The 54,671-nt window shown below is 65.6% G+C and carries 56 protein-coding genes and 2 tRNA genes (1 of these 58 running past the window's edge); 29 read left to right on the forward strand and 29 right to left on the reverse strand.

The window, feature by feature from the left end:
• Positions 1-20 precede the first annotated feature (20 nt).
• The 11 genes from PO605_RS08630 to PO605_RS08680 form a co-directional block, all read right to left on the reverse strand.
• Positions 21-965: a S49 family peptidase gene (locus PO605_RS08630; protein WP_034368389.1), complete on the reverse strand. Its 945-nt coding sequence runs from the start codon at positions 963-965 to the stop codon at positions 21-23.
• Positions 962-2,263 carry a phage portal protein gene (locus tag PO605_RS08635; RefSeq protein WP_272206287.1) on the reverse strand — a complete coding sequence of 434 codons (1,302 nt, stop codon included), beginning with the start codon at positions 2,261-2,263 and terminating at the stop codon, positions 962-964. Before PO605_RS08635 ends, PO605_RS08630 begins: the two co-directional genes overlap by 4 nt.
• 9 nt (positions 2,264-2,272) lie before the next feature.
• Entirely contained in the window at positions 2,273-2,485 is a 213-nt protein-coding gene (locus PO605_RS08640; protein WP_034368385.1) for a hypothetical protein, read from the reverse strand.
• On the reverse strand, positions 2,482-4,242 hold the full coding sequence (locus PO605_RS08645) for a terminase large subunit (protein ID WP_272206288.1): 1,761 nt from the start codon (positions 4,240-4,242) through the stop codon (positions 2,482-2,484). Before PO605_RS08645 ends, PO605_RS08640 begins: the two co-directional genes overlap by 4 nt.
• 7 nt (positions 4,243-4,249) lie before the next feature.
• Positions 4,250-4,780, reverse strand: coding sequence for a P27 family phage terminase small subunit (locus tag PO605_RS08650; protein ID WP_034368384.1), 531 nt, complete (start codon positions 4,778-4,780; stop codon positions 4,250-4,252).
• A gap of 98 nt (positions 4,781-4,878) precedes the next feature.
• A complete protein-coding gene (locus PO605_RS08655) occupies positions 4,879-5,304 on the reverse strand; it encodes an HNH endonuclease (protein WP_034368381.1) in 426 nt (141 codons plus the stop codon).
• A gap of 119 nt (positions 5,305-5,423) precedes the next feature.
• Complete coding sequence (locus PO605_RS08660) at positions 5,424-5,861, reverse strand: hypothetical protein (RefSeq protein WP_034368378.1); 438 nt, start codon at positions 5,859-5,861, stop codon at positions 5,424-5,426.
• Positions 5,862-5,863: 2 nt separating this feature from the next.
• A complete protein-coding gene (locus PO605_RS08665) occupies positions 5,864-6,100 on the reverse strand; it encodes a hypothetical protein (RefSeq protein WP_046988315.1) in 237 nt (78 codons plus the stop codon).
• 498 nt (positions 6,101-6,598) lie between these two features.
• Entirely contained in the window at positions 6,599-9,328 is a 2,730-nt protein-coding gene (locus tag PO605_RS08670; RefSeq protein WP_046988303.1) for a VapE domain-containing protein, read from the reverse strand.
• 366 nt (positions 9,329-9,694) lie between these two features.
• A complete protein-coding gene (locus tag PO605_RS08675; RefSeq protein WP_046988304.1) occupies positions 9,695-10,219 on the reverse strand; it encodes a hypothetical protein in 525 nt (174 codons plus the stop codon).
• Between the two features lie 198 nt (positions 10,220-10,417).
• Positions 10,418-10,654, reverse strand: a complete 237-nt coding sequence (locus tag PO605_RS08680) for a hypothetical protein (RefSeq protein ID WP_046988305.1) — start codon at positions 10,652-10,654, stop codon at positions 10,418-10,420.
• Between the two features lie 30 nt (positions 10,655-10,684).
• On the opposite strand from PO605_RS08680, the gene PO605_RS08685 reads away from it, so the two are divergent.
• The 10 genes from PO605_RS08685 to PO605_RS08730 all read left to right on the forward strand — a co-directional run bounded on the left by PO605_RS08685 (position 10,685) and on the right by PO605_RS08730 (position 17,220).
• Complete coding sequence (locus PO605_RS08685; protein ID WP_272206289.1) at positions 10,685-11,200, forward strand: helix-turn-helix domain-containing protein; 516 nt, start codon at positions 10,685-10,687, stop codon at positions 11,198-11,200.
• Positions 11,201-12,111: 911 nt separating this feature from the next.
• Positions 12,112-12,243 carry a hypothetical protein gene (locus PO605_RS08690; protein WP_272206290.1) on the forward strand — a complete coding sequence of 44 codons (132 nt, stop codon included), beginning with the start codon at positions 12,112-12,114 and terminating at the stop codon, positions 12,241-12,243.
• A complete protein-coding gene (locus tag PO605_RS08695) occupies positions 12,240-12,374 on the forward strand; it encodes a hypothetical protein (protein WP_272206291.1) in 135 nt (44 codons plus the stop codon). Before PO605_RS08690 ends, PO605_RS08695 begins: the two co-directional genes overlap by 4 nt.
• Entirely contained in the window at positions 12,365-12,703 is a 339-nt protein-coding gene (locus PO605_RS08700) for a hypothetical protein (protein ID WP_272206292.1), read from the forward strand. Before PO605_RS08695 ends, PO605_RS08700 begins: the two co-directional genes overlap by 10 nt.
• Positions 12,696-13,025, forward strand: coding sequence for a hypothetical protein (locus tag PO605_RS08705; RefSeq protein ID WP_046988306.1), 330 nt, complete (start codon positions 12,696-12,698; stop codon positions 13,023-13,025). The genes PO605_RS08700 and PO605_RS08705 overlap by 8 nt, the downstream gene beginning before the upstream one ends.
• On the forward strand, positions 13,022-15,541 hold the full coding sequence (locus PO605_RS08710; RefSeq protein ID WP_272206293.1) for a ParB/RepB/Spo0J family partition protein: 2,520 nt from the start codon (positions 13,022-13,024) through the stop codon (positions 15,539-15,541). Before PO605_RS08705 ends, PO605_RS08710 begins: the two co-directional genes overlap by 4 nt.
• Entirely contained in the window at positions 15,538-16,146 is a 609-nt protein-coding gene (locus PO605_RS08715) for a hypothetical protein (protein ID WP_272206294.1), read from the forward strand. The genes PO605_RS08710 and PO605_RS08715 overlap by 4 nt, the downstream gene beginning before the upstream one ends.
• Positions 16,137-16,433, forward strand: coding sequence for an ogr/Delta-like zinc finger family protein (locus PO605_RS08720; protein ID WP_046988308.1), 297 nt, complete (start codon positions 16,137-16,139; stop codon positions 16,431-16,433). The genes PO605_RS08715 and PO605_RS08720 overlap by 10 nt, the downstream gene beginning before the upstream one ends.
• A complete protein-coding gene (locus PO605_RS08725; RefSeq protein WP_046988309.1) occupies positions 16,430-16,957 on the forward strand; it encodes a hypothetical protein in 528 nt (175 codons plus the stop codon). Before PO605_RS08720 ends, PO605_RS08725 begins: the two co-directional genes overlap by 4 nt.
• Entirely contained in the window at positions 16,954-17,220 is a 267-nt protein-coding gene (locus PO605_RS08730; protein WP_046988310.1) for a hypothetical protein, read from the forward strand. Before PO605_RS08725 ends, PO605_RS08730 begins: the two co-directional genes overlap by 4 nt.
• An 88-nt stretch (positions 17,221-17,308) precedes the next feature.
• Here the strand turns inward: PO605_RS08730 and PO605_RS08735 are convergent, their stop codons facing one another.
• From PO605_RS08735 to PO605_RS08770, 8 genes are all read right to left on the reverse strand, one after another.
• Positions 17,309-17,608 (reverse strand): DUF6388 family protein, encoded by a 300-nt coding sequence (locus PO605_RS08735; RefSeq protein ID WP_272206295.1) that lies wholly within the window; start codon positions 17,606-17,608, stop codon positions 17,309-17,311.
• 284 nt (positions 17,609-17,892) lie between these two features.
• A complete protein-coding gene (gene phaR / locus PO605_RS08740; RefSeq protein ID WP_016445296.1) occupies positions 17,893-18,432 on the reverse strand; it encodes a polyhydroxyalkanoate synthesis repressor PhaR in 540 nt (179 codons plus the stop codon).
• A 245-nt stretch (positions 18,433-18,677) separates the two neighbouring features.
• Positions 18,678-18,754, reverse strand: a tRNA-Val gene (locus PO605_RS08745).
• 70 nt (positions 18,755-18,824) lie between these two features.
• The gene (locus PO605_RS08750) at positions 18,825-20,093 is read right to left on the reverse strand and encodes a Zn-dependent hydrolase (RefSeq protein WP_047468812.1); all 1,269 of its coding nucleotides are present in this window, start codon (positions 20,091-20,093) and stop codon (positions 18,825-18,827) included.
• A gap of 24 nt (positions 20,094-20,117) precedes the next feature.
• A complete protein-coding gene (hydA, locus tag PO605_RS08755) occupies positions 20,118-21,578 on the reverse strand; it encodes a dihydropyrimidinase (RefSeq protein ID WP_272206296.1) in 1,461 nt (486 codons plus the stop codon).
• A 30-nt stretch (positions 21,579-21,608) separates the two neighbouring features.
• Complete coding sequence (locus PO605_RS08760) at positions 21,609-23,102, reverse strand: NCS1 family nucleobase:cation symporter-1 (protein ID WP_016445279.1); 1,494 nt, start codon at positions 23,100-23,102, stop codon at positions 21,609-21,611.
• Positions 23,103-23,234: 132 nt separating this feature from the next.
• A complete protein-coding gene (gene preA / locus PO605_RS08765; RefSeq protein WP_013803150.1) occupies positions 23,235-24,554 on the reverse strand; it encodes an NAD-dependent dihydropyrimidine dehydrogenase subunit PreA in 1,320 nt (439 codons plus the stop codon).
• A 34-nt stretch (positions 24,555-24,588) separates the two neighbouring features.
• Positions 24,589-25,956, reverse strand: coding sequence for an NAD(P)-dependent oxidoreductase (locus PO605_RS08770; protein ID WP_272206297.1), 1,368 nt, complete (start codon positions 25,954-25,956; stop codon positions 24,589-24,591).
• Positions 25,957-26,280: 324 nt separating this feature from the next.
• On the opposite strand from PO605_RS08770, the gene PO605_RS08775 reads away from it, so the two are divergent.
• Both PO605_RS08775 and speG read left to right on the forward strand, forming a co-directional pair.
• A complete protein-coding gene (locus tag PO605_RS08775) occupies positions 26,281-26,961 on the forward strand; it encodes a TetR/AcrR family transcriptional regulator (protein ID WP_043789684.1) in 681 nt (226 codons plus the stop codon).
• Between the two features lie 4 nt (positions 26,962-26,965).
• A complete protein-coding gene (gene speG / locus PO605_RS08780; RefSeq protein ID WP_016445275.1) occupies positions 26,966-27,496 on the forward strand; it encodes a spermidine N1-acetyltransferase in 531 nt (176 codons plus the stop codon).
• Positions 27,497-27,611: 115 nt separating this feature from the next.
• Here the strand turns inward: speG and PO605_RS08785 are convergent.
• The 3 genes from PO605_RS08785 to PO605_RS08795 all read right to left on the reverse strand — a co-directional run bounded on the left by PO605_RS08785 (position 27,612) and on the right by PO605_RS08795 (position 31,009).
• Positions 27,612-27,688, reverse strand: a tRNA-Val gene (locus PO605_RS08785).
• A 67-nt stretch (positions 27,689-27,755) separates the two neighbouring features.
• The gene (locus PO605_RS08790; protein WP_272206298.1) at positions 27,756-30,005 is read right to left on the reverse strand and encodes a RelA/SpoT family protein; all 2,250 of its coding nucleotides are present in this window, start codon (positions 30,003-30,005) and stop codon (positions 27,756-27,758) included.
• Positions 30,002-31,009 (reverse strand): alpha/beta fold hydrolase, encoded by a 1,008-nt coding sequence (locus PO605_RS08795; RefSeq protein WP_272206357.1) that lies wholly within the window; start codon positions 31,007-31,009, stop codon positions 30,002-30,004. Before PO605_RS08795 ends, PO605_RS08790 begins: the two co-directional genes overlap by 4 nt.
• Positions 31,010-31,078: 69 nt before the next feature.
• Here PO605_RS08795 and PO605_RS08800 point away from each other — a divergent pair, with 69 nt between their 5' ends.
• A complete protein-coding gene (locus PO605_RS08800) occupies positions 31,079-31,873 on the forward strand; it encodes a 3-hydroxybutyrate dehydrogenase (protein ID WP_016445272.1) in 795 nt (264 codons plus the stop codon).
• A 73-nt stretch (positions 31,874-31,946) separates the two neighbouring features.
• Here the strand turns inward: PO605_RS08800 and PO605_RS08805 are convergent, their stop codons facing one another.
• Positions 31,947-32,693, reverse strand: coding sequence for an SIMPL domain-containing protein (locus PO605_RS08805; RefSeq protein ID WP_034363125.1), 747 nt, complete (start codon positions 32,691-32,693; stop codon positions 31,947-31,949).
• A gap of 305 nt (positions 32,694-32,998) precedes the next feature.
• Here PO605_RS08805 and ompR point away from each other — a divergent pair, with 305 nt between their 5' ends.
• A complete protein-coding gene (gene ompR, locus PO605_RS08810; RefSeq protein ID WP_017404718.1) occupies positions 32,999-33,736 on the forward strand; it encodes an osmolarity response regulator transcription factor OmpR in 738 nt (245 codons plus the stop codon).
• 104 nt (positions 33,737-33,840) lie between these two features.
• On the forward strand, positions 33,841-35,343 hold the full coding sequence (locus tag PO605_RS08815) for an ATP-binding protein (RefSeq protein WP_012204699.1): 1,503 nt from the start codon (positions 33,841-33,843) through the stop codon (positions 35,341-35,343).
• 102 nt (positions 35,344-35,445) lie between these two features.
• On the opposite strand, the gene ispF is transcribed toward PO605_RS08815, so the two are convergent.
• Complete coding sequence (gene ispF / locus PO605_RS08820; protein WP_013803157.1) at positions 35,446-35,925, reverse strand: 2-C-methyl-D-erythritol 2,4-cyclodiphosphate synthase; 480 nt, start codon at positions 35,923-35,925, stop codon at positions 35,446-35,448.
• Between the two features lie 16 nt (positions 35,926-35,941).
• Positions 35,942-36,772, reverse strand: a complete 831-nt coding sequence (gene ispD, locus PO605_RS08825; protein ID WP_046238331.1) for a 2-C-methyl-D-erythritol 4-phosphate cytidylyltransferase — start codon at positions 36,770-36,772, stop codon at positions 35,942-35,944.
• Positions 36,773-36,933: 161 nt separating this feature from the next.
• Here ispD and mfd point away from each other — a divergent pair, with 161 nt between their 5' ends.
• From mfd to PO605_RS08845, 4 genes are all read left to right on the forward strand, one after another.
• Positions 36,934-40,428 carry a transcription-repair coupling factor gene (mfd, locus tag PO605_RS08830; protein WP_047474971.1) on the forward strand — a complete coding sequence of 1,165 codons (3,495 nt, stop codon included), beginning with the start codon at positions 36,934-36,936 and terminating at the stop codon, positions 40,426-40,428.
• Between the two features lie 16 nt (positions 40,429-40,444).
• Positions 40,445-41,110: a hypothetical protein gene (locus tag PO605_RS08835; RefSeq protein WP_272206299.1), complete on the forward strand. Its 666-nt coding sequence runs from the start codon at positions 40,445-40,447 to the stop codon at positions 41,108-41,110.
• 135 nt (positions 41,111-41,245) lie between these two features.
• Positions 41,246-41,959 carry a phosphoserine phosphatase SerB gene (gene serB / locus PO605_RS08840; protein WP_016445267.1) on the forward strand — a complete coding sequence of 238 codons (714 nt, stop codon included), beginning with the start codon at positions 41,246-41,248 and terminating at the stop codon, positions 41,957-41,959.
• Positions 41,960-42,265: 306 nt separating this feature from the next.
• Positions 42,266-42,796, forward strand: a complete 531-nt coding sequence (locus PO605_RS08845; protein WP_016453029.1) for a hypothetical protein — start codon at positions 42,266-42,268, stop codon at positions 42,794-42,796.
• 63 nt (positions 42,797-42,859) lie between these two features.
• Here PO605_RS08845 and PO605_RS08850 read toward each other — a convergent pair whose 3' ends face one another.
• On the reverse strand, positions 42,860-43,345 hold the full coding sequence (locus PO605_RS08850) for a PaaI family thioesterase (protein ID WP_047473686.1): 486 nt from the start codon (positions 43,343-43,345) through the stop codon (positions 42,860-42,862).
• A 102-nt stretch (positions 43,346-43,447) separates the two neighbouring features.
• On the opposite strand from PO605_RS08850, the gene PO605_RS08855 reads away from it, so the two are divergent.
• Complete coding sequence (locus tag PO605_RS08855) at positions 43,448-44,788, forward strand: aminotransferase-like domain-containing protein (protein WP_016453031.1); 1,341 nt, start codon at positions 43,448-43,450, stop codon at positions 44,786-44,788.
• A gap of 40 nt (positions 44,789-44,828) precedes the next feature.
• On the opposite strand, the gene PO605_RS08860 is transcribed toward PO605_RS08855, so the two are convergent.
• Entirely contained in the window at positions 44,829-45,047 is a 219-nt protein-coding gene (locus PO605_RS08860) for a DUF3820 family protein (RefSeq protein ID WP_017404429.1), read from the reverse strand.
• A 198-nt stretch (positions 45,048-45,245) separates the two neighbouring features.
• On the opposite strand from PO605_RS08860, the gene PO605_RS08865 reads away from it, so the two are divergent.
• Positions 45,246-46,031: a MetQ/NlpA family ABC transporter substrate-binding protein gene (locus PO605_RS08865; RefSeq protein ID WP_017404430.1), complete on the forward strand. Its 786-nt coding sequence runs from the start codon at positions 45,246-45,248 to the stop codon at positions 46,029-46,031.
• Between the two features lie 92 nt (positions 46,032-46,123).
• Here the strand turns inward: PO605_RS08865 and PO605_RS08870 are convergent, their stop codons facing one another.
• Entirely contained in the window at positions 46,124-47,026 is a 903-nt protein-coding gene (locus PO605_RS08870) for an EamA family transporter (protein ID WP_047473685.1), read from the reverse strand.
• Positions 47,027-47,134: 108 nt separating this feature from the next.
• Here PO605_RS08870 and PO605_RS08875 point away from each other — a divergent pair, with 108 nt between their 5' ends.
• On the forward strand, positions 47,135-47,632 hold the full coding sequence (locus PO605_RS08875; RefSeq protein WP_047473684.1) for an Lrp/AsnC family transcriptional regulator: 498 nt from the start codon (positions 47,135-47,137) through the stop codon (positions 47,630-47,632).
• Positions 47,633-47,662: 30 nt separating this feature from the next.
• Entirely contained in the window at positions 47,663-47,974 is a 312-nt protein-coding gene (locus PO605_RS08880) for a hypothetical protein (protein ID WP_047473683.1), read from the forward strand.
• A 9-nt stretch (positions 47,975-47,983) separates the two neighbouring features.
• On the opposite strand, the gene PO605_RS08885 is transcribed toward PO605_RS08880, so the two are convergent.
• Positions 47,984-48,634 (reverse strand): LysE/ArgO family amino acid transporter, encoded by a 651-nt coding sequence (locus PO605_RS08885; protein WP_047473682.1) that lies wholly within the window; start codon positions 48,632-48,634, stop codon positions 47,984-47,986.
• 71 nt (positions 48,635-48,705) lie between these two features.
• Here PO605_RS08885 and PO605_RS08890 point away from each other — a divergent pair, with 71 nt between their 5' ends.
• The 6 genes from PO605_RS08890 to PO605_RS08915 all read left to right on the forward strand — a co-directional run.
• The gene (locus tag PO605_RS08890) at positions 48,706-49,611 is read left to right on the forward strand and encodes an HTH-type transcriptional regulator ArgP (RefSeq protein ID WP_017404434.1); all 906 of its coding nucleotides are present in this window, start codon (positions 48,706-48,708) and stop codon (positions 49,609-49,611) included.
• A gap of 452 nt (positions 49,612-50,063) precedes the next feature.
• Positions 50,064-50,906 carry a GspH/FimT family pseudopilin gene (locus PO605_RS08895; protein ID WP_197065173.1) on the forward strand — a complete coding sequence of 281 codons (843 nt, stop codon included), beginning with the start codon at positions 50,064-50,066 and terminating at the stop codon, positions 50,904-50,906.
• Positions 50,907-50,925: 19 nt separating this feature from the next.
• Positions 50,926-51,414 (forward strand): type IV pilus modification protein PilV, encoded by a 489-nt coding sequence (pilV, locus tag PO605_RS08900; protein WP_052195851.1) that lies wholly within the window; start codon positions 50,926-50,928, stop codon positions 51,412-51,414.
• Positions 51,411-52,511 (forward strand): PilW family protein, encoded by a 1,101-nt coding sequence (locus tag PO605_RS08905; protein WP_272206300.1) that lies wholly within the window; start codon positions 51,411-51,413, stop codon positions 52,509-52,511. Before pilV ends, PO605_RS08905 begins: the two co-directional genes overlap by 4 nt.
• Positions 52,512-52,513: 2 nt before the next feature.
• Positions 52,514-53,071: a pilus assembly PilX family protein gene (locus tag PO605_RS08910; protein ID WP_269431535.1), complete on the forward strand. Its 558-nt coding sequence runs from the start codon at positions 52,514-52,516 to the stop codon at positions 53,069-53,071.
• 10 nt (positions 53,072-53,081) lie between these two features.
• Positions 53,082-54,671: the 5' end (the start) of a PilC/PilY family type IV pilus protein gene (locus tag PO605_RS08915; RefSeq protein WP_156136112.1), read on the forward strand. Its footprint extends 1,746 nt past the window's final position; only the first 1,590 of its 3,336 coding nucleotides appear in the window; it begins with the start codon at positions 53,082-53,084; its stop codon lies beyond the right edge, outside the window.

Raw genomic sequence — 54,671 nt, forward strand, 5'->3', positions numbered from 1 at the left:
CGGGACTGCCGCGAACGCGGTCAGAGGGTGGCCTGCACAGCGGCCGCCTTGGCGCGCAGTGCGAGGGATGAGGAGTTCCGGCGCGTGGCGGCAACATCGCGCACCAGGCCGTCCAGGGCCTGCTGGGCCGTGCCCATGCGGTCTGCCAGGCCGGCATCGATGGCGCGCTGGCCGCGATACAGCCTCGCCTGCGTGTCGATCACGGCCTGCACGGACATGCCCCGATAGGTGGCCACGTCCTGGGTGAACAGCTGATAGGACTCGTTGACCAGATCCTGCAGCGTCTGCAGCGACTGCTCGGACAGCGGCTCATGCGATGTGAGATCGTTTTTGTGCGCACCGGCAAACACCGTGGTGACTTTGATGCCCATCTGCTCTTCGCGCTTGGATGTGTCGTAGTGCGAGGCGATCACCCCGATGCTGCCCGTGCCGCTGGTGCGGCTCAGTACCACCTCTGTGCATGCACTGGCGATCAGGTAGGCGGCGCTGTATGCGTTGTGGTTGACGATGGCCGTGATGGGCTTGGCTTGGGACATCTCGCGGATGTCGGCCGCGACCTCGAAGGCGCCGACGGCATGGCCGCCGTTGCTGTCCACGTCCAGCACGATGCGCTTGACGGCAGGATCATCGACGGCCGCGCTGATGTCGCGGCGCAGCTGCTCATAGCTGGTCATGCGCTCGCACATGTCCATGTGGGCGTTGCGGCTCACAAGGATGCCATGCACGGGCACCACGGCAACGCCGGTGCGCTCGCGGCTGTCGCCGCTGCGCATCGGCGGGCCGCCCTCATCATCGTCGCCATAGTCGGCGCGCGGCGTTGCCACTGCCGGCGCCGCTGCACCGATGTTGATGATGTTGAGCTGCAGGGACTGATTGGCCCAGCGCACACCCAGGTCCAGCAGTTCGGGGGTCGCCAGCAGCGGCTGATTGAACAGCATGTTGGTCAGCAGGAGATGGCGTTTCATTGCTCCAGTGCCTTTTCTACGTTGCGCATCTCGCTTTCCAGCGCGATGCGGGTTGCTTTTTCCTGTTCGCTGCCTGGTGCACCCAACGCACCGGGCTGGCCCTTGCCCATGGCCGTCATGTTCAGCGGCTGCAGGTAGATGTCACCACCGGCGACGGGCGGCATGTTCTCCAGCCGACGGATGTCGTTGACCGACAGCCAGCCCCACTGCCGGCCGATGGCATAGGCCTCATACCGGCTTTTCTGGTCGCCGCGCAGCAGGCCGGACAGGTTGAATTCGACGTAGTAGCGGCGCCGGTCCTGCGGCAGGATCAGATCCCGCGTCATGGCCTGCTCGTGCCGCTTGGCCCAGGCCAGCAGGCAGAAGGCCACGAACTGGATGAGCAGCTGCTCGATCGTGTTGTAGTTGGCCTTTTCCAGGTCATTGACCATGGGCAAGGGAACCTTGTAGATGCGCGCCACATCCACGCCCGACAGTTTGAGAATGGCCGCCACGTCCGCATCCACGTTGTTCATGGAAACGGGCTTGAAGGTCATGCCCTCCTGCAGCAGCGCGACCTTTTTGGCGTTGTCGATACCGCCGAACTTGTTGCCCCACTGGTCCACGATGCGATCAATGCTTTTCTGGTCCTTGATCGCCGCCGCTTCCTTGGGCCGCTCGATGACACCGGAGACCGTGGCACCGTTGGCAAAGGACTTGCCCGTGTACTGCCGGATCGCCTGCGCCAGGCCCACGGACTCCGCATGCAATTGCACTGGGGACAGGCCCGTATAACCATTGAGCGAGGCCCAGCGCACATGGTGCACAAGGCGCATGGGCAGCGGGTCAGGGATACCGGCTACCCGGTAATAGGGCAGCATGTCCGGCCCCTTGAGCACGGTCACCTTGGCCGTATCCAGCGGCCACAGGGCCATGACGTTGCCATCATCGCGCCGCTCGATAAAGCTGTAGCTGTTGCCCCGCAGGCCTGCGTTCATCTGCGACAGCTCGATGCGGTCATAGGGCGTCTGCATTTCGTTCGGGGCGAAGCGCAGCACGTCATAGGCTGGATGGCTGGTGGCCGACTTGCGGCCGCCGTCCTCCGTGCGCTCGTACAACTCGGCAGGGCAGGACGCCAGGCTCTCGGCCAGCAGCGTGACGCAGTTTTGCAGGATGGGCAGGGCGAGTGCAGATTCGGGCGTGACCCGTACCCCTGCGCTGCTGCTGCCGGCTGCGCCCAGCAGCCCCTGCCAGAAGCTGCCCGAGCTGTTGACCAGGGTGCCATCCGCGCTGCTGGCCAGGACATCAGAAAAAAACATGGTGATCCTTTATGGTGCGGATGGTGGAGGCTGCATGCGCCGCGAAGCGTTCTCTTCCCGGCGCTTCACAACCGCCGCCACTTTGTCCAGCAGCCAGCCGTAGCCAAGCAGGCAAAGCCCAGCGAAGCACAGGGCCGAGGGGATATGCATCAGGGCGATGCCCGCGACCACCAGCCCGAAGCCGACCAGGCCGCACACCGCCGACAAAATCCTGTAGCTCATATACCTATCCCTTCTTCCTCGTAGATCGATGGGCCGCTGATTTGCGAGCCCTTGCCGCTGACTCCCACGGCCATCACAGCGCCCACCACACCGTCAATCCGGCCGACAGACTTGGACTTATCGACCTTGCGGTTATTGGATGGGTCATGTGTCACGACTGCATTGGCCGCGTTCCAGGTCAGGACCGGATTACCGTCGTGACGCAGCCGCTCGATGACTTCCAGGGCCTCGGCCATCTCGTCGACCTCATCCCCTTCTGCCGGCACCATGCCCAGCAGCCGGCGCTCGAATTCATCGACCGCCGGCCCCATGGATTGATAGCCCTGGCCGAAGCCCACCAGCTCGGGCAGCGTGATGCCGTTGTCGGCCATCAGCTGCATCAGATCCTCGATGCGCCAACGGTCATAGGCGATCTTCTGGATCTCGAAGGCTTCGCAGATCTGCACCAGGCGGCGCAGCACGAAGAGCCGGCTCACGGCGCGGCCCGGCGTGGTTTCAAGCCACCCCTCATCGATCCATTGCTGGTAGGGCACCTTGTCGCGTTTCTCCCGCTCGTCCAGCGCGTGATCCGGTATCCAGAAATAGGCCATCAGCCGCCAGAACGGGTCCTCTGCGGTTGGGTAAAACAGAATCACAAAGGCCGTCAGGTCGGTGGTGCTGGACAAGTCCAGACCCGCCACGGCGCGTCGGCCGCGCAGCAAGCGCATGGGCACGGTCTCGCGCGCCTCTTCCCAGATATCCCAGTCGAGCCACGGCGACTCGGCCTGCGTCCATTTGCAGAAATTCAGCCGCAGCACCTTCGCCAGCTTGGCCGGCATGCCGCGCGCGCTCTGCACCTGTGCCCGCAGGTACTGATAGCCCGGGATGCCCTCGCGCTGGCCCGGCAGGCGAAACCGCAGCGACGGGTTGACCTTGGGCCAGCAGCGTTCGTCCCTGGTCGGATCGTCCCCCTTGTCCAGCGAGCAGATGAACCCGAAGAAACGGTCGTCCTCTGCCTTGCCGGTGCACACGTCTGCACCGTAGTCGTGGTACTGGCCGCAGGGCGTGTTCTTGTCGCTGCCGCTGTTGGTGATCATGATCACCATCGCGCGCAGCCGGTTCTTGGTGCCGGCGATCATCATGTCCACCACGGTGGCCGTCTTGTGCTCATGCACCTCATCGATCAGCCCGACATGCGGACGCGGACCCGACTGCCCCTCATCGGCAGCGATGGTCTTGAAAAAGCTGTTGGTCTCGGCGTAGAACAGGTTCCACACCTTTTCGTCGCGGCCCGACTGCACCAGGCGCGAGGCCAGGGCCGGCGACTGGTTGACCATGGCCACCGCATCGCGGAACAGGATCTGCGCCTGGTCCTTTTTCGTCGCGGCAGCGTAGATTTCAGCGCGCTGCTCCTTGTCCGCCGTCAGGCCATAGAGTCCGATGCCTGCGACCAGCGGGCTTTTGCCCGAGCCCTTGCCTGTCTCAATGTAGACCACGCGAAAGCGCCGGTATCCATCGGCCATGTACCAGCCGTAAAGGCTGCCCACGATGAAAGCCTGCCAGGGCGCCAGCACGAAGGGCTTGCCCTCGAACTGGCCGCCGTTGAGTTTGAGGACATCCTCAAAAAAACCAATGGCACGGTCTGCCGCGCCCTGGTCCCAGATCAGCCCGCGCTTGTGGCCGGCCTTGAGGTCCTGCAGATGGCGCTTGCACGCCGCACGCACCAGCGGCCCCGCGATGATTCGCCCCTGCAGCACGCGCCGGGCGTACTTGCGCACGCGGCAGTCACCTGCTGAAGTAGCGTTCGACTGCGTCCTTTTCGTCATTGCCGAACAGCTCCCCTTGCGGTGTACCTTGTGCTTTCATGCTTCGCCGGGCCAGGGGCGACATTCCAAACGCCGCGCCAGCGGCGTTCGCGCGTTTTTCTGCATCGTTCGCCAACTGGCGCCAGACGCTTATCTGCTTGGCGCCCGTCGCGTAGGTCTGCACGTCGCCGGCCTCGGCCTGCGCTGTGTTCTTTTCCACGATGAGGCGGCGAAAGCGCTTCCAGTCGGCCACGGCCTCGCAGTAGGAAGCCAAGGCCATGCCGTCGATGCGGTGCACCCATCCCAGGGTCAGCAGATCGGGCAACACGCGCGCCCACTCTTCACGCGCTTCGGGCGTGAGCACATCGGGCATCTCAGGGGCGCACGCGGCAACCGTGTTTTCTTCCTGCTCGCGCAGCAGCTCAGCGGCTTTTTTTCCGCTCGCGGTCCCACCGGCCAGCGCCAGGAAAGAGGGGCGAGCACTTCGCCCGGAGTTGGCATTTCCCGCCATAGATCCTCCTGTTATCGATACCCCCCCTCCCTTTTTCCCCGCCCATTTTGCGAACGGAGAGAACAGGTCGGTCTAGGGCCAAAAGGGGTAGAACAATTTCACCCCCCCTCCCCCTCGGAGCCGGTGCGTGGACGGTTCCACGGGTGGCGCGGGTCCAGCGGGCGGCCATCAGGCGCGCAGCCTGCGATGCGCCCGGACTTCTCCAGCCGCTGCTTGTCGGAGTCGTGGCAGAGCTTGCACAGCGGCTGCCAATTCGACCGACTCCAAAACAAGCGCTGCGCGGCAGCGATGCGCTCGGGATCGCCCGACTGCTTGGCCTCGCCGAGGCGCGGCGCAATGATGTGGTCCACAACCTGCGCCGGGATCGACTCGCCACGCTTGAGATGGTCCGCACACAGCGGGTTGTCGCGCAGGAACTGGTCACGGCATGCACGCCAAGTGCTGCCATACCCGCGAGACGCTGCAGAACCACGCCGCTCGTCGTGGTCCCTGCGGCTGATCGCCCTGCGCTTGTCCGCTGTCATAGATGCTCCGAGGGGGCAAAAGAAAACCCCACCAAGCTTGCACTTGGCGGGGTTCGGGTTGCCTGCAGTCAGTGGGTTGGGACACCTTCCACAAGTTGCCTGAAATGTACCAGGACTCTCTATGACGTAAAACTATCCGGGCGCGGTTTGACTGCCCAGAGCTGGGCCAGCTTGCGCTCCCGCTCCTGCACCATTGCCACCAGCCATTCATCAATGGCCCGGTCTGCTGCCTCCAGTTGAGCATGCACAGTAGAGGGCGCCCGGCCGATCCGCCTCGCTGTGCCCTGCACTCCCAGGTCTCGCAGGTAGATCAGCTCAAGGGTCTGATGCAGATGCGGCTTGCTGGGCTTGAGGGACTGGACAGCCTTGTCCGTTTCCTCGGCCTCAAGGTGCAGCACGGGTATGACCGACTCCCGCAGCTTGGGCCGCTGCTCGGCACTCGCCATCCAGGCCGCGAGCATGTTCTGCGATGGGAAGCCGAGGCCGTGCCCATCACGTCGCGCACGCCACAAGGCCCAGTTGTCCAGCCGCTGTTTGATTCGCTCGATGCGCGCCATGGTCAGGCCTCCTGCGGCAGTGGGCCGAGCAGGCAGACGAATGCAGGCCGGGCCATCTGCTGCAACAGCTTTGCCGGAGCGTCCAGGCTCGCCCATGCGACGAAGGGCGTGCCTGCCAACTGCTGTCCCTCCATGGCCCAGAAGCAATTGGGGCGGCCTGCCAGCCCCATTCGCACCAAACCCCAGACCCTTTTGTCAGCCGCTGCGGCCTTGCAGATATGCCCGTAGACCCCGGGCATGTTGCTCTTGATGATCTGCTGGCCCCGCTCGATGCGGCGCCTGTCCTCTGCCGTCCACTGCTGCCCATCCGACTTGCTTGCCGGCCCTGCTGATCCTGCTTGTGTCCGAGTGTCCATACTGTCCATCCCAACCTATAGAGATAACGGGTAACCGCCCGAATCCGCGCGAGCGCGCCCGCGCCCCTGCTCGCCAGCCTGTGCCCGCCCGCCGCTGCACAAGCCCGGCCACCCGCCCAACCGCACAGACAATGCAGCGGCTGCAACCCCAGGAAATGGGGAAGTGGTGGCCGATGGTGTCCATAGCAAAACCTTGGACACCCTGGACACTTGGACACTCAGGTCATTGGCGAAGGGCAAGCCATCCCCGCCACCGCTCCGCATCGGGGCCGCATAGCGACCACCGGCCCAGCACTGGGCACGCTGCAGCGAATCACGCCTCCAGCAGCGCATGCGGTGCGGCGCGTTTCAAGCGCTGCCCACATCGAAAAGGGTTGAAGATCAGAACGGCTCATCGACATCCCAGGGCGCCGGCTCAGAAGCAGGCGCAGGGGGCACAGGAGCAGCCCGGTAGACAGCGGGCACAACGGGCGCCGCAGGAGCTGACTCATCAGCTGGCGCGGGCGTGTCCAGACCGCTGGGGCGATCCTCTGGCGGCCAGTTGCGCGGCCGCGCAAAGCCCCAGGCACGCACGCCATGGACCTGCTTTTTCACGCGCTCCCAGCCCTCATGCTTGAGCCAGCCCGTGATCTGTGTTTGCAGGCCGGGCGGCGCCTTGGCGGCATCCACTGCAAGGGCCTGCACCAGTTGGGACATGGTCACGAAATCCGTCGCATGGTTGACCAATGCGCCGATACCTGCCGACTGTGACGGCCGAGTCAGCACATGCAGCAGTTCGCTTTCAACCGCCGTCTCTACCAAGCGGCTGTCCTGCATCGGCTTGAACAACCGCTCCTCCTGCTCGGGCGAAGGAATGTAGGCTTCGCCCTGCAGGTACAGCGCGAAGGCCTCGGCCAGCAGTTGCTCGCGCTTTTCGGCAACCCAATCCGTATTGATGCGATGACGCACGGGCACAGGCCAGAAGCGGCGATTGCCGGTGCGGTCTCGCAGATAGGTGTCCTCGTTGGTGGTGCCCACCAGAACGCACTGCCGGGGAAAGCTTTCCACCGTGGTTCCATAGGCCACCCGGTAGCGGTCCACCTTCGCGGAGATGAAGGCCTTGATCGCGCCCACCTCGGCTTTGCTGAAGTGCGACAGTTCGGCGATCTCATAGACCCAGATGCCCTGCACCTGCTCTTGCGCCTCCTTGCCGCGCCCCACCTCGAAAGCGGTATCGCTGTAGAACTCGCTGCTGGCCAGCACCTCGACGAGGGTCGATTTCCGCAGTCCGCCGGCACCTTCCAGCACGGGGCAATAGTCGTACTTGCATCCCGGCTCCATCACCCGATAGACCATGCCCAGCACCCAATACTTGCTTACAAGTCCCAGGTACTCGAACATTGCCGGCCGCAGCGTATCGGGCGTCTCGCCCAAGGCGTGAATCAGCCACTTGCTCAGCCGAGGCTTGCCATCCCAAGTCAGCCCCGCCAGATACTCGCGGATAGGGTGAAACCGGCGCGTGCTCGCAACGGTCAGCAAACCCTCATCAAGTGCCGCCTTGCTGATGCTGGGCAGTCCGTAGGTGTCGGTCAGCCATTTGCCCAGCAGCAAGGCATCAGCATTGCGCACCTCGCCTGCCCGGGCGTAGGGCCACGGCCACGCCTTGCGGCATTGCACCGTATTGCGCAGCTCGTCATAGCCCAGCACATCGCGCAGTTCTGGCAGCCGCTCAAGGCAGGCAATCACCAGTTTGCGCGAAACGTTCCATCGGGATTTCTCGGCGTCGTAGTAGTACGACATCCATTCGGGGACCATCTTGCTGCCGATGCGGACCATCGGGCCATCATCATCCAGCGGCTCATCGAAGCCGGTGCCGCCGCCTGGTGGCGCATCACCACCGCCGCCCGTGCCAACGGGGGCTTTAGCGCTGCGGACTGGGGCAGCAGGTTCGCCGGGCTCGCTAGTCGCGGCCTCTATGAAAGGCTGCGCCTGGCCGAAGAATTGCAGGACGGTCTCCCCATCCCAGCCATCGGCCTCAATGGCATCTCGCGCATCCCATCCATCTTTGACATCACCGGGCTTGGGGATGGGCAACATGCTCACCGTGCAGCCGTGCGTATCGCGCAGCAGCTTGCCAATGCCCAGCATCGCGGCCATGCCTGGCTGCTTGGGTTCGGGGAGCAGCGACTTGCTGGATTCCAGGGCCTCCCGGGCCTCGTCGTCGCCCTTGACAGACTTTCGCTCGGCTGGGGTCAGCGGCACATGCTTGGCATCGCAGTCAGGCCACAGCAGCACCGTACTGCCAGCGAGCCAGCTCCAATCCGCCCGCTTCCAGGCCTTGGAGCCACCGGGCCATGAGGCAACGCAGTAGATACCTGGCGAGATGGAATCCAGCAACCGCTGCAACACCTCGCCCTTGATTTCCCCTTCGACCAGGATCACAGTCCGGCCCTCGGGCAGGCGATGCGATGGCAGGTACAGCGGGCGCGGCTCATCCCACTGGCGCCAATGCCATTTGCTGGCCCCGTCCTTGGCAGACAGGCAGAACGTGTAAGGCAGCGTGTCCTTGCCGCCGTCGCTTGTCAGGAAGCGCGCCACGTAGCCATGCAAGTCGCCGCCCAGGCGGTACTCTGCCGTGTGGACAAGATCGCTGGCCGTGCGGTGATAGTGCGTGAACGTAGGTGCAGGCGCATAGTCCGGCACGGGCTGCAGCGTGCTCCACTCCGACTCTCGCTCGCGCTTGGGCGACTGCTCAGGCTGCGGGCGCGGATTGGGAACAGACGCAGACTTTCCTGCGCGTGATCCATATTTCACAAGTCCGGCGACATCCTCAAGCCCCTCTTCTTGCGCTACCTGGATTGCGGCCTTGGCAAGGCCCAGCCCGTGGATCTGCGCGTACAGATCCAGCAAATCGCGGCCGCTTTCGCCAGACTGGAAATCGCCCCACATCCCCGTGTTGAGGTTGATGCTGCAACTGCCGCCCTTGCCCCCGGCCAGGCTGGCGCACTTGTACTCATGGCCAACAATCTCGCCCCCTGGCAGCCAGGCCGGCACAAGACGATCAGCCCCCTTGAGCAACGCATCGGCCAGATCCGCAAATTTGATGGGGGGAAGATCCTCACGATCCTGCATAGACACCCCCTTGCGCGCGCAAAACCACACAAGCCGGCGTCCCAACCACCGGCAGCTTGTTCATCGCCATTGACTACCCCCAGGCCCGCAGCGCTTGCGCCAGGTCCACACAACCATCAGAGTCATTCGCTGCTGGCCTATGGGCCACGGGCGCATACAGGGCCACTGGCCGATTGCGGTAGCTCACCCGTCGCTCGCCCACCTTGACCAGTACGCCGGCGCGCCGCATGTTGTCTACGGCACGCCTGCAGGCATCCACGCCCACGCGCGCCGCATCAGCCAGTTCCCGCAAGGTGCAACCACTGCCAGGCGTCGCCAACTGCTCGCATGCCAGGGCCAGCGCCTGGCGAATCTCTCCCGCCGGCCTCATGTGAAGTCCTCCGACCGACCAGCAGCGCGCCGGGCATTGCGGCGCAGGCGCCACAGCAGCTCGATGGTCTGCATGCACTGCGCCTCCAGCTCGTCGCACTCGCGGCCATCAATCAAACCGTCTGCCGTCGCGTTCATCCCAATCGTCGCCAGCGTCCCGTTTTTGGCAGTGATCTGCAGGAGCTTTTCGCGGATCGCTGCAGCCTCGCAGGGCCAGCCACCATCGGGCGGCGGAGGAAGGTGGGCAGCAGCCATCCCGAAGCGGCCATTGAAGGCTTGAAGCCAGCGCAGGGCATCAGGGTCACGCTGATCGACAAGCCACTCCGAGAGCAGCTCAAGCATCTCAGTGCTCAGCGACTCGCCGTCCGTGCCTCGCAGGCGGCGCCGGAGATCCTCGGGATGAATGGACTTTTCGCGGCGGTCCGTCAGGAAAGTGGCCGCTGCCGTCACGCCACCACTGGCGCGGCGGATCGTGTTGTAGAGGATGTCGCGCCAGTCGGCAGCGGAGTAGCGGCGAGTCATGGCCGGTCCCCTTGAATCGTGGAAATTTCAGGATGGCGCCCGCAAACCGTGCCGAAGACACTGCGGGCATGACGAAAAGAAAGACCCACTCCAGCCAGCAACGCAAGCCGCATGCACCTGCCCGCGCATGCAGCACCTTGTCGGGGAAGGAGACGAATCCGGGGCGACGTCGCCGGATTGCTGGAGTAGGGGGAAAAGCTAGGCATTGGCAGCCCCCTCGCCCTCCGCCGCGCCAGTGATGTGGCACTGAAGCGCAGGCGCTCTGTAGATGCTGCGCACGGTCTCAATGCCCGGATTGCGCGTGGTTCCCTGCCGAATCTTCACCAGCGTCGGCACAGGGACGCCGGTCTGCTCAAACACGTCACGAAGATCCCGCTGCCTGAGCTTCAGCAGCAGAGTGCGCACGTCATCAGAACTTGGGATGGAGATAGCCATCCGCCAATCATACCTAATACGGAATGCATCGTGTCAACAAAACATACCGCAAAAGATACGAAATCAAAGATAGGCTCGTTGGAGTCCACACTGGAGTCCGAACGCCACATGCCCGCACACAACAGCAAGCCAGTCCTATGGGGGAACCTGACGACGCTGATGCATCAACAGTTCGGAGGCGAGAACCTCAACAGACTCGCGCGAGAGGCGAAGCTAAGCCCGGCAACAGCAAGCCGAATCAAAGCGATGGAAACGTCTGTGGGGATAGATGTACTCGACCAACTGGCGACTGTGTTCGGCGTCGAACCCTGGCAGTTACTCCACCCTGATTTAGGCAAGAGTGCCAACTTCTCAGGAGCTGCGAGTCCGCTGGCCATGGATTTGGCACGCCAGCTGGATGGGTTACCAGCGGGAGATCAGCAAGAACGGGCATTCATGCTGGCTTCCCAGTTAATGCTACTCGCGAACGGCGGTGCAGACTCAATGCCAGAGCGCGCTCCCGCACCCATTGCGTCGCAAGATCCGACGAAACAAACACCCCTCTGAGCAGGCCTGCATGAACCTGCGTGATCGCGTGGGCCCTCAGCGCGGCCACGCCGTCTGCAGAGCAAACGAGCCCCGCAACGGGGATACGTTTCCCCAGAAAATCCTCGCCCACAGGCGAGGAACTCAGACGCAGTCGCGAAAAATTTAACACCACGCCAGAGCACTGCGAATCACGCATCTCAAGCGGGGCTGTAGCCGCCCAAAGGTCCACCAATCCTCGGACCTCCAGCGCATCGCAAGCACCAATAACGGACAGACAGGACACTCCGTCGCAGCGGACGTGGTACAGCACAGCACCACCTAAACGGCACTCCCCTGCCTTGACTTCAGCCCCCAGATCCATAGTGTCCCCTTGGTGAACTACTGTATATATTAACAGCATCCTGGTAAAACGACGCAACCTGTAGCGCACTTTCATTCCGAATTCGGTTGATTTCTCATTCCGTATTAGATACGATCCCGTCCGACCGCTCCAAATTCGGAGCAAGGAACCCTCAGTCCTCCGGAGGGATTCCATGAACGGAATGGCCCAAGTGGAGGTGGGTCGGATCTAGGAATGGCATGCGAAACACTCCTTCAGCCCCCACGCGGCTCAACCCGAACAGTGCATACGTCTGCACGCAGGCTTCGTGCGTTGCCCTCGGTCACGACAGCTCAAGAAGCAAGGATTTCTGGCGAGACGTGGTAGCACTCTCCCTGCGCGCTGACAGTCCGGAGCGCCGCCCTTCACTCAACCTGGATGCCATGTGCAAGGCTGCAAACGCCCGAGTGCAGCAGGGCATCCTCAGAGCAGCAGGCGCCGCATACATGGCTCTGGATATCCCGCCACCGGACAGCCACCTCATCGACGTGCTGATGTGCATTCCAGGCCTGGCAGGTATCGAGCTGACCGCCGATGCAAGGGGTGAGTGATGACCCTCTACACCGTCACCTGCGGCCGCACGCGCCACACCATCCGCGCGACCGGCGCCGCTGATGCCATCGCCCGCGCAATGGCCCTCTTCGGCCACAGCCACCCCATCAGCGCGAGGGCCGCACGATGAGCCGCCCGCCCATCCAGATGGAAGGCCCATACCTGCCGCGCCGCGTCCGCCGCACTGTGATGCGCTGGCTGGTGCTGGCCCTGTTTGGCGCCCTCATCGTGATCAAGTTCGGGGGCACGCCATGGCTCTGATCCAGATCACCGGCACCCTGGTGCAAGACGTCGAGGTGCGCACGCTGCCCCAGGGCGTGGACAGCACCCCGATGCCCGTGCTTGTCGCCATCTTTGATAGCGACGGCCCCGGCCAACTGCCCGTCAAAGCCGAGCTGGTGTATCCGCCCAACCTGCGGCCGCAAGCCCAGCAATACGCAAAGACGCTCAAGCGCGGCATGCGTGTGTCCGTCACTGCGCCCATCCATCAGATCCGCACAACGCTCGGCCACTGCCAGGCCATCCAGCCGCTGCGCGAAGCCGCTCCTGATCAATCCCAACTGCAACTCCTGGAGGCCGTTCATGGCTAATCCCATCGTGATCGCTGTTTCCCTCGTCGGCCCTGGCGAAGTCCAGATTGAAACCAACCTGCAGGCGCCCCGCCCCGGCGCACCCCTGACTCCCCAGGAGGCCGCAGCGCTGGAACTGGTCCAGCAAGGCGCCAAGCAACCGTCTTGCCGTCGCGTGCTCTTCGACACCGCAAAAGTCGATCCCGACACAGCCGCCTGCGTTGACCTGGTGCGCGAACTATTCAACCCCGAGGGCTTCGCGCACTGCGTCAGCGCCGAGGTGCGCAACGCGGCCCGCCGCGCCTGCGGCATCAAAGGACAGCAGGAGGGCCTTGCAGCATGACCAACGCGAACGAAAACCCGACAGCCGCCCTGCCCACACCCGGCGCGGGCGCCCTGATGCTGCATGTGCCCCTGCAGAGCATTGCACGCAGCCTGCGCAACCCGCGCAAGCACTTCGACCAGGCCAAGCTGCAGGAACTGGCGGACAGCATCAAGGCCACGGGCGTGCATCAGCCCATCCTGCTGCGTCCGCTGCCCGATTCGCGCATTGCCGATGAGCAGGCGTGGGCCAAGGCCGAAAAGCGCGAGCGCGCACAGTATGAGCTGATCGCCGGTGAGCGCCGGTGGCGCGCCAGCCAACTGGCCGGCCTGGCAGAGATTCCCGCGATGATTCGCCCGATGTCCGACGCCGACGCACTGCGCGCGGCCGTGATCGAGAACCTGCAGCGGGCCGACATCACGAAGCTGGAGGAGGCCGAGGGCTACCGCGAACTATTGGACCTCGGCGAGACCACGGCCGAAAAGATTGCCGAGGACGTGGGCAAGAGCAGGACCTATGTGTTCAACGTGCTCAAGATCTTGGATCTGTGCGAGATGGGCCGCGAAATGGTTCGCACCGGCACGATGGACTGGTCAATCGCGCAGACGGTCGCGCGTATCCCCGTCGAATCGTTGCAAACGAAGGCCCTGGAAGAAATCAAGCGCCACGCCGAATATGGTCAGCCATACACAGCACGCGCAGCCCAGGCGATGGTGCAACGTGAATTCATGCTGCGCCTTGATCGCGCCCCGTTTGACCGCAACGACGCACAACTGTGTGCGCGTGCCGGAGCCTGCACCACTTGCAGCTACCGAACCGGCGCCAACCCCGAAGCGTATGCGGATGTGGACAGTGCAGACGTCTGCACAAATCCGCCTTGCTATCACGAAAAAGAAGAGGCTCACACGGCCCAGGTGCGCCAAAAGGCCGTGGATCAGGGCCTGGAGGTCATCGACGGCCGCGCCGCAAAGGAGTTGATTCCGCACGCATACGGCGGCACCGTCAAAGGCTATCTGCGTCTGGACAACGCCTATGACAGCCCCGTCAACGGCAAGACCCTGCGCAAGCTGGTGCACAAAGCACTCGACACCTCGGGCATCAAGCCCACGATGATCATCAACCCGCACGACAAGAAGGAGTTGATTGCCGTTGTCACGAAAGAGCAGGCAGCGGAATTGCTCAAGATCGCAGGCAAGGCCGAGGCCCATCAGAAGCAGCAGGAGGCAAACGAGAGCCAGGCCAAAGCCGATGCACAGGCGGAAAAGAAGGCTGCTGTGGAGGAATACGAACGCGCATGGCGGCGGGAGATAGTCCGCCGGATCGCAGTCCAGAGCAAGAATCCCACCGCTGCGCTGTTGATCGCAAGCCAGCAGATTGCCGCAAGGAGCATAGTCAACACGCTCAACGGCGACGACGCGAAAGAGCTGTGCAAGATGCTGGAACTGGGCAAGGTTGCGCCCAAGGATGCCATGCGCGACCTGGTCGCCGGATCAGCGTCACCAATTGCCGTTGCCGGCCTGGTGCTGGCCCTGCGCGACTCGGCCTATTCGCCGTGGTACTGGGAGCACAACCCCGAGGCCCCGCAAAACCCAAATCTCATGACCATGGCCGAAGCCTGCGGGGTGGACATCGAGGCCGTGAAGGCGGAAACCAAGGCGAACCTGCGTGCAGCCAATGCCCAGGCAAAAGCAGCCGCGAAGCCCTCCGAACCTGCAGACCCGAAGGGCGATCTACCCCTGAACCCCGCTGCGCGCGCTGGCGAGAGTCGCGCGAAGGGCAAAGCCAAAAAATCCCCCGCTGCGCGTGCAAGCGCCGAGCCGAAGACGACTGCCGCCGAAGCCTCGGCCGCTATCGCGGCCGCGCTCCAAGAATCAGGCGCGGCTGCAGCCGCGCAAGGCAACGAGGGGGCGCCTGTCGCTGACGCGCAGGCACCCATTCAAGGTGCGGCTGCCGCCGCACTGTGCGACGACGCAGGCCCAGTCGCAACTGACGCTGCGCAGGGCCTGCCGCCCTCCTCCGCAGCCGCCGAAGTTGACCATGCCGTGCCCCCTGACGTGCAGCAGTCTGCGCCCGCGCAGACTGCCCACGCTGACGATGGCCAGGACAGTGCGGGCGCCGGCACCGGGGCAGCAGATAAAGCAGCCACCAGCCAGGCGCCCGAGTTTCACAGCGGCGACCTGGTGCGCGTCAAGGCTGGCCTCAAGGGACCAACCGGACGCCCCCGCAAAGAGTGCGGCCGCGTGGGCGTAGTGCGCCCTGGCCATCTGTCGTTGATCGTGGAATTCGGCGCCGGCGTAGGCCAGCGCGCAGGCTTCGAGCCCGAGGAACTGGAGCCGTACACGGCAGACCCCATCGTGGGCAAGCGCGTGCGTGTGCTTCGCGCAGGCATGACAGCCCAGCAAGCGGAATTCCTGTGGCGCGAGGGCAAGGTGCTTGGCGCCCGTCCAGACGGCTGGGAAATCGAATTTGCCGGCAAGCCCGGGACCATCGCAAAGACCGCAATTTTTGGCACCGAAGAACTGGAGAGCCTGGCATGAGCACCATCAACATTCCCCGCGAGCCCAATGATGCTCTGCTGCGGCCGTTCATTGGCTGCCCATCGGCCGAACTGCCAGAGGCCTGGGCCGCGATGGTGCGCGTGGCCGAGGGCCAGAACGCTCGCGCCGGGACAGCTCCTGCCGCCCTGCTGACGAAGCCTGCCCGCGTTGGAGGTGGCAGCTTTGGCGTGGGCGTGCCTGAGCACTACGTTATTGAGGCAGCCCAGCGGCTCCATGCCCAAGAGGGCGAACGCTCGGCCATGACGGCCGAAGAATTTGCCGACGAGGAGCGCAAGCGCCGCACGCTGTGGGAGCTGATCCATGGGCCACTGGCAGCAGCATCCCAGGCACCTGCCGTCCCCGCTGTAGATGCACTCAAGGAACTCGATTCCGCCCTGAGCAGTGAGGTCTACCGCGCTTGCGAGGATCTGCCCGAAGGTTGGTCGATCCGCATCGACCTGGAGAACGGCTATGGCGGCGTGGTACTGATAGACCCTGATGGCGAAGAGAACGAACTGCCCGTGGACGGCCTGCTGTCGGACGCTATGCGGGAATCTATCGCCGCAGCCCAGGCAGCAACCAAGGGGAGCCAACCATGCGCATGATGTGCCCCCACTGCAACGAGTTCGCATACACCCGCACCAGCCAGCAGCTGACCAGGACCAGCCGCGAAACCATCTTCCAGTGCCGCAACACGGACTGCGGCCATGTGTTCTCGGCCGTGACGGAGATCAACCGGACGATCAGCCCCAGCGCAATCCCTGACCCTAATGTGATCCTGCCCATGAGCACGCACATCAACCGCCGACTGCTGCAAACGCAGCTGGCCCAGATGCCCAGCGCGCCGCATCGCACGGGCATGCATCCAGTCTTTGGAGCCGACTTGTCATGAGCAGCAGTCGCAAACCCTTCCGCAGCCGCTGGCCCAAGGGCAACCCGCTGCAGGCCATCAACCGGCACGGCACGCACCTGACGACCGCCGAGGTGGCAACGATCATCGACCCCGTGCGCAAGTGCTTCGCACAGATCCGCGCCGGCACGGCTACCGAGCTGCAAGCCACCGTCATGCACACCACTATGCTGATCGCCCAGGAGATCGAGCATGGCGGAATCGTGCGCGGCCTGGCCGAGCACATCGACTCAGCCCGGGCGGCATGCGAAGCCTATTTCGCCAGGAGTGGCGGCGCCGGCACCTGGCGCCCGAGCGCCGTCCACTTCTACGAGCTGGACGCCCTGGCCGTCGCCATCGATCTGCACGTCTACCAGCTGCAGCAGCTGACATCGGCCGAGCTGGATGAGATCAAGCGCAGGGTCATCACCCGCGCCCAGAGCAGCGGCCGAGAAGTGCTGCAGGCAGATACCGATCTGGGCATTACGAGGCCCTACCGCAACAGCAGAAAGGATGCAATCGCATGATCGGCACCCAACCCACAGGAGCCATAAATGGCGTGCAAATCAGTGCCGTGAGCCATGAGGGCCTGAGCGTCAGCATCAACGGCAAGCCCGGGCGCCTCGCCATCATCACCGAGGATGGCCAAGTCATCGCCGCCGGCAAGGATGTGGCGCGCGAGGCCCAAGCCGTCGCGGTGAACTGCTACCGCAATTTCCTGCAGGGCAAAGGTTTCCTGCGCATCCTGAGCAAGCCCATCCAGCCAGGTGCAGCCGATGCTCCCGAGTAGACGCTACACCACCCCAACAAAAAGCCCGCCCGGTTACCCTGGCGGGCTTTTTAAGTTCTGAGCATCCACTGATCTGATCATTTAGCCGTCAAAGGCCCAGAGCATCCGAAATAGAGTCTCTCTGAGCCTGCAGGATCTTGCCGCGTTCAACAGCATCCGGCACAGCAAATCCCAGCAGGTACTCAAATTCATCCACACCCAACGCGGATGCCCTGTCACTGATGGCCCGATGGATTTCGATACGACGAACTTCATCCAGAGTCGTTCCCAAGTGATCCGCAACTTCCTGCGTCATGCTCTCAACTCGGGTACGTGCCTGATGATCATGCTCAAGGAATCGTTGATACCCGACATCAAGCTGCTCATTGGACAAAAGTGGTTTGGTCAATCAACTCTCCTTCATTGGCCACCTAGGGCAACAATTCAATCTCTGCGGCGATGGCAAACACTAATAGCGTATGAGCCCCAAGGCTGGCGACGCTCACCAGCACAGAATTTAGCGGATAAATAGAGTAACCTTGGGGCACCCGAGGGAGACGAAGCCCACGCGCGGAGCGGCCGCGCCGGCAGGGGTTGTCATGGTTGTTGCGTCGCTCGTGGGGGTCATAGGGGCGATATTGTCCCAGTTCTGCGCGAACTTGGTAAACCGCCCCCGAACTTATCCCTGCAAGCTCAGCTATTGCGCTTGATCCCGAGCGCGCCCAGCATCTGCTCGGTCTGCTTTTGCATCTGCTCCTGCATCTGGGCGAACATGTTCTGCGACTGCTCCATGTAGCTGCTCATCATGTTCTGCATGGCGGGCGGCTGCATGCGCATGAACTGGCTCCAGGCCTCGGGCGAGGTGCCCTGGGCCTGCTCGGCCAGCTTGTTCTGGAAGTCGGTGAACATCTGCACGTTCTTTTCCAGGTAGGAGCCCATGTAGCCCTGCATGGCGTGGCCGTAGAAACGGATGATGTTGGCCAGCACGGTCTCGGAGAACATGGGGGCGCCGCCCGCCTCTTCTTCCAGAATGATCTGCAGCAGGATGCTGCGCGTGAGGTCTTCGCCCGTCTTGGCGTCCTTGACCACCACGGGCTCGTTGCCCATCACGAGCTGCTTGACTTCCGTCAGCGTGATGTAGGAGGACGTGTTGGTGTCGTAGAGACGGCGGTTGGGGTATTTCTTGATCACGCGCTGGGCGCTGGGGGCGGCGGCTGTTGTCGTCTCTTGCATTGCAATGCTTCTCCTCTTGTACCTGCTGTACCTGTTTGCGCCTGCTTGCACCGGCTCGTGCGGGCAATCGGCTATTGCACTGCAACAGATTCTAGGCAGCACCTGCAGCACCCGGCGCAGCAGTAACCCTGATGGGGATCAACGCATGCGACACGGCAAATGGCCGCCATGCAACCGTTGGGGCAAAAAAAATCCCGCTTGAAGCGGGATTTCTTTTTTGCAGCCCCTGGTGAGACTGCTGTGTTTGGTAGGCGCGATTGGACTCGAACCAACGACCCCCACCATGTCAAGGTGGTGCTCTAACCAGCTGAGCTACGCGCCTGTCGTTTGTTGAAGCTGCAAGTATAGCAGTGCAAAACAGGGCTTCCGGGCAAGTTGCGCAGTTTTTTGGATCAACCCGCCACCCTGGCGCGTTCCAGCATGGCGTGCATCAGCACATTGCAGCCTGCGGTGATGTCGGCCGGCGTGGCGTCCTCGATCTCGTTGTGGCTGATACCGTCCTTGCAGGGAATGAACACCATGCCGGCCGGTGCCAGCCGCGCCATGTAGACCGCATCATGCCCGGCGCCCGAGACGACGGGCATGTGCGAGTAGCCCAGGGCCTTGGCGGCGCGCGCCACCGCATCCACGCAGTCGGCATGGAAGGGTTGGGCGGGGTAGCTGGACACCAGGTTGATCGCTATGGGCAGGCCCGTCTCCCGGCTGATGCGGTCGGCCACGGCGCGGATGTCGGCGTCCATGGCTTCGCAGTCGGCATCGGTGGCGTTGCGCAGGTCGATGCTGAATTTGACCTGCCCCGGAATCACGTTGCGGCTGTTGGGATGGACCTGCACCATGCCCACCGTGCCGCGCCCGTGGGGCGGATGGCGGTGGGCGCAGGCCACCACTTCCTGCATGAGCTGCGCGGCGGCCTGCAGCGCATCCTTGCGCAATGCCATGGGCGTGGGGCCGGCATGGGCCTCCATGCCCGTGACCACGCAGTCGTACCAGCGGATGCCCAGCACGCCGGTGACCACGCCAATGGTCCTGGCGTTGTCCTCCAGCACCGGGCCCTGCTCGATATGGGATTCGAAGTAGGCGCCGATCGGGTGGTCTCCCGGTTCCTGGCTGCCCACATAGCCGATGCGCTCGAGCTCGCCCTTGACGGTCTTGCCTTCGGAGTCGGTGGCCGCATAGGCATGCTCCAGCGTGAAGGCCTTGGCGAACACGCCCGAGCCCATCATCACCGGCACGAAGCGCGAGCCTTCCTCGTTCGTCCAGAAGGCCACCTCGATGGGCGCTTCGGTCTCGATGCCGTGGTCGTTGAGCGTGCGCACCACCTCCAGCCCCGCCAGCACGCCGTAGTTGCCGTCGAACTTGCCGCCCGTGGGCTGGGTGTCGATGTGGCTGCCCGTCATGATGGGCGGCAGGCTGTTGTCGCGCCCGGGCCGGCGCATGAAGCCGTTGCCGATCTTGTCGATGGTCACCGTCATGCCCGCCTCGCGCGCCCAGCGGGTCACCAGATCACGGCCCTGGCGGTCCAGGTCGGTCAGCGTCAGGCGGCAGACGCCGCCCTTGGGCGTGGCGCCGATCTGCGCCAGCTCCATGAGTGAATCCCACAGCCGGCTTCCGTTGACGCGCAGCTGCGCGATGTCCTGCTTCACTTGGGTATCTGTATCCATTGCGGTCTCCTTGTCATGCGGGCTTCAGCGCGCCACGGCCGTGGGCTGCAGCGTGGCGGCGCGGCGCTGCACCGCGTCGAAGTTGGGGCCGAAGGCAGGGCGCTTGATATAGCGCCCCTTGCCTTTCTCGGCACGCAGATCGCCCTGCGCATAGGCCACCACGCCCTGGCTGATGGTGTGGCTGGGCATGCCTTGCACGGTGCGCCCCTCGAAGATGTTGTAGTCGCCCTTGGAATGCTGGGTCCTGACCGACAGGGTGTGCGTGGCGGCAGGGTCCCAGACGACCAGATCGGCATCGGCGCCCACGCCGACCAGGCCCTTGCGCGGATAGATGTTGAAAAGCTTGGCCGTGTTGGCCGAGGTGATGGCCACGAATTCGCTGGGCGTCAGCCGGCCGGTGTTCACGCCCGCATCCCAGATCACGGCCAGGCGCTCCTCCACGCCGCCGGTGCCGTTGGGGATCTTGGCGAAGTTGTCCCGGCCCATGGCTTTCTGCGCGGCACAGAAGGTGCAATGGTCGGTGGCCGTGGTGTGCAGCTGGCCCGACTGCAGGCCCTGCCACAAGGCCTCCTGGTGGCCCTTGGCGCGGAAGGGCGGGCTCATCACGTGGGCGGCCGCCTTGGCGAAGTCGGGGTCGCGGTACACGCTTTCGTCGATCACCAGATGGCCGGCCAGCACTTCGCCATACACACGCTGGCCACGCGCACGGGCCGCGGCAATGGCCTGCGCCGCCTCGGTGCAGCTGACGTGCACCACGTAGATGGGGACACCCAGCACGCCGGCGATGGCGATGGCGCGGTTGGCCGCCTCGGCCTCCACCATGGGCGGGCGGGCCAGCGGGTGGCCCTCGGGCCCGGTGATGCCCATCTTGGCCACTTCCTGCTGCAGCAGGTAGACCAGCTCGCCGTTTTCGGCATGCACCGTGGGCATGGCGCCCAGCTCCAGCGCGCGCTTGAAGCTGTTCACCAGGGTTTCGTCGTCGCACATGATGGCGTTCTTGTAGGCCATGAAGTGCTTGAAGCTGTTGATGCCCTCCTCGCGCACCAGCGTGCCCATGTCGGCATGGACGCTGTCGCTCCACCAGGTGACGGCCACATGGAAGGAGTAGTCCGCCGCAGCCTTCTCGGCCCAGCCGCGCCATTTGCGGTAGGCGTCCAGCAGCGGCTCCTGCGGATCGGGAATGACGAAATCGATGATGCTGGTGGTGCCGCCGGCCAGCGCCGCCGCCGTGCCGGTGTAGAAGTCATCGGCCGTGACCGTGCCCATGAAGGGCAGTTGCATGTGGGTGTGCGGATCGATGCCGCCGGGCATGACGAACTGCCCAGAGGCATCGATCACCTGCGCCCCGGCCGGCACCAGGGCCGCCACATCCGGCCCCACGGCCGCAATCGCCCCATCCACGCACAGCACGTCGGCCTTCTCCTGCCGGTCTGCATTCACCACCGTGCCGCCACGCACCCATACCGAACCCTGTGATTGACCCATAGCGTCATGCCTCCTGTTGGTTGGTCCGGCCTATGCCTTGCTCAGCGCGGGTGCGCCCTTGGTCACCTGGCCCGCCATGCCGATGCGGTAGACCACGCCGGCAATGAACAGGCCGATGAACCATGCGTAGTCATAGGCATGCTTGAAGAAATCACCCACGTTCGGAAATGCAGCGGGGAACGCTGCGTGCAGGAAGCCGGGCAGGTTGGGCGCCACGCCCAGGGCGAAGGCGGCCACGGCCACCCAGTTCCAGCCGTTGGAGTAGCGGTAGACGCCCTCTTCCCTGTACAGGTCTTCCACCACCAGCTGCTTTTTGCGCACCAGGAAGTAGTCCACCATCAGAATGCCCGCGATCGGCCCCAGCAGGGCCGAGTAGCCGATCAGCCAGGTGAAGATGTAGCCCTCGGTCGATTCCAGGATCTTCCAGGGCATCATCACGATGGCAATGGCCACCGTCATGTAGCCGCCCACGCGGTAGCTGATCTTCCTGGGCGCCAGGGCGGAGAAGTCATAGGCCGGCCCGACCAGGTTGGCCGCCAGGTTCACGCTCACGGTGTCGATCAGCAGCACGATCAGCGCGATCAGCACGGCCGCGCCCGTCATGCGGCTGGCGACATCCACGGGGTCCCACAGGGCCTTGCCGTAGATCACCACGGTGCCCGATGTCACCACCACCGCCAGCATGGCCAGCAGCCCCATGGGCACGGGCAGGCCGATGGCCTGGCCCACCACCTGGTCCTTCTGCGACTTGGCAAAGCGCGTGAAGTCCGGAATGTTCAAGGCCAGCGTGGCCCAGAAGCCCACCATGGCTGTCAGCGACGGCCAGAACACCGACATGAACTGGCCCGCCTTGGGGCCGCCCGGCGCGTACTGCGAAGGCTGCTCCATGATGGGGCCGAAGCCGCCGGCCTTCTGGTAGACCCATCCCAGCAGCACGAAGCAGATCAGGATCTTGAGTGGCGCTGTCCAGGTCTCCAGCTTGCGGATGGACTCGATGCCATGCACCACGAAGTAGAACTGGATCGCCCAGAACACCAGAAAGCACACCAGCTGCCCCACATTGATGCCCAGGCCAGCGATCTTCTCGCCTTCCAGCGGATGGCCCAGCAGCACGCCCAGCAGGGTGTAGATCATCATGCCGCCGAACCAGGTCTGGATGCCGTACCAGCCACAGGCCACCAGGGCCCGCAGCATGGCCGGCAGCTTGGCGCCGTGGGTGCCGAACGAGGCACGGGCCAGCACAGCGAAAGGAATGCCGTACCTGGCCCCGGCATGGCCGATGAGCAGCATGGGAATCAGCACGATGAGATTGCCCAGGAACACCGTCATCACCGCCTGCGACCACGACATCCCGTTCGTAATCATGCTGGCGGCCAGCGTGTAGGCCGGGATGCACATCACCATGCCTATCCACAGGGCGGCGAAGTGGTACCAGGTCCAGGTGCGCTGGCTCGGCAGCGTGGGTGCGAGGTCGTGGTTCCACAGGCTGCCTGCGGACTCACCGGAATGCGGGGCATGCGACATTGCGAAGCTCCTTCTCGAAGAGAGAAATCACCAATCCATTGCTGATCCAGGGTCTGACCGTTTCCATCAAGCGCATTTCGTGCCAGGTCGGCCCGGATGCGGGCCGTGCGCCGACCTGCCGCAATGCCCCCTCTAGCCCTGCGCCGTCACGGCCTGGCGCATGGGGTTGTTCGGGTGCGTGGTCCAGTTCGCATACTCCCCGGTGACCGTCTGGCCGGTGCGGGGGTCCACCTCGCCCGGCTGCAGGCTGCGCATGGTGATGCACTCGGGCACGGGGCAGATGGACACGCACAGGTTGCAGCCCACGCATTCGGTGTCATCCACCTCGAAGCGGCGCACACCGCCCTCCTTGCTGAAAGTGATGGCCTGGTGGGAGGTGTCCTCGCAGGCCACATGGCAGCGCCCGCACTGGATGCAGCTGTCCTGGTTGATGACGGCCTTGTCGATGTGGTTGAGGTTGAGGTCCTTCCAATCCCTGACCGTGGGCACGGCCCGGCCCTGGAAGTCCTCGATGCGCGCAAAGCCGTGCGCGTCCATGTAGTTGGACAGCCCGTCGCACATGTCCTGCACGATGCGAAAGCCGTAGACCATGGCCGCCGTGCACACCTGGACATTGCCGCATCCCAGCGCGATGTATTCGGCCGCGTCCTTCCAGGTGGTGATGCCGCCGATCCCCGAGATGGGCAGGCCCGCCGTCTGCGGATCGCGCGCGATCTCGGCCACCATGTTCTGGGCGATGGGCTTCACGGCCGGGCCGCAGTAGCCGCCGTGCGAGCCCTGGCCGTCGGTGCTGGGGTGCATGACCAGGGTGTCCAGGTTCACGCCCATCAGCGAGTTGATGGTGTTGATCAGGGACACCGCATCCGCCCCGCCGGCCTTGGCCGCCCGCGCGGGAAAGCGCACGTCGGTGATGTTGGGCGTGAGCTTCACGATCACCGGCAGCCGGCTGTACTGCTTGCACCACTGCGTGACCATCTGGATGTACTCGGGCACCTGGCCCACGGCCGCACCCATGCCGCGCTCGCTCATGCCGTGCGGGCAGCCGAAGTTCAGCTCCAGCCCGTCGGCGCCGGTGTCCTCCACCATGGGCAGGATGCGCTTCCAGCTTTCCTCCACGCAGGGCACCATCAGCGAGGCGATCAGCGCGCGGTCAGGCCAGGCCTTCTTCACGCGGGTCATCTCCTCCAGGTTGGTGCGCAGCGGCCGGTCGGTGATCAGCTCGATGTTGTTCAGGCCCATCACGCGCCGGTCCTGCGCCATGAGGGTGGAGTAGCGCGGCCCGTTCACGTTGACCACATGCGGGTCCTCGCCCAGCGTCTTCCACACCACGCCGCCCCAGCCGGCCTCGAATGCGCGGGTGACGTTGATCTCCTTGTCCGTGGGCGGTGCCGAGGCCAGCCAGAACGGATTGGGGCTGGAAATGCCCAGAAAGCGGCTGCTGATGTCTGCCATGTCAATGCTCCTTGAAAAGCGCGGGCACAGCCGCTCAAACCCCGGCCGCCACGGCGCTGGTCAGCGCCTGGTGCATGGACCGCGCGGCGACCTTGCCGTGCTCCACCGCCTGCACGGTCAGGTCCTGGCCACCGGCGCGGCAGTCGCCGCCGGCCCACACGCGCGGCACGCTGGTGCGGCCTTCGTCGTCGGTGTCGATGCGGCCGTCACGCAAGGCAATGGCCGCGCCCGCCGGCGTGGCGACATAGGTCTGGCCAATGGCCTTGAGCACCATGTCGGCCGGCACGTCGAACACCTCCTGCGTCACCTGCAGCCTGTCGCCCTCCATGCGGGTGCAGGCCATGCGCACGCCGCAGACCTTGCCGTCCTGCACCAGGATCTCCTGGGGCGCGGCCCACAGCCGCAGGTTGACGCCATGGGTCTGCGCCCATTCCTGCTCCACCCAGGAGGCAGACAGCGCATCCTTGCCCCGGCGGTAGAACATGGTGACCTCGTCGGCCCCCAGCAGCCGGGCCTGCACGGACGCATCCACCGCCGTCATGCCGCCGCCGATCACCACCACGCGCCGGCCCACCGGCACCGTGGATTTGTCGGCCGCCTGGCGGATGTCGGCAATGAAGTCCACCGCATTGCGCAAGCCTTCGGCCTGCGGCTCGGCCGCGCCCAGCGCATTGACGCCCGCCAGGCCCAGGCCGAGGAATACGGCGTCATGCTCTGCCAGCAGCGAATCCAGCGTGAAATCTCGCCCCAGCCGCTGGTTGTTGCGCGGCGTGATCCCGCCCACGGACAGCAGCCAGTCGATTTCCTTTTGCGCAAAATCACCGGGGGTCTTGTAGCTGGCCAGGCCGTATTCATTGAGCCCGCCCAGCTTGGGCCGGGCATCGAACAGCACCACCTCATGGCCCTGCAGCGCCAATTGGTGCGCGCAGGTCAGGCCGGCAGGGCCAGCTCCGACCACGGCCGCCTTCCTGCCCGTGGCGGCGGCACGCTGGAACAGCGGTGCACCACCGGAGGCCATGAAGGCATCGGTCGCATAGCGTTGCAGTGCACCAATTTCGACCGGCTTGTCTTCCTGGGTGTTGCGCACGCAGGCCTGCTCGCACAACTGCTCCGTGGGACAGACGCGGGAGCACATGCCGCCCAGCGGGTTGGCCGTGAGGATCTCGCGCGCCGCGCCACGGACGTTGTCCTGGGCGATGCGGGCGATGAAGGCCGGCACATCGATGCTTGTGGGGCAGGCCGTGGTGCAAGGCGCGTCATAGCAGTAGTAGCAGCGCTCGGCCTCGATCAGGGCCTGGGCGCGGTTCAGCGGGGGGTGGGCGTCGGAGAAATTGGCCGCGTATTCGGCCAGGTTCAGGCGGCCGGCGGCAATGCCGCAGGCGCGTTGCGCGGGGCTATCCATGGTGCATCCTCCAGAGTCAGGATTGAGGGCGTGAAGGGGGACACGGCATGCAGGGCCATGCCGGGCCATCTCGGACAACGCAAGGCGGCCCGCAGGAGGAACTCCTGCAAGGCCCCGGATCCAGCAACACAGTCTTCGGAGGTTTCATCGTGGTCCTCGCATGTGCAAGTGACGCCTCTTGTCGGGCGCACTGGGGGTGGAACGGAATTTACGCGGGTGAAAAAATTTACCAATCAGTAAAATCACCCAGAAAGTCGTCAGCAAGAAAGATGCCAGACAATCGCACCAAAATGGCGCCACTTATCTCCACTTACCATCTGCGCAATGGCAACCCTTTCTGACAATGCGCCCTCCCCCCAGGCCCGATCGGCCACGCGCAAGCCCACCGCTGCACGGCTGCGCAAGGAGCTGAACATCCTGCAGACGGCCGAACTGCACTTTGCGCAATACGGCTTCGAAGGCGCATCGCTGGAACTGATCGCGCACGACGCCGGCCTCAGCCGCCACAACCTGCTGTACTACTTCGCCAGCAAGGAGGAGCTGTACCTGCGCGTGCTGGGCGACGTGCTGACGCAGTGGCTCGCCGGCATGTCCGACCTGCTGCGCGGCGACGACCCGGCGGAGGCCCTGCGCATCTACATCCGGGCCAAGCTGCAGTCCTCGCGCGAGCGGCCCCATGGCTCCCGTGTGTTCACGCGCGAGGTGATGGCCGGTGCGCCCCGATTCGGACAAGCCATAGCGAGCCAGGTAGGCCCGGCGCTGGCAGCCGACGTGCAGGCCTTCGAGCGCTGGGTGGCGCAGGGCAAGATTGCCCGCGTGGATTTCACCCACCTGATGTTCATCCTCTGGTCCGTGACCCAGGCCTACGCCGACCAGCAGGCCCAGTTCGCGCTGCTGCTGGGCCGGCCGGAACTGACCGCCGACGACTACGACACGGCGGCCGACCTGATCTACCGGCTGGTAATCCGTGGCCTGCAGCCGGATACCGCGGCTCTCGCACAATGAGCGCATGAATCACAGCATCCGCCTGAGACCCCTGGAGCGCGAAGATCTGCGCTCCGTGCATCTGCTCAACAACAATGCCGCCATCATGCGCTACTGGTTCGAGGAGCCTTACGAGACCTTCGACGAGCTTTCCGCGCTCTACGACGCGCACGTGCACGACCAGACCGAGCGCCGCTTCATCGTCGAGCACCAGGGCGATCGCGCCGGTCTCGTCGAGCTGGTGGAGATCGACCTGATCCACCGGCGCGCCGAGTTCCAGATCATCATCGCCCCCGAGCAGCAAGGCCAGGGCATCGCAGCCCAGGCCACGCGGCTGGCGCTGGACTATGGCTTCAAGACGCTCAACCTGCACAAGATCTTTCTCCATGTGGACCAGGAGAACGAAAAGGCCATCCACATCTACGCGCGCATAGGCTTCGTGCAGGAAGGCGTGCTGATCGACGAGTTCTTCGCCAACGGCCAGTACCGCAACGCCATCCGCATGTACCTGCTGCAAAACGACTACCTGCAGGCACAGGCCGGAGTCGGCACCTGACCTCCTTGACCGGCAAGTCTCCCCATCGTGGGCGGGCGCACAAACAGAAAAACCAAACAAAAAAGCCTTCTGAGTGATCAGAAGGCTTTTTGCATTCCATCTGGCAATGGAAAATTGGTAGGCGCGATTGGACTCGAACCAACGACCCCCACCATGTCAAGGTGGTGCTCTAACCAGCTGAGCTACGCGCCTGTGTTTGTTCGAGAAAGCGATTCTAGCACGGGTTTTCCAGGGCTCCGGCAAAAATACCCGAACAGGCTCAGCGCCGCCGTGCCGAACGCACGCCCGCCACGGCGGCCACAATGCCCAGCACCTTGTTGAGGCGACCGGAATCGGCCACTTCCACGGTGAAGGTCATCCAGGCCGTTCCCTTGACGGATTGGGTCTGCACGCCGATGACATTGGTCTTCTCCCGCGCAAAGACTTCGGAGATATCGCGCAGCAGGCCCTGCCGGTCGGCCGCTTCCACGGACACATCGACCGGGTAGACGGCCGAGGCCACGGCCGCCGCCTTGGGCTGGCCCCAGGCCACGTCGATCACGCGCTCGGAATTGCGCGCTGCCATTTCACGGAAGTTGGAGCAGTCGCAGCGGTGCACGCTCACGCCCTTGCCGCGCGTGACAAAGCCCTGGATGTCGTCCGGCGGCGCAGGCTTGCAGCACTTGGCCAGCTGCGTCATCAGCGAGTCCACGCCAACGACCAGCACGCCGCCCTTGGGCGAGTCCGTGCCGCGTGCCTTGCGCACCGGGGAGAATTCCTCGACTTCCTCCTCCGCCTCGGCCGGTCGCAGCACGGTCTCGATGTTGCGCAGCGAGTATTCATCCTTGCCGACGACTTCGAACAAGGCATCGGCCGATTTGAAGCCGAGCTGAACGGCCAGCTCCTCCAGCTTGACGGCCGTCTTGCCCTCGCGCTGCAGCAGTTTCTCGACCGCCTCGCGGCCGCGCGCCACGGTCTCGTGCGTGGCCTGGGCATTGAACCAGGCACGCACCTTGGCCTTGGCCCGGTTGCTGGTCAGGTAGCCGAGGTCAGCGTTGAGCCAGTCGCGCGAGGGGCGCCCCTCCTTGACCGTGGTGATCTCCACGGTCTGGCCGTTTTGCAGCGGCGTGTTCAGCGGCACCATGGCGCCGTCCACGCGCGCGCCGCGGCAGCGGTGGCCCAGGCTGGTGTGCACCGAGTAGGCAAAGTCCACGGGCGTCGCGCCCTGCGGCAGCTCGATGACGGCCGCGTCGGGGGTGAGCACGTAGATGCGGTCCTCGAACAGGCCGCGATGGTGGGCGCCCGCCAGGTCGCTGCCCCAGGCCAGCAGCTGGCGCAGCACGGCAATCTTGGCGTCGTACTCGCTGCTGGCCGTGACGCCCGCGTATCCCTTGGTGCCCGCCTCCTTGTAGGCCCAGTGGGCGGCCACGCCGTGCTCGGCATGGTCGTGCATGGCCTGGGTTCGGATCTGGATCTCGATGGCGCGGCCCGTCTCGTCGCGCACCACGGTGTGCAGCGACTGGTAGCCGTTGGGCTTGGGCTTGGCGATGTAGTCGTCGAATTCCGCCTCGATGGGCGTGAACTGCTCATGCACCCAGGACAGGGTGGCGTAGCAGTCCTTGATCGTGGGCACGACGACACGCATGGCGCGGATGTCGAAGACCTGGTCGAAGTTCAGCGACTTGCCTCGCATCTTCTTGACGATGCTGTAGATGTGCTTGGGCCTGCCTTGCACGGTGGCGCTGATGCTGTGCGCGCGCAGGTCGGCCTCCAGCCGTGCGCGCATCTGCTCCATATAGGCTTCACGCTCCACGCGCTTTTCATCGAGCAGGCGGGCCACTTCGCGGTAGGTCTCGGGCTCCAGGAAGCGCAGGGACAGATCCTCCAGCTCCCACTTGATCTGCCAGATGCCCAGCCGGTTGGCCAGCGGCGCAAACACCGTCAGCGCCTCGCGCGCAATGCCGGGCGAGACCGGGCGCTTGCTGGCTGCGTAGTAGCGCAGCGTCTGCAGGCGCGACGCCAGCCGCAGCAGCACCACGCGCAGGTCGCGCGAGAAACCCAGCAGCATCTTGCGCACGTTCTCGGTCTGCGTGGCCTCATCGTCCAGGTACTGGCCGCCCAGCTCGGCGCCGCGCGCCTGCTCCTGCACGCGCATGAGCTTGTTGGTTTCCACGGCCAGGGTGGCGAAATTCTCGCCAAAGGCCTTGGCGATCACTTCCTGCGGGCGATTGAGGTGCACGCTGGCATGCACCAGATAGATCGCCGCCTGCATGGTTTCGGAGCCGCCGATGGTCTTGAGGATGGCAGCCACCGCATCGGCATGGGCCATGGTGTTCTCACCGGACTCCATGGTCTCGGTGGCGATCAGCGGCTCGGCAAAGCTGCGCGCGCGCGCCAGCGCGTTGACCTGTTCGGGCAGGGTCTGCGACGTGGCCGTGATCAGGTGCGGCAGCACCGACGGCACCTGGCCCGGCGCGGCTGCGCCGGGCGAAGGCGCCTGCACGGCGGCCTCGCTGCTGGCAGTCTTCATTCGTCACTCTCCCTGGCCTGCTCGGCAAGATTCATGGTGCTTGGCAAGCGCTCTTCTCCCCATAAGAACCGGCACAGCAAGGCCACCTGCCCTGCCGCGACGAAGGTGGGCGCATGTCCCACCCCTTCAAATTCCACGCAATGCGCCTTCGGCCCTCGCTGCGCCATGGCCTGTGCCGTGGCCGCCGTCAGCAGGTCGGACTGCGCACCACGAACTAGCAAGACGCGTGCCTTGATCTGGTCATACAGCTGCCACAGCAGCGCTTCGCCGGCCTGGGCCATCTCGCGCGTCATGTGCTGCAGGGGCACCGCAATCTGAGGGTCATAGTGCAGGACAAGGCCGCCATCGGCGGCCGGCCGCATCATAGGTCGCGTCAATCGCAACCATTGCCCTTCGCTATGTGGGCCGAAGCCTTCGGAAATCAAGAGCAGCGCATGGGCTGCCTGCTCAAGATTTTCAAAATGCACGCCCTTGCCCAGGTACTGCCCTATGCGCTCCAGGGCAGACCACTCGATGACAGGCCCCACATCGTTGAGCACCAGCCTGCGAATGGGCGCCGGCAGCGGCAGCCCCGGCTGGCCCGCAAGCGCCATGCCGATCAGCCCGCCCATGCTGGTGCCCACCCAATCCAATTGTTCGACAGGCGCCTGCGCATGCACCTGGGCCAGCAAGGCCAGCATGTCGGCTGCGTAAAGAGGCACCTGGTAGGCGGTCGGATCCTGCAGCCAGTCGCTTTCGCCACGCCCGACCACATCGGGGCAGATCACGCGGGCACGTTCGCTGAGCCGCTCGGCCAACGCGTCGAAGTCACGCCCCTGGCGCGAAAGGCCGTGCACGCAGACCACGACATGGGGATGGTGCGGATCGCCGGTGCGATTCCATTCCCAATAAGCCATGCGGTGCGAAGCATTCTCTTGAGCAGCCGGGCTGGCAGTACGGCTCCAGGGTGAGGCACGCCCGGCAACCCCCGGGCAGGATACGTAGTTCAGCGTAGGATGATTCATGGAAACGCATTCGCGGAGCCGGCGCCGATAATGGCTGTGTTGCATCGTACATTCATTCGGAGACTCTCTATGTTGAAAGGCAAGACCGCCCTCGTGACCGGCTCGACCAGCGGCATCGGCCTCGGGATCGCGAAGGCGCTGGCCCGCCAGGGCGCCAATATCGTGCTCAATGGTTTCGGCGATGTGGACGGCCCCCGTGCCGAAGTGCTGGCCGCAGGCCAGGCCGCCGGCGCCCAGGTCGCCTATCACGGCGCCGACATGAGCCGCGTGGCGGACATCGAGGACATGGTCCAGTACAGCGTGCGCAATTTCGGCCAGATCGACATCCTCGTGAACAATGCCGGCATCCAGCACGTGGCGCGCGTGGAAGACTTCCCGCCCGAGCGCTGGGACGCCATCATCGCCATCAACCTGTCCAGCGCCTTCCACACCTCGCGCCTGGTCCTGCCCATGATGCAGGCGGCCGATGGCGGCAAGGGCTGGGGCCGGATCATCAACGTGGCCTCGGTGCACGGCCTGGTGGGTTCGGCGCAGAAGTCTGCCTACGTGGCGGCCAAGCACGGCATTGTCGGGCTGACCAAGGTCACGGCGCTGGAGAACGCCACCTCCGGCATCACCTGCAACGCCATCTGCCCCGGCTGGGTGCTGACGCCACTGGTGCAAAAGCAGGTGGACGCCAAGGCCGAGCAGCACGGCATCAGCAACGAAGAAGCCAAGAAGCTGCTGCTGGGCGAGAAAGAGCCCTCCATGCAGTTCACCACGCCCGAGGAACTGGGCGAACTGGCGGTGTTCTTCTGCTCGCCCGCCGCAGCCAATGTGCGCGGCGTGGCCTGGAACATGGATGGCGGCTGGGCGGCGCAGTAAGCGCGCCAGCACCGGTTCACGTCAAAAAAGGAGCGCCACGGCGCTCCTTTTTTCATGGGCGGCCCACGCCTGCTCAATACATCTGCACCGAGCCCGACACGTGGACCATCACCTGCGCCTTGCCCGCTTCCACGGACACGGCATCCATTTCCGCGCCGGCGGCCTTGGCGGACATGGCCATCATGCGCGGACGCGGCATGGGCACGGAGGTGTCGCTGCTGCTGACATTGACCTCGCGCAGGCTGTAGTTGGCAAAGCCGAAGCTCTTGGACAGCGTGGTGGCACGCTGTTTGAACTGCTCGATGGCCTTGGCCTGGGCCTCGCCTTCGACCTTTTCACGGGCCTCGCGCGACAGGCCGAAGCCCACTTGCGACAGCGTCATGTCCTGCACCTGGGCCGCCGTCTGCGTGATGCGCGCGAAGTCGCGGCCCTGCAGAAGAATCTCGGCGCGGCCCTGCCAGCCTTCCACCTTGTTGTCCTTGCCATAGCGCGGATAGATGCCGAAGCTGCCGGTGCTCACATCCATCTGGCCCGGCTGGGCGCTGCGCTTGGTCACGGCCATGGCGGCCTCGACCACCTTCTGCAGCTGGGACTGGACCGTGGCGGCATCACGCCCTTCGCGCGTGGCCGACAAGGTGGCGGTCAGCAGGTCCTGCACCACGTCCACCGAGCCTTCTGCAGACAACTGCACCACGTTGGCAGGCTGTGCCGGCGCCGTGGCGGCGTTCTGCGCCCAGGCACCGCTGGCACAGGCCAGCGCAGTAGCCGCGACCACGGACTTGACCCAGGGGCGGGACAGCTGTTTGGAAAGCTTGCTCATGCGTTCACCCTTTGAAATGAAAGGTAGTTCAGGGATACAACTGCATGCCGCCCTTTCGCTACGGCATGCCGCCAGATGGTGACAGGTGTGGAGCCAAGCAGGCCTGCCGGCTCCTCCATTGACAACATTATTGCAACGATAAATGCATCAGGATGGAAAACCCATAGTTAAATATTCTAAAGACACATTTTCCGTTCTAAATTTAAACGCAACATCTGTAACACACGGCAATATTTCGGGGGTTTGTCCAGACTTTTCGGCGCAAGCTGGTAACAATGGCGGCTGTTACAAATGACCGACCGAGGATGAACATGGCCACTACGACCAACCGCACCGACAAGATCCTGGTGGTGGATGACGATGCGCGCATCCGCGACCTGCTGCGCCGCTACCTGACGCAGGAAGGCTTCGAGATCATGATTGCCGAAGATGGCAAGGCGCTGAACCGCATCCTGCTGCGCGAAACGGTGGACCTGATCGTGCTTGACCTGATGATGCCCGGCGAAGATGGCCTGTCCATCTGCCGCCGCCTGCGCTCGGCCAACGACCGCACGCCCATCATCATGCTGACCGCCAAGGGCGAGGATGTGGACCGCATCGTGGGCCTGGAAGTGGGCGCCGACGACTACCTGGGCAAGCCCTTCAACCCGCGCGAACTGCTGGCCCGCATCCATGCCGTGCTGCGCCGCCGCCCGCCGCAGGAAGCGCCGGGCGCGCCTTCCGGCGACAACGAGGTGGTGAGCTTCGGCCCCTTCACCTTCGACCTGGGCACGCGCGTGCTGCAAAAGAACGGCGAGGAACTGCCGCTGACCACGGGCGAATTCGCCATGCTCAAGGCCCTGGTGCGCCACCCGCGCCAGCCGCTGTCGCGCGAGAAGCTGGCCCTGCTGGCGCGCGGCCGCGAGTTCGAGCCCTTCGACCGCAGCCTGGACGTGCAGGTCTCGCGCCTGCGCAAGCTGATCGAGGAAGATGCCGCCGCTCCGCGCTATATCCAGACGGTCTGGGGTGTGGGCTACGTGTTCGTACCCGATGGCGCGAACTGATCGATAGATAGTCCGCTGGCCTGCACCCGAGACAACCGGTAACGCAGGCTGGCCGGCACAGGCGTAATCTCGCAGCCGGCCCCTAGAATGACGAACCGCATTCCATGAGTTCCTTCACCGTCCCGCCCCACGACGCCACAAGCCCTGCGCCCCTCGACTACGAGCGGCGCATGACTGCGCGCTCTCCGCTGGGACTCAATCTTTTCTGGCGTACCTTCTGCCTGCTGGCCCTGCTGTTGGTGGGCAGCATCCTGGCGTGGCTGCAGACGCTGCGCGCCTTCGAGTTCGAGCCGCGCACGCTGCACACCGCCCAGCAGATCGCCTCGCTGGTCAACCTCAGCCGCGCGGCCCTGGTGCATTCGGATGCCATCAACCGCGTCTCGCTGATCAAGACCATGGCCGACCAGGAAGGCGTGCGCATTCTGCCGCGCGAGCCTGGCGACAGCTTCGAGCTGCTGGACCAGAGCACGCTGGGCAAGCGCCTGACCGAAGAACTCACGCGCCGCCTGGGCTACGGCACCATCGTGGCGCGCAGCGTCAATGGCGAGCCGGGGCTGTGGGTGGGCTTCACCATCAATGGCGACCGCACCTGGCTGCTGATGGACCGCTCGCGCTTCACGCCGGCCAGCGGGCGCACCTGGCTGATCTGGCTGATCACGGCCGGCCTGCTGTCCCTGGCGGGGGCGGCAGCCATCGCGCGCCTGATCAACCGGCCACTCAAGCAGTTGAGCTATGCGGCCAACCGCGTGCGAGATGGCGACTTCGACGCCAGCCAGCTCGACGAGGAAGCCGTCACCAGCGAGATCCGCGAGGTCAACATCGGCTTCAACCGCATGGCGCAGAAACTCGCCCAGCTGGAACAGGACCGCGCGGTGATGCTGGCCGGCATCTCCCACGACCTGCGCACGCCGCTGGCCCGCCTGCGGCTGGAGACCGAGATGAGCGTGGTGGACGACGTGGCGCGCGAGCACATGGTGGCCGACATCGTGCAGCTGGACGCCACCATCGACAAATTCCTGGACTACGCCCGCCCCGACCATGTCACCCTGAACCCGGTGAACCTGCATGCCGTGGTGTCCTCCTGCGTCTATGCGGTGCAGGACCACCGCGAGCTGCAGATCAGCATGGCCGTGCCCGAAGGCGTCTATGTGCTGGCCGACGAGGTGGAACTGGCGCGCGTGATCTCCAACCTGTTCGAGAACGCACGCCGCTACGGCAAGACGCCCGAGACCGAAACCACCCACGTGGATGTGACGGCATCGGAACGCGAAAGCTGGGTGGTGATCCGCATCCGCGACCATGGCCGTGGCGTGCCGCCCGAGCAGCTGGCCAGCCTGACCCAGCCCTTCTTCCGTGGCGACTCCGCGCGCACGGCCGCAGCGGGCGCGGGCCTGGGCCTGTCCATCGTGGACAAGACGGTGCAGCGCATGGGCGGCGTGTTTGCGCTGTCCAACTCCTCCACGGGCGGGCTGGTTGCCCATGTGCAGTTGCAGCGTGCCTCGGGCGTGGCCAAGGGTGCCGAGCCCGAGCAGCGTCTGCAGCGCCCGCAGATCAAGCGCCAGCTGCCCCCGCGTGCGCAGGACGGCGCCCTGGACGGAGAGGACTGAGCCCGCAGCGCGCGTTCGGCAGATACGTGCGGCAGATACAAAGGCCCCGGCGATCGTTGACCGATCGCCGGGGCCTTTTGCATGGGGATGGCACCCCGCTGGTCAGGCGCGGAACAGCAAGGCGGCAGCGCGCGCCTCCATGGCCTGCTGCTGGCCCACGGGGCCGAGCTTTTCGGCCGTCTTGGCCTTGACGTTGACCTGGTCCAGCGCCAGCCCCAGCGCCGTGGCGATGCGCTCGCGCATGGCAGGAATGTGCGGCGCCAGCTTGGGGGCCTGGGCAATGATGGTGCTGTCGATGTTGCCGATCTCCAGCCCCGTGGCGCGCACGCGGCGCGCCGCTTCCACCAGCAGCACCAGCGAATCGGCGCCACGGAATTCGGGGTCGGTGTCGGGGAAATGCCGGCCGATGTCGCCCAGCGCCGCGCCGCCCAGCAGCGCGTCGGTGATGGCGTGCAGCAGCACGTCGGCATCGGAATGGCCCAGCAGCCCCAGTTCGTGCGGCACCTCGATGCCGCCCAGGATCAGCTTGCGCCCGGGCACCAGGGCATGCACGTCCCAGCCCTCGCCAATACGAAAATTCATGTGAAACATTCCAGGTTCAGAAAAATGGATTGCCCGACGCCTGCGGATGGTCGCGCTGGCCCCGGTATCGCTCCAGCGTGGTGCTGCGCTCGCGCTGCGACAGCACGGCGGCGGCCAGCGCGAAATCGTCCGGATAGGTGACCTTGAAATTCTGCGCGCCGCCGGGCACCAGGCGCGGGCGCTGGCCCACGGCCTCCATGGCACTGGCCTCGTCGGTCACGGCCGAGCCGGCGTGCTGCAGCGCATCGAGCAGCGGCGCGATGCGGAACATCTGCGGCGTCTGCGCCAGCCATTTGTCGCTGCGGTCCACCGTGCCCGCCACGCGCACCCCGCTGGGCCCGGCCACGGCCGTCTTGAGCGTGTCGGGCAGCTTGTGCGCCAGCAGGCCGCCCACGGCATCGTGCTCGCAGGCGTCGATCAGGGCATCGATGAGCGCGGGCGTCACCAGGCAGCGCGCGGCGTCGTGCACCAGCACCCAGTCATGCGCGCCCGCACCGCGCGCCAGCAGCTCCTTCAGGCCGTTGGTCACGGATTCGGCCCGCGTGGCGCCTCCGCATGCCGCCGTGGAGTAGCGCGTGGGCGACGGGCCCGGCAGGCCCTGGCGCCAGAAATCATCGCCGGGCGCGATCACCACCAGCGTGTGGTGTACGCGCGTTGCACCCGCAAAGGCGGCCAGCGTGTGCGCCACCATGGGCGCACCGGCCACCAGGTGGTATTGCTTGGGCAGTTCAGGCGCAGGCGCATCGGGTGCGATGGCGCGCGAGCCCGTGCCCGCGCAGGGGATCAAGGCCCACAGGCGGGCCGGCTCCAGGGATGCGGGCGCAGCCGCCGCAAGCAGATCTGTCATGGTGGCGCATTGTAGTGACGGCCATGTGCCGCCATGGCCATGCGGGCATGCCTGCATGGCCGCCATGCGTGCTGGCTAAAATGCTTCGATACCCCTCTGCGCGTGCCGAGGGGTTTTGTCGTTACTTCGCCCAGGCGCTGCGGCGCCCACGTCCAAGCACCATGGAACTGCCCAAGCTCACTCCCGGAAAACGCTTCACCCTGCCCCGCCCCGTGGGCAGCGCCGACGCCCTGCTGCTGGCCCGCCTGGGCGAGCGCGAGAAGGCGGCAGGCCGGGTGACAGCCATCGTCACGGCCGACGCCTCGGATGCCCAGCGGCTGATCGACGAGATGGCCTTCTTCGCCCCGGGCCTGCGCTGCGCGCTGTTCCCCGACTGGGAGACCCTGCCCTACGACAGCTTCTCTCCCCACCAGGACCTGATCAGCGAGCGCCTGGCCACGCTGTGGCGCATCAACCAGCGCGACAAGGAGCATGGCGCCGACGTGGTGCTGGTGCCTGCCACGACGGCGCTGTACCGGCTGGCGCCGCCCTCCTTCCTGGCCGGCTACACCTTCGAGTTCAAGAGCGGCCAGAAGCTGGACGAGGCCAAACTCAAGGCCCAGCTGACGCTGGCCGGCTACCAGCATGTCTCCCAGGTGGTCAGCCATGGAGAGTACGCGGTGCGGGGCGGCCTGATCGACCTGTTTCCCATGGGCTCGCTGCAGCCCTACCGGGTGGACCTGTTCGACGACGAGATCGACTCCATCCGCACCTTCGACCCCGACACCCAGCGCAGCCTCTACCCCGTGCCAGAGGTGCGCCTGCTGCCGGGCCGCGAGTTCCCCATGGACGAGGACGCGCGCGCCAAGTTCCGCCAGCGCTGGCGCGAGCTGCTGGAGGGCGATCCCACGCGCAGCCGCATCTACAAGGACATGGGCCAGGGCATTGCCACGGCCGGCATCGAGTACTACCTGCCGCTGTTCTTCGACGAAACGGCCACCGTCTTCGACTACCTGGGCGCCGATGCCACCGTGGTCATGCATGGCGACCTGGAGCCGGCCTTCCAGCGCTTTTGGCAGGACACCAAGGAGCGCTTCCGACTGGTGCAGGGCGACCCCGAGCGCCCGGCCCTGCCGCCCGAGGTGCTGTTCCTGTCCGCCGACCAGTTCTACACGCGTGCCAAGGAGCACGCCCAGCTCGCGCTGCGCCCAGGCACCGAGGACGTGGCCGACAGCGCCATCTTCCAGAAGCTGGAGGACCTGTCCGTGGTGCGCGGCGCGGAAGACCCTCTGGCGCGCCTGCAAAGGCACATTGCCGCCAGCGCCCACCGCGTCCTGCTGCTGGCCGAGTCCGATGGCCGGCGCGAAAGCCTGCTGGACTTCTTCCGCGCCTCGGGCGTGAACCCGCCGGTCTTCGATTCGCTGGCCGAGTTCCAGGGCGATGCGGGCGAGAAGGTGGGCATTGCCACGGCCGGGCTGATGAACGGCTTTGCCTGGGTGGAGGAAGGCCTGGACTTCGTCACCGAGACCGAGCTGTTCGCCACCAGCCCCACGGGCCGCAGGCGCCGCCGGCAGGAGCAGGTCAGCGATGTCGAGGCACTGATCAAGGACCTGTCCGAACTCAAGGTGGGCGACCCCGTGGTGCACTCGGACCACGGCATCGGCCGCTACCAGGGCCTGGTCCACATGGACATGGGCCAGAAGAACCCCGACGGCACGCCGGCCGTGCAGGAATTCCTGCACCTGGAGTACGCTGGCAACGCCGTGCTCTACGTGCCCGTCAGCCAGTTGCAGCTGATCAGCCGCTACACGGGCGTCTCACCCGAGGACGCGCCGCTGCACAAGCTCGGCGGCACGCAGTGGGAAAAGGCCAAGCGCAAGGCGGCCGAGCAGGTGCGCGACTCCGCGGCCGAGCTGCTGAACATCTACGCACGCCGCGCCGCACGCCAGGGCCATGCCTTCCGCTACTCGCCCCAGGACTACGAGCAGTTCGCCAACGACTTCGGCTTCGAGGAAACGGCGGACCAGCGCGCCGCCATCCACGCCGTGATCCAGGACATGATCAGCCCCAAGCCCATGGACCGCCTGGTCTGCGGCGACGTGGGCTTCGGCAAGACCGAGGTGGCGCTGCGCGCGGCCTTCGTGGCCATCACGGGCGGCAAGCAGGTGGCCTTCCTCGCGCCCACCACACTGCTGGCCGAGCAGCACTACCAGACCCTGGTGGACCGCTTCTCCAAGTGGCCGATCAAGGTGGCCGAAGTCTCGCGCTTTCGCTCGGGCAAGGAGATCACGGCGGCCGTCAAGGGCATTGCCGACGGCTCGGTGGACATCGTCGTGGGCACGCACAAGCTGCTGTCCGAGTCCACGCAGTTCAAGAACCTGGGCCTGCTGATCATCGACGAGGAGCACCGCTTCGGCGTGCGCCACAAGGAAGCCATGAAGGCCATGCGCGCCGAGGTGGACGTGCTCACGCTGACGGCCACGCCCATCCCGCGCACCATGGGCATGGCGCTGGAAGGCCTGCGCGACCTGTCCGTCATCGCCACCGCGCCCCAGCGGCGCCTGGCCATCAAGACCTTTGTGCGCAACGAGGGCACGGGCGTGATCCGCGAGGCCGTGCTGCGCGAGCTCAAGCGCGGCGGCCAGTGCTACTTCCTGCACAACGAGGTCGAGACCATCGAGAACCGCAAGCAAAAGCTCGAGGAAATCCTGCCCGAGGCCCGCATCGCCGTGGCCCACGGCCAGATGCCCGAGCGCGAGCTCGAGCGCGTCATGCGCGACTTCGTGGCCCAGCGCTACAACATATTGCTGTGCTCGACCATCATCGAGACGGGCATCGACGTGCCCAGCGCCAACACCATCCTCATCAGCCGCGCCGACAAATTCGGCCTGGCCCAGCTGCACCAGCTGCGCGGCCGCGTGGGCCGCAGCCACCACCAGGCCTATGCCTACCTGATGGTGCCCGACCTGGACAGCCTGACCAAGCAGGCCCAGCAGCGGCTGGAGGCCATCCAGCAGATGGAGGAACTGGGCTCGGGCTTCTACCTGGCCATGCACGACCTGGAAATCCGCGGCGCCGGCGAGGTGCTGGGCGAGAACCAGAGCGGCAACATGATGGAGGTGGGCTTCCAGCTCTACAACGAGATGCTGTCCGAGGCCGTGCGCAGCCTCAAGGCCGGCAAGGAGCCCGATCTGCTCAGCCCGCTGTCGGCCTCCACCGACATCAACCTGCACGCGCCGGCCCTGCTGCCGGGCGACTACTGCGGAGATGTGCACCTGCGCCTGTCCTTCTACAAGAAACTGGCCACGGCCCGCACCAGCGACCAGATCGACACCCTGCTCGAAGAAATCGTGGACCGCTTCGGCAAGCTGCCGCCCCAGGCGCAGACGCTGATCGACGTGCACCGCCTGCGCGTGCTGTCCCAGCCCTACGGCGTGATCAAGGTCGATGCGGCGCCCGGCGTCATCAACATCACCTTCAAGCCCCAGCCGCCGGTGGACCCGATGGCCATCATCCACCTCATCCAGAAGAACAAGCACATCAAGCTGGCCGGCAACGAGAAGCTGCGCATAGAGCGCGCCCTGGACAATCCCAAGGACCGCGCCCAGATGGTGCGCGACGTGCTGCGCAGCCTGGGCCAGCCGCTGGTGGAGGCAAAGGCGGCCCAGCCCGCATAGAAGGGTTGTCCTAGCCATGTTCCTCGAAGCGAGCATCGCCCTGCTGGCCCTGGCCGCCGCGCTGTGGCTGCGCCCCTGGCGCATGCTGGCCGGCCGCCCGGGCCCGGGCGGGCCGCTGGACCGCATGGCCTCGCCCCTGGTCACGCCGCTGCTGGCCGTACTCGTGCTGCTGCCCTGGATCTGGGCCCTGCCCACGCTGCACCGCATGCCGCTGCAACTGCAGTGGTCCTCGGCGCCGCTGGTGGTGCTCATGCTGGGCTGGCCTCTGGCCGTGCCGCTGCTGCTCGTCGTGGGCGGGCTGGCCGCCCTGCTGTCGCCGGCCCTGGGCTGGGGAGATGCGCTGGGCATCTCGGTCTGGCAGGGCATCGTGCCCGCCACGCTGGCCATGCTCTGGGGCGCGGCGCTGCGGCGCTGGCTGCCGCACCAGATCTTTGTCTTCATTCTCGCGCGCGGCTTTGCGGGCACGGTGCTGTGCGTTTTCATCTCGGCCCTGCTGGCCCAGGCCGCAGGCCACTCGCTTCCCGGTGTCAACGAGGACCTGTCGCGCATTGCGCGCTGGCTCATGGCCTGGGGCGATGCCGTGGTCACCGGCATGGTGACGGCCATCTTCGTGGTGTTCCGCCCCCAATGGCTGGCCACCTGGTCGGATGCCATCTACCTGCGCCGCCCACCCGCGCCCTGAGGGCGCATCCAGGCACAAGCCGTGGCGCGCCGCAGTGCCAAGGCCAGTGACTGCGCCGCGCGGCCCTGGCTCTGGATATGATTCGCGCCTGATACCCGCCAGCCCGGCGGCCCGTCCCTTTTTGCTGCCCCACCCATGACCGATGTCACCGAATTCGCGCCCGGACTGCTGATCCGCGGCATCCAGCCGCCACTGAAGCTGGCCGACTACAAGCTCATCGCGTTCGACATGGACTCGACGCTGATCACCATCGAATGCATCGACGAGATCGCCGACGCCACCGGCAAGAAGGCCGAGGTCGCGGCCATCACCGAAGCCACCATGCGCGGCGAGATCACCGACTTCAAGGACAGCCTGCGCCAGCGCGTGGGCAAGCTCGTCGGCGTGACCGAGGCCGACATGGCCCGCGTGCTGGCCGAGCGCCTGAAGCTCTCCCCAGGCGCCGAAACCCTGGTGCGCGCAGCCCAGGCTGCAGGCCTGAAGGTGCTGCTGGTCTCGGGCGGCTTCACCTACTTTGCCGAGCACGTGCGCGGCATGCTGGGCATCGACTTCGTGCGTGCCAACGTGCTGGAGATGCGCGATGGCGCGCTGACCGGCGGCCTGATCGAGCAGCCTTGGGGCGACATCTGCGACGGCGCCGAAAAGCGCCGCACGCTGCTGGAAGTCGCCTCGCTGCTGGGCATTCGCCCCGACCAGTGCATCGCCGTGGGCGACGGCAGCAACGACATTCCCATGATGCAGGTCGCAGGCCTGTCCGTGGCCTACCACGCCAAGCCGCGCGTGCGCAACGAGGCCAAGGTCTCCATCACCGAAGGCGGCCTGGACCGCCTGCTGGAAGTGCTGCGCTGAAAACCGGCGGCGGGGGCTGGCGCAGGCCGCTGCACTGCTCCGCAATCAATAGCTGAGAATGTTTTGTGGGCTTGCTTTTCCGGCAGGCCCCGGTCTTTTCTACAATGCTTGACGCAGCCCCATAGGCCACCGCCTCAGCGCCGGTGGCTCTCCTACAACAGCAGGCTGCACACCGGCGTATCCGCATGCCGGTGCTTGGAATCTCCTGCCCCATCCCCATGTGACACCCAAGGCCGCAGGCCTGCCCGCAGACGGGCGACCTGTGGCGCTCCGACCGGCGCAGGCCCGCCTGCGCCGACCGTGCACATGACCACCATGATTGGAAAAACCTTCGTGAAGACTTCGTTCCGCACCACTGCCTCCGTGATCGCCCTGGCCATTGCCTCGCTGACCGTGCCCACGCTGGCCCAGGCCAAGCGCATGGGCAGCGGCGGCAAGTCCGTGCGCCCGGCGTCGATCGGCAAGGCCCCTGCCCAGCCCGCAGCGCCTGCGGCGCCCACCGCCAGCAAGGCGGCAACGCCTGCCAGCCCGGCAGCTCCTGCCACGCCAGCAACGCCGGCCGCGCCCGCCGCAGCCGCCGCTCCGGCAGCGGCACCTGCCACTGCAGGTGCTGCAGGCCCGGGCATGATGGGCACGCTGGGCGCCGCCGCCGTGGGCGCCGTCGCCGGCTCCATGGCCGGCAATGCGCTGGCCGGCGCCATGACCCCTGAAAAGGACGCTGCCGCCAAGGAGGCCGAAGCCAAGGCCAAGGCCGCCGAAACCGAGGCAGCCGAGCTGCAGCGCAAGGCCGATGAAGCCAAGGCCAAGGCAGAAGCCGCCCGCGCCGCCGCCAAGTAAACCGCCTGCTCCTTGCAAAAGGCCGCGCCTGTCGCGGCCTTTCTGTTTTGTCCAGCGGCTGCTTCAACGGCCTTGCGCATGCTCTCCACGCAGCGTCAACACGGCGCTGGCGATGCTCGCAACGGCCTTGCCATCATCACGCTCGATTTCACAGCGGTAGTGGCTGATCGTGCGCCCACGGTGCTCGGCCCACGCCCGCGCGCACAGCCTGGAGCGCCAGACCGGGCGCAGGAAGGCCGCCTTCAGGTCGATGCTGGTGAAACTCTGGCCTGGCTCCATCAAAGTGGAATGCGCCGTGCCTATGGCAGCATCGGCCAGTTCGCACAGCATCCCGCCATGGACCGTGCCCTGCTGGTTGCCATGGCGCTGCGCATCGGCGTCGAACTCCACGACGGCCATGGCTTCGCCGACGGCCACTATGCGAAACCCCAGCATCTGCGAGATCGCGGTCGGATAGCGCATGTGCGTGGCCTCGTCTGCGGCAAGCCGCCCTTCGATCTGCCGCTGCAGATAGTCGAGCACGGGGAGATAAGTGCGGGGAAGATGCATGGATTTCCTGTCTGGAGCGGGAGGGCAAGGCCCGGGAATGCCCGTCTCGCCAGTGTGATGACCTAGACTGGAACAATCAAAAAATTGTCCTAACTACACTCCATGGCTGCCTCTCGCGTTGCTCTGCTGACTGAACGGCTGGCCGAAGACATCCGCGCCGGCCGGCTCGCTCCCGGCACGCTGATGCCCACGCACCGCGACCTCGCGGCCCGCCATGGCATGGCCGTGGCATCCGCCAGCAAGGTGTATGCGCGGCTGGCCTCCCTCGGCCTGGTCATCGGCGAAACCGGGCGCGGCACCTTTGTGCGGGATCGGCCGCAGCAGCGCGAATGGGATGGCAGCGACGAATCCCGCCTGAGTTCGGACACGGCCGACCTGTCCTTCAACCATCCCACCTGGCCGGGGCAGGCCGGGCTGTTGCGCTCCATGCTGCGCGAGCTGGCTGCTTCGGGCGACCTGGCTGCGCTCATGCACCAGCAGCCGCCCGGCGGCCGGCTGCACGAGCGGCGCATCGTGGCCGACTTCCTTGCCCGCGAACGCGGCCTGGCTGCCGAGCCGGAACGCATCTTCCTGGTCAACGGCGCGCAGCAAGGACTGGACATTGCCGTGCGTGCGCTGCTGCGGCCCGGCGATGCGGTGGCCGTGGACGCGCTGACCTACCCGGGCTTCAGGATGCTGGCCGAGCTCCAGGACCTGGACCTACAGCCGGTCCCTGCCCTTGACGAGGGTCCCGACCTCGATGCATTGGAGCGGCTGTGCGCACGCCGGCGCATACGCGCCATCCATGCCATGCCCACGCTGCACAACCCCCTGGGATGGGTGATGCCGCTGGCGCAGCGCCAGCGCCTGGTGGAGATCGCAAGGCGCCACGATTGCCTGCTGATCGAGGATGCTGCCTATGCCTTTCTGGCAGGCAAGGCGCCCGCAGCCCTCGCAACGCTGGCGCCAGAGCGCTGCATTCACGTCTCCAGCCTCTCGAAAAGCGTGGCCAGCGGGTTGCGCTTCGGCTTCATGGTGGTGCCCCAGGCATGGGCAGGCCGCGTCAAGGCCGTGGTGCGCGCCAGCCACTGGAGCATGCCGGGCCTGGTCACGGCCATGGCCACGCGCTGGATGGCCAGCGGCTCCGTGCGGCAGCAGGAACAACGCATGCGGCAGGAGGCACGGCGCCGGCAGGCGATTGCGCGCAAGGCGCTGGCAGGAATGCAGATGCTGGCCCACCCCTGCTCGCTCTTCCTCTGGCTGCGCCTGCCCGGGGAGCTGAGGATGGACCGGGTGGCCACGGCGCTGGCCCAGTGCGGCATCGCCGTATCGCAGGCCCACGCCTACGCAACGACACCCCATGCCCCGCATGCGCTGCGCCTGGGACTGGGTTCGGTGCCTCTGCCGCAACTGGAGGCCGTGCTCGTTCAGTTGCGGGATACCGTGGAAGGCTTTCCGCCCTGAGCCTGTGCCGGGCCAGGGCCCGGCTCAGGGGCCTTGCGCTTCAGCGCCGCCCGTCGCGCAGCGGCTGCAGCAGGTGCGACAGGCCGTTGTGGTCCAGCTCCTGCATCAGCGCCAGCAGTTGGCCCAGCTCTCCCTTGGGAAAGCCCTCGCGTGCGAACCAGTTCAGATAGTTGCCGGGAAGATCGGCGATCAGCCGGCCCTTGTACTTGCCATAGGGCATTTGCACCTGCACCAGCTTTTGCAGCATTTCGGAGTCCATGGCGGCGATGGTACGCGCTGCGCCATCGCAAGAATCCGCATAAAAAACCACAGCCTTATAACCAAATATCAAAAATGTTCAACGCGGCCCCTGGCGCAGCACTAGACTATGCGCCTGCCTGCCGCCAAGCCCGACGCGGAGCCGTTCTCCCGGGCCGGCGGCGTTTTATCGCAACCCGTTGAAGAAAGTCCTCCGGTCATGTTGAAGAAAGCCCTCTCCGCAATCGCGATTGCCACGCTGGCACTGACAGCCCAGGCCGCCGACGTGCTCAAGGTCGGTGCCACGGCCGTGCCGCATGCAGAAATCCTCAATCACATCAAGCCCGCGCTGAAGGCCCAGGGCATCGATCTGCAGATCAAGGAATTCAGCGACTACGTGCAGCCCAATGCGGCCGTCGAGGACAAGCAGCTGGACGTGAACTTCTTCCAGCACCAGCCCTACCTGGACAGCTACAACAAGGACCGCAAGACCTCGCTGGTGGCCGTGCCCAATGGCAAGGTCCATGTGGAGCCCTTCGGCGGCTACTCGCAGAAGATCAAGAACGTCAAGGATCTGAAGGACGGCGCCACCATTGCCATCCCCAACGACCCCTCCAACGGCGGCCGCGCCCTGATCCTGCTGGCCAAGCAGGGCCTGATCGAGCTCAAGGACCCCAAGAGCCTGACGCCCACGCCGCTGGATGTGGCCAAGAACCCCAAGAAGCTCAAGTTCAAGGAACTCGAAGCCCCGCTGCTGCCGCGCGCACTGGGCGATGTGGACCTGGCGCTGATCAACACCAACTACGCCATCGAGGCCAAGCTCAATCCCACCAAGGATGCGCTGTTCATCGAAGGTGCCGACTCGCCCTACACCAACATCGTGGTGTCGCGCCAGGACCGCGCCAACGATCCCAACATCGCCAAGCTGATGAACGCACTGCACACGCCTGATGTGAAGAAGTTCATCGTCGAGAAGTACAAGGGCGCCGTCGTTCCCGCGTTCTGAATGCGAGGTGGCCGCAGCCTTGCCGGCTGCGACCGCCGCGAAAAAAAAGCGCTGCCGGGGCAGCGCTTTTTTTGTGGCTGGCATTCCCTGCCTCAGCCTGCGGAGGCCACCTCCGCCGGCGCCTTGGCCGCAGCAGCCGGCCGCGTGATGGCGCTGCCCATGGCCGCGCCCATGATGCAGGCAATGGCCAGCCACTGCGTTCCCACCAGTTGCTCATGCAGCAGCAGCATGCCCATGAGGGCGGCTATCGCGGGCTCAGTTGCAAGCGCGATGCCGAAGGTGGCGGGCGGCAGGCGGCGCAGGGCCATCATCTCCAGCGTGTAGGGCAAGGCGCTGGAGATGGCCGCAACCATCAACCCGAAAAGAAGTATGGATGGCTGCAGCAGCTTGGCCCCCGCCTCGGCCACGCCGAAGGGCACCACCACCATGGCAGCGAACACCAGGCCCAGCGACACGGCCTGGCCGCTGGGAATGCTGCCCAGCCGCTGGCCCAGCAGGATGTACAGCGCCCAGCAGATGGCAGCGCCCACGGCGCAGGCAATGCCCACGGGCTCCAGCACCAATCCGCCCGCGCCGGCGCCCCCTATCGGCAAAATCAGGGCCAGCCCCGCCACGGCCAGCGCCAGCCAGACAAAGTCCACCGGCCGGCGCGAGTGGTAGATGGCCACGGCCAGCGGACCGGAGAATTCGATGGCCACGGCCAGGCCAAAGGGAATGGTGCGCAGCGCCATGTAGAACAGCAGGTTCATGGCGCCCAGCGCCACGCCGAAACGCAGCAGCGCCCAGGCCTGGGGGCGGGCCAGCGTCCAGCGCCAGGGCCGCCAGATGGCCACCAGGATCAGCGCGGCAAAGCCCACGCGCAATGCCGAAGTGCCCTGGGCGCCCAGCACCGGAAAAAGCTGCTTGGCCAGTGAAGTGCCCACGCCCAGTGCCGTGACCGAGCCCAGCACGGCCAGCAGGGGCCAGGCGCGGTTCCATGTGGTGTTTGTTGTCATGGCCCGTACGATATTGCAGGCCAGCGTTGCAAAAGGCTCGTTTTGGGGCCTCTTCGCGCAATATTCGCTCTTTCCGACCGCCCCGCACCCGTTTTCCGCCCCTCCCCCATGCCCGCCATCGCACTCGATACTTTTGACCGCGCCATCCTCGACGTGCTCCAGCGCGACAACCTCACGCCGCAGCGCCTCATTGCCGAGCAGGTACACCTTTCGGCACCGGCCGTGCAGCGGCGCATACGGCGCCTGCAGGAGCTGGGTGTGATCACGGCCAACGTGGCCGTGATCGATCCCGTGCGCACGGGGCGCCCGCTCACCGTGCTCATCAACGTGCAGCTGGCCAACGAGCGCCCGGACCTGTCCCTGGCCTTTCGCGCGCGCGTGGCGCGCGAGCCCGCCGTGCAGCAGTGCTACTACGTGACCGGGGAAGCCGACTATTCATTGATCGTCACGGCTGCCGATATGCAGGAGTACCAGGCGCTGGCGGCGCGGCTGTTCTCCGGAGACGACAACATCCGGCGCTACACCACCTCGATCGCTCTGGAACGCATCAAGACCGGGCTGCAGTTGCCGATGGCAGAACACAAGCCCGACAATGAAACAAGTTGACACAACCTAGACATACACCAGGAGACTGCTTTGAGCGCACCTTCACCGGACAGCATGGCCCGCCTCGTCGCCACACGCACCCTCGACAAGTACGAGCGTGACTACTATCCCAAGCGCGAGCGCATCACCATTTCCTTCAGGGGCGACCTGGCCGAGCAATACAACTACGACAAGATCCAGCCCTTGTCCGAGGCCCAGCGCCATGGCCACAAGGTCGTCATCGAGGCGACCAGCCAGAAGACCGGCGCCACGGGCCACTACTGCATCGAATGCAACAGCTGGAACCTCATCGAGGCCGTGGGCACCTGGGCGCCCGGCGAACAAGCCCCGGCCGCAGACTGATCTGCGCCGTCAGCCAACTGCCGGTGCCAACGCGCTGCCAGCCACCCACCAGGCCAGCGCCAGCATCATCACGCCCGTGAGGCCATCGAGAATGCGCCAGGCCTGCGGCTTCTCGAACAGGCGCTTCATGCGGCGGCCCGCAAAGGCCAGCGCCACGAACCACGACAGGCTGGCCGATGCGGCGCCCACCACATAGACCCACTTGAGCACGCCTTCCTGGCGCGCGCCGATGGAGCCCATGAGCAGCACCGTGTCCAGATAGACATGGGGGTTGAACAGGGTGATCACGGCCAGCGTGGAGACCACGCCCAGCAGGCCACGCGGGGCCAGTTGCCCGCCCGATGCCGCCAGTTGCGCATCGGGCGCCATGGCCATGCGCCACAGCGCGATCAGCCCATAGGCCAGCAGGAACAGGGCGCCGCCCAGCGTCAGGTAGCGGGCCAGGTCGGGGTTGTCGCCCAGCAGCCGGGCCATGCCCGCCACGCCCAGGCCGATGAGCACCACGTCGCTGACCACGCACCATGCCACGCAGGCGCGTACATGCTGGCCGTGCACGGCCTGGCGCAGCACATACAGGTTCTGGGCTCCGATGGAGACGATGAGCGACAGGCAGACCGTGAAGCCCGCCAGCCAGGAAGAAGAAACATTTGCAGTCCACATGGGCAGGGATTGTCTGGCTCGCAAATGGTTAAGTAAAATTACATTTACTCAATCAAATGAAGAATATCTAAATGCTCGACTACGCCGGACTCGAAGCCCTGGCAGCCGTGGTGCGCGAAGGCAGCTTCGAACGCGCGGCGCGCAAGCTGCACGTCACGCCCTCGGCCGTCTCCCAGCGCATCAAGCTGCTGGAAGAGCGCGTGGGCCAGGTGCTGGTGCTGCGCGGCCAGCCCTGTTCAGGCACGGAGGCAGGCCGCCGCCTGTGCCTGCATGTGGAGCAGGTCGCCCTGCTGGAAAACGACCTGCGCCGCAAGAACCCCGAACTGGTGCCCGAGGGCCAGACGGCCCTGCCCACGCTCAAGCTGGCCGTCAATGCCGACTCGCTGTCCACCTGGTTCATGGACGCCATGTCCGCCTTCACGCGCGACGGCAACGAGCTGCTGGACATCAGCATCGACGACCAGGACCACACGGCCAAGCGCATCCGCGAGGGCGAGGTGCTGGCCGCCGTCACGGCCACGTCCTCGGCCATTCCGGGCTGCAACACCTGGCCGCTGGGACGCATGCGCTACGTGGCGGCCGCCAGTCCCGATTTCATCCGCCGCTACCTCAAGGACGGCATCACGCCCGAGGCCATGGCACGCACGCCCATGATGAGCTATGGCCGCAAGGACAGCCTGCAGGACCAGTGGCTGCAGCGCCTGGGCGCGGAAGGCCGGCGCAGCACGCCGCGCCACTTTCTGCCGTCCAACCAGGGCTATACGCGGGCCTGCGAGCTGGGCATGGGCTGGGGCATGCACCCGCCGCTGATGATCGGCGCGCAACTGGCCGAAGGCAGCCTGGTGGAGCTGCTGCCCGGCAACGATCTGGACATTCCCATGTACTGGGCCCATGCGCGCAATGCGCAGGCCAGCCTGCAGCGGCTGACGGACTGCGTGATCCAGGCGGCAGCCGCCTGTCTTGACCCGATGGAGTGAGGGGGCCATTGACGGCCCCTCTTTCCCCGCCTCGCCCACTCCGTCGAATCCACATCCCCGGCCAATGCGTTTTTGCCGGCCCGGGATCATCGCAATACCGGAAACAAACAGGTCTTCCATTCATTGAATCCGCTGAAATACAGGCGTCAGAAGATAATCCCGCGCACGCCAGGAAAATGCAAACAGGAACAATCCTAGAAATCAAATAGGAGCATTCCCATAAGGCAGATACAAGCGTCCCGGGGGGCAAAAAGAAGGACTCAGATTTTCTGAAAAGCCTTGACATCATTTGCAGTGAGCCTAGAGAATTCGCGGGCCTCAAGGCAATTTCATAAAGCTGCCACTCTTTTTGAAAATCACGCAGGCAATAGACGCGCCTCGAAACACTTGCCATATCCAGGAAATCGGCATCTCCGGCAATGCCTCCATTGCCGGATATTCAGGATTCGCCTATGACCACCACAGGAATACACAGGAACGAATACACGGGACAGGCAATGCAGGAGTACTCCTTCGCTTTTCATTTGCGCATTCCATTCATTGCGCATGCGGCATGCCAGCGGCGCCGCGAAGCCGGCGGCATGCCTGCGCCGCCCGCAGGGCGCCACCAGGGCTTCACCCTGGTGGAGATCATGGTGACCCTGGCTGTGGTGGTCATCCTGCTGGCCATTGCCGCCCCCAACATGAACGACATGGTGCAGACCAGCCAGCAGGAGTCCGCACTGATGCGCCTGTCCGCGGCCCTGCGCATGGCCCAGCACGAGGCGGGACGACGCAACCAGCGCATCACCATCTGCCCTGCCAGCGCGGACCGCAAGGCCTGCAGCGACACCGCCATCGGCAGTGGTCCCTATCAGGGGCTCCAGGATTGGTCCGGCGAGCTGATCGCCTTCAGCGACGGCAGCACCCCCCGCGTGATCGACGAGGACGACCAGGTCCTCAGGGTGTTTCCCAGCGTGCGCAGCGTGGATCTCTTCGCCTGGTATCCGACGGGCGGCCAGGGCATGAAATCGGCGGGCCACGCCGTACACGCGCTTCCGGACGGGCAGATCTGCTGGCCCACGGCCCGCCGGGGCGCACCGGGCGCCGAGCAGGTCCACCGCGTGGCCTACCCCTGCAACCCCGACGTGACCTTCACGGCCTGCCCGAGTCGCGCCCGGCACCTGCCCGCCCGCCATATCGCCATGTATGCCGGTGGCCTGCAGGACCTGGCACCGCGCGACCCGTTGCCCCGCGCCTCTGGCAGCAGCAAGCCGCAAGCCGTGGACTGCGCCGGCGCCGCTTCCGGCCTCTGAACACAAGCGAGGACTTCGCATGGACAGGAAGGATCCACACCCCGCTCCCACCCCCTCCGCAGCTGCCGCATCGCAGGCAGGCTTCACGCTGGTGGAGGTCATGGTCACCCTGGTGGTCATTTCCGCCGGCCTGCTGGGCACCCTCAAGGGGCTCTATCAGAACCTGGGCGACCTCAATGCCTCCTACCAGCGCACGGCGGCCGTGCAAAAGGCCGCCGAGATGGTGGAACGCCTGCGCGCCAACCGCCGGGGCGCACTGGCAGGCGACTTCGACGGCGGTGGCGGCACCGCGCCCAGATCCTGCAGCGACCCTGGCGAAGGCGGCGACGACAAGGCCCATGCCCAGTACAGGCTGTGCCTGTGGCAAAGGGACCTGGGCAACGCCCTGGCCCAGGGCCAGGGCAGCGTCAAGACGGCCCAAGGCAAGACCCTCATCACCGTGACCTGGAGCCATTCCCGCAGCGGGGATGGAAACCCCGAAGAACACAGCATCGAGGTCATCCCATGAGAGATCGGCTGGCATCCCGTGGCCCGCAGCAAGGCCCGCAACAGGGCCTGACCCTGGTGGAACTCATGGTGGCGGTGGTCATCGCCCTGTTTCTCCTGGCCGCCTTGGTGGGACTGTATGTGAACGCAAGAGGCCTGCTGCGCCATGAAAATGCACTGGCGCGCATGCAAAGCGATGCACGCCTGAGCTTTGGCGTTATGGGCCAGGCGGTGCGCAATGCGGGCTTCACGGGCTGCAGCACGGCCCTGACCAAGGTTCCCCCCTTCATCGCCGAGCCCGAAAGGCTCGGGCCCCACTGGAACCTGCTGGACCCCATAGGCATCCGGCGCGGACAGGCACAGGATGCCTGGACCAGTTTCGCGGAAGATGTCCCCGCCCAGGCCAGCGCCCGGTCGGACGTGCTCAGGACAGCGGGCACGGGCACGCACAAGAGCAGCCAGCAACTGAGCGACAACGATGTGGTCGTCGCGACCGATTGCTCGCAGACCTACATTTCCCGCCGGGCGCTCCTGGATACCTGCATCCAGCCCCCGCCCGGATCGGGAATTTCCGGTTTCTCCCCGGACCGGGGCGCCTGCGGCCTGACGCTCCTCAAGCGCGACGCACGCGTGCTGCCCGCAGTCAATGACCTGTTCTTCATCGGGCGGCTCAAGAACGGCAGCGCCACCGGCCTCATCCACTGCTCCAGCAGCCAGATCGATCCCATGCCCGGGCAAGGCAAAGCCAACGACCTGAGCTGCCGCATGCTGGCCGAAGGGGCCGTGGATCTCAAGATCGAGTCCATACACGGCCAGCCCTCGGCCGCCGTGCAGCAAGAGGCGCCGGGCAACAGCGTATGGAACAACACCGGCTCCGGCCTGGCCGGCAGAGCGACGACGCCGGGTCCGACTCCGCCACCACCGCCTCCTGCCGTGCGCGCCGTGGAAGTGCGCCTTCTCATGGCCTCCGCGCCTGGCATGGGTGCGCTGCTGCACGCACCCCAGAGCTACACCTTCTATCGCGACAGCAACGGCGCCCCCCGGCGCGCCACCGCCGCCGACCGGCGGCTGTACCGTGAATTCAGCGCGGTCTTCACGCTGCGAAACCGGGTGGAATGAGCATGGCAAGGACACGGAAACAAATACGGACACAGGGCGGCCTAGCGCTCATCACCACCATGATCATCATGATGGCCCTGGTGATGCTGTCGCTGGCCGCCATGAACATGGGCCTGCTGCAGGGCCGGTCCACGGGCAACCGCAACGACTGGCACATCGCCTTCCAGGCCGCCGAGGCCGCGCTGCGCGACGGGGAGCAGGACATCACCACCCGCAACCCGGCCCTGGAGGCCTTTGACGATGCCTGCACAGCGGGCCTGTGCCTGCCCAGGGAAGACGGCAGCTCGTGGTCCGTGGCGCTCATTGCCCAGGACACGCTGGGCGTGGCGCTGGGCACGCACACCGGGCAGACCGCCCCCGGCCCCCAGGGAGCCCCGACACCGCGCTACCTCATCGAGCGGCTGGAGACCCCTGCGCAAAGCGTGGTGGTGCAGGGCTATGGCGCCGACCAGGGCCGCCCTCCCGTCTTTCGCGTGACGGCCATCGGCATGGGAGCGGCCCGGCGCGCCGATGGCAGTCCGGCCTCGCGGGTGGTGCTGCAAAGCATGTACATCAATTGAAGGAAAGACCATGCGCAAACTCCCTCTGCAAAAGCCAGCCCAGCACCCCCTCTTGCCGGCGGCAGTGGCGATGCTGCTGCTCGCCTGCATGGCCGGCCCCCGCGCGCAGCAACCGGCGCGCCCCGTGCCCCTGAACATCTCACAGGTGCCCCTGATGGCCACGCAGAACGCCACGCCCAACGTGCTGCTCATCATGGACAACTCCAACAGCATGGACGAGGCACCCAACGGCTGGGCCGTGGGCAGCGCCAGTGCGAACAGCAAGTCCGAAATCGCCCGCACCGCGGCCCGCACCATCATTGAACGCCACCAGGGGCGCATGAACTTGGGCCTGATGGCCTACCAGCAGAACGACCACGTTGACATCACCAGCCTGGGCAACTCGCTGTACGACGTCAGCTACAACCCCAGGCACTGGAACCGGGACTGGGAAGGCCCGCGCGCCAGCCCCGACAACAAGCGCTTCCGCCTCCCCAACCCCAACGACCCTGGGCGCTTCATCCACTTCAACGTGGCCTTGCCGATGTACGGCCTCGGCAACACGGCCGCCCACTGCTTTTCCGCCACAGCCAACGCCGCGGCCACGCCCGCCAATCCCGACGGCTTCCGCACAACCGAGACACCCGATGGCCCCTGGGACCGCTATGCCTGCTTCCGCAGCAAGATAGGTACCGACAACACCGTCATTGCGGGCTATGACGACTTCTGGTTCGAGGGACCTTTCGAGGCCACCGACTCCGACTTCGCCCAGGGCATCTTCGACTTCGGCAGGCAGATATTCCTCACGCCCATAGGCTTGGCCTGGTTCAGCAACGGGTGGCGCAACAATGACGGTTCCCGCCGCTTTCCAGGCCGCGGCTTCCTGCACCAGCCCATCCGGCCGCTGGACGGCGCCCACAGGGCCGCGCTGGATCGCAAGCTGGCCACCTCGCAGTTTGAGGTCAACGGGCCGACCAATCCCGCCCTGCCCCTGCAGAACGCGGGCAGTACGCCGCTGGAGGGCACGCTGCTGACGGCGTTCGACTACTTCCAGGGCGAGGGGGGCAGTTGGCGCGATGCGGCAGAAGGCTATGTGCCCGCCTGCTATCCGCTGCCCCAGTCCTGCGGCCGCAACTTTGTGGTGCTGCTCACCGACGGCCTGCCCTCGACCCGGCCCGACGGCACCATCATCCAGGACATGGCGGCCGGCCTGCGCCAGACGGCAGAGGCCGCGCGGCGCCTCAGGCAAGAGGCCAACGTGGAGACCTTCGTCATCGGATTCGCCCTGCCTTTCGGCACCAATCCCGAGCAATTGAACGAGGTGGCCGCCGCCGGGGGCACGGAGCGCGCCTTCGCGGCCAACGACCCCGCGACCCTCGATACCGCCCTGCAGGCGATCTTCGCCGACATCGCCGCCCGCTCCTCCAGCACGGCCGCCGTGGCGGCCAACTCCACCAACGTGTCCAGCAGCACCAGGATCTACCAGGCCCGCTTCGACCCCCGCGACTGGAGCGGCACGCTGTCGGCGCACCGCATCGGAGGCAGCACGGTGACCGAACAGGCGCAGTGGGAAGCCCGCATTCCTGGGGCGCGCACCATCCTCAGCTACCGACCCGATACG

This window comes from Delftia sp. DT-2 (assembly GCF_028401915.1).
GTDB classification, from domain to species: domain Bacteria; phylum Pseudomonadota; class Gammaproteobacteria; order Burkholderiales; family Burkholderiaceae_C; genus Comamonas; species Comamonas tsuruhatensis.

What these genes read in the sequence shown, in the direction of transcription:
- pilV (WP_052195851.1), top strand. Translation starts at nt 50,926, where the DNA reads ATGGACAGGAAGGATCCACACCCCGCTCCCACCCCCTCCGCAGCTGCC.
- PO605_RS08710 (WP_272206293.1), top strand. Translation starts at nt 13,022, where the DNA reads ATGACCAACGCGAACGAAAACCCGACAGCCGCCCTGCCCACACCCGGC.
- PO605_RS08875 (WP_047473684.1), top strand. Translation starts at nt 47,135, where the DNA reads ATGCCCGCCATCGCACTCGATACTTTTGACCGCGCCATCCTCGACGTG.
- PO605_RS08750 (WP_047468812.1), bottom strand. Translation starts at nt 20,093, where the DNA reads ATGGATACAGATACCCAAGTGAAGCAGGACATCGCGCAGCTGCGCGTC.
- serB (WP_016445267.1), top strand. Translation starts at nt 41,246, where the DNA reads ATGACCGATGTCACCGAATTCGCGCCCGGACTGCTGATCCGCGGCATC.
- PO605_RS08770 (WP_272206297.1), bottom strand. Translation starts at nt 25,956, where the DNA reads ATGGATAGCCCCGCGCAACGCGCCTGCGGCATTGCCGCCGGCCGCCTG.
- PO605_RS08850 (WP_047473686.1), bottom strand. Translation starts at nt 43,345, where the DNA reads ATGCATCTTCCCCGCACTTATCTCCCCGTGCTCGACTATCTGCAGCGG.
- PO605_RS08910 (WP_269431535.1), top strand. Translation starts at nt 52,514, where the DNA reads ATGGCAAGGACACGGAAACAAATACGGACACAGGGCGGCCTAGCGCTC.
- PO605_RS08865 (WP_017404430.1), top strand. Translation starts at nt 45,246, where the DNA reads ATGTTGAAGAAAGCCCTCTCCGCAATCGCGATTGCCACGCTGGCACTG.
- PO605_RS08795 (WP_272206357.1), bottom strand. Translation starts at nt 31,009, where the DNA reads ATGAATCATCCTACGCTGAACTACGTATCCTGCCCGGGGGTTGCCGGG.
- PO605_RS08650 (WP_034368384.1), bottom strand. Translation starts at nt 4,780, where the DNA reads ATGGCGGGAAATGCCAACTCCGGGCGAAGTGCTCGCCCCTCTTTCCTG.
- PO605_RS08890 (WP_017404434.1), top strand. Translation starts at nt 48,706, where the DNA reads ATGCTCGACTACGCCGGACTCGAAGCCCTGGCAGCCGTGGTGCGCGAA.
- PO605_RS08675 (WP_046988304.1), bottom strand. Translation starts at nt 10,219, where the DNA reads ATGACTCGCCGCTACTCCGCTGCCGACTGGCGCGACATCCTCTACAAC.
- PO605_RS08905 (WP_272206300.1), top strand. Translation starts at nt 51,411, where the DNA reads ATGAGAGATCGGCTGGCATCCCGTGGCCCGCAGCAAGGCCCGCAACAG.
- PO605_RS08630 (WP_034368389.1), bottom strand. Translation starts at nt 965, where the DNA reads ATGAAACGCCATCTCCTGCTGACCAACATGCTGTTCAATCAGCCGCTG.
- PO605_RS08660 (WP_034368378.1), bottom strand. Translation starts at nt 5,861, where the DNA reads ATGGCGCGCATCGAGCGAATCAAACAGCGGCTGGACAACTGGGCCTTG.
- PO605_RS08870 (WP_047473685.1), bottom strand. Translation starts at nt 47,026, where the DNA reads ATGACAACAAACACCACATGGAACCGCGCCTGGCCCCTGCTGGCCGTG.
- ispF (WP_013803157.1), bottom strand. Translation starts at nt 35,925, where the DNA reads ATGAATTTTCGTATTGGCGAGGGCTGGGACGTGCATGCCCTGGTGCCC.
- PO605_RS08640 (WP_034368385.1), bottom strand. Translation starts at nt 2,485, where the DNA reads ATGAGCTACAGGATTTTGTCGGCGGTGTGCGGCCTGGTCGGCTTCGGG.
- PO605_RS08805 (WP_034363125.1), bottom strand. Translation starts at nt 32,693, where the DNA reads ATGAGCAAGCTTTCCAAACAGCTGTCCCGCCCCTGGGTCAAGTCCGTG.
- phaR (WP_016445296.1), bottom strand. Translation starts at nt 18,432, where the DNA reads ATGCAAGAGACGACAACAGCCGCCGCCCCCAGCGCCCAGCGCGTGATC.
- PO605_RS08720 (WP_046988308.1), top strand. Translation starts at nt 16,137, where the DNA reads ATGCGCATGATGTGCCCCCACTGCAACGAGTTCGCATACACCCGCACC.
- PO605_RS08695 (WP_272206291.1), top strand. Translation starts at nt 12,240, where the DNA reads ATGAGCCGCCCGCCCATCCAGATGGAAGGCCCATACCTGCCGCGCCGC.
- ompR (WP_017404718.1), top strand. Translation starts at nt 32,999, where the DNA reads ATGAACATGGCCACTACGACCAACCGCACCGACAAGATCCTGGTGGTG.
- PO605_RS08800 (WP_016445272.1), top strand. Translation starts at nt 31,079, where the DNA reads ATGTTGAAAGGCAAGACCGCCCTCGTGACCGGCTCGACCAGCGGCATC.
- PO605_RS08855 (WP_016453031.1), top strand. Translation starts at nt 43,448, where the DNA reads ATGGCTGCCTCTCGCGTTGCTCTGCTGACTGAACGGCTGGCCGAAGAC.
- PO605_RS08665 (WP_046988315.1), bottom strand. Translation starts at nt 6,100, where the DNA reads ATGCCCGGGGTCTACGGGCATATCTGCAAGGCCGCAGCGGCTGACAAA.
- PO605_RS08835 (WP_272206299.1), top strand. Translation starts at nt 40,445, where the DNA reads ATGTTCCTCGAAGCGAGCATCGCCCTGCTGGCCCTGGCCGCCGCGCTG.
- preA (WP_013803150.1), bottom strand. Translation starts at nt 24,554, where the DNA reads ATGGCAGACATCAGCAGCCGCTTTCTGGGCATTTCCAGCCCCAATCCG.
- speG (WP_016445275.1), top strand. Translation starts at nt 26,966, where the DNA reads ATGAATCACAGCATCCGCCTGAGACCCCTGGAGCGCGAAGATCTGCGC.
- PO605_RS08690 (WP_272206290.1), top strand. Translation starts at nt 12,112, where the DNA reads ATGACCCTCTACACCGTCACCTGCGGCCGCACGCGCCACACCATCCGC.
- hydA (WP_272206296.1), bottom strand. Translation starts at nt 21,578, where the DNA reads ATGGGTCAATCACAGGGTTCGGTATGGGTGCGTGGCGGCACGGTGGTG.
- PO605_RS08895 (WP_197065173.1), top strand. Translation starts at nt 50,064, where the DNA reads ATGACCACCACAGGAATACACAGGAACGAATACACGGGACAGGCAATG.
- ispD (WP_046238331.1), bottom strand. Translation starts at nt 36,772, where the DNA reads ATGACAGATCTGCTTGCGGCGGCTGCGCCCGCATCCCTGGAGCCGGCC.
- PO605_RS08815 (WP_012204699.1), top strand. Translation starts at nt 33,841, where the DNA reads ATGAGTTCCTTCACCGTCCCGCCCCACGACGCCACAAGCCCTGCGCCC.
- PO605_RS08775 (WP_043789684.1), top strand. Translation starts at nt 26,281, where the DNA reads ATGGCAACCCTTTCTGACAATGCGCCCTCCCCCCAGGCCCGATCGGCC.
- PO605_RS08680 (WP_046988305.1), bottom strand. Translation starts at nt 10,654, where the DNA reads ATGGCTATCTCCATCCCAAGTTCTGATGACGTGCGCACTCTGCTGCTG.
- PO605_RS08635 (WP_272206287.1), bottom strand. Translation starts at nt 2,263, where the DNA reads ATGTTTTTTTCTGATGTCCTGGCCAGCAGCGCGGATGGCACCCTGGTC.
- PO605_RS08860 (WP_017404429.1), bottom strand. Translation starts at nt 45,047, where the DNA reads ATGGACTCCGAAATGCTGCAAAAGCTGGTGCAGGTGCAAATGCCCTAT.
- PO605_RS08700 (WP_272206292.1), top strand. Translation starts at nt 12,365, where the DNA reads ATGGCTCTGATCCAGATCACCGGCACCCTGGTGCAAGACGTCGAGGTG.
- PO605_RS08655 (WP_034368381.1), bottom strand. Translation starts at nt 5,304, where the DNA reads ATGACAGCGGACAAGCGCAGGGCGATCAGCCGCAGGGACCACGACGAG.
- PO605_RS08725 (WP_046988309.1), top strand. Translation starts at nt 16,430, where the DNA reads ATGAGCAGCAGTCGCAAACCCTTCCGCAGCCGCTGGCCCAAGGGCAAC.
- PO605_RS08715 (WP_272206294.1), top strand. Translation starts at nt 15,538, where the DNA reads ATGAGCACCATCAACATTCCCCGCGAGCCCAATGATGCTCTGCTGCGG.
- PO605_RS08760 (WP_016445279.1), bottom strand. Translation starts at nt 23,102, where the DNA reads ATGTCGCATGCCCCGCATTCCGGTGAGTCCGCAGGCAGCCTGTGGAAC.
- mfd (WP_047474971.1), top strand. Translation starts at nt 36,934, where the DNA reads ATGGAACTGCCCAAGCTCACTCCCGGAAAACGCTTCACCCTGCCCCGC.
- PO605_RS08845 (WP_016453029.1), top strand. Translation starts at nt 42,266, where the DNA reads ATGACCACCATGATTGGAAAAACCTTCGTGAAGACTTCGTTCCGCACC.
- PO605_RS08705 (WP_046988306.1), top strand. Translation starts at nt 12,696, where the DNA reads ATGGCTAATCCCATCGTGATCGCTGTTTCCCTCGTCGGCCCTGGCGAA.
- PO605_RS08790 (WP_272206298.1), bottom strand. Translation starts at nt 30,005, where the DNA reads ATGAAGACTGCCAGCAGCGAGGCCGCCGTGCAGGCGCCTTCGCCCGGC.
- PO605_RS08885 (WP_047473682.1), bottom strand. Translation starts at nt 48,634, where the DNA reads ATGTGGACTGCAAATGTTTCTTCTTCCTGGCTGGCGGGCTTCACGGTC.
- PO605_RS08670 (WP_046988303.1), bottom strand. Translation starts at nt 9,328, where the DNA reads ATGCAGGATCGTGAGGATCTTCCCCCCATCAAATTTGCGGATCTGGCC.
- PO605_RS08730 (WP_046988310.1), top strand. Translation starts at nt 16,954, where the DNA reads ATGATCGGCACCCAACCCACAGGAGCCATAAATGGCGTGCAAATCAGT.